The organism is Arthrobacter sp. cf158 (assembly GCF_900106835.1).
In the GTDB taxonomy this organism is placed as follows: Bacteria; Actinomycetota; Actinomycetes; order Actinomycetales; family Micrococcaceae; genus Arthrobacter.
Genome location: NZ_FNNR01000002.1, coordinates 1 through 56,471 on the forward strand (window position 1 = coordinate 1; position 56,471 = coordinate 56,471).

The 56,471-nt window shown below is 61.6% G+C and carries 58 protein-coding genes and 1 tRNA gene (1 of these 59 running past the window's edge); 48 read left to right on the forward strand and 11 right to left on the reverse strand.

The genetic code is table 11. The features are described from left to right. The 4 genes from BLW08_RS02910 to BLW08_RS02925 all read right to left on the reverse strand — a co-directional run. Window positions 1-320, reverse strand: a 320-nt coding sequence (locus BLW08_RS02910; RefSeq protein ID WP_175538555.1) for a 6-phosphofructokinase, incomplete at its 3' end; no start/stop codon positions are given. Between the two features lie 204 nt (window positions 321-524). Continuing rightward, window positions 525-773 carry a PspC domain-containing protein gene (locus tag BLW08_RS02915; protein WP_090817714.1) on the reverse strand — a complete coding sequence of 83 codons (249 nt, stop codon included), beginning with the start codon at window positions 771-773 and terminating at the stop codon, window positions 525-527. Window positions 774-804: 31 nt separating this feature from the next. Beyond that, entirely contained in the window at window positions 805-1,176 is a 372-nt protein-coding gene (locus BLW08_RS02920) for a hypothetical protein (RefSeq protein WP_090817717.1), read from the reverse strand. A 1-nt stretch (window position 1,177) separates the two neighbouring features. Further along, the gene (locus BLW08_RS02925) at window positions 1,178-2,767 is read right to left on the reverse strand and encodes a PspC domain-containing protein (RefSeq protein ID WP_175538556.1); all 1,590 of its coding nucleotides are present in this window, start codon (window positions 2,765-2,767) and stop codon (window positions 1,178-1,180) included. 125 nt (window positions 2,768-2,892) lie between these two features. On the opposite strand from BLW08_RS02925, the gene BLW08_RS02930 reads away from it, so the two are divergent. Together BLW08_RS02930 and BLW08_RS02935 are read left to right on the forward strand one after the other, a co-directional pair. Further along, a complete protein-coding gene (locus BLW08_RS02930) occupies window positions 2,893-4,374 on the forward strand; it encodes an ATP-binding protein (protein WP_091323327.1) in 1,482 nt (493 codons plus the stop codon). Next, the gene (locus BLW08_RS02935) at window positions 4,371-5,045 is read left to right on the forward strand and encodes a LuxR C-terminal-related transcriptional regulator (RefSeq protein ID WP_091323329.1); all 675 of its coding nucleotides are present in this window, start codon (window positions 4,371-4,373) and stop codon (window positions 5,043-5,045) included. Before BLW08_RS02930 ends, BLW08_RS02935 begins: the two co-directional genes overlap by 4 nt. Before the next feature lie 143 nt (window positions 5,046-5,188). On the opposite strand, the gene BLW08_RS02940 is transcribed toward BLW08_RS02935, so the two are convergent. Continuing rightward, window positions 5,189-6,418: a pyridoxal phosphate-dependent aminotransferase gene (locus BLW08_RS02940; RefSeq protein WP_090817724.1), complete on the reverse strand. Its 1,230-nt coding sequence runs from the start codon at window positions 6,416-6,418 to the stop codon at window positions 5,189-5,191. Between the two features lie 253 nt (window positions 6,419-6,671). Between BLW08_RS02940 and BLW08_RS02945 the strand changes: the two genes are divergently transcribed. The 9 genes from BLW08_RS02945 to rplL all read left to right on the forward strand — a co-directional run bounded on the left by BLW08_RS02945 (window position 6,672) and on the right by rplL (window position 13,190). After that, a tRNA-Trp gene (locus BLW08_RS02945) sits at window positions 6,672-6,744 on the forward strand. Window positions 6,745-6,824: 80 nt separating this feature from the next. Beyond that, complete coding sequence (secE, locus tag BLW08_RS02950) at window positions 6,825-7,106, forward strand: preprotein translocase subunit SecE (protein ID WP_090817727.1); 282 nt, start codon at window positions 6,825-6,827, stop codon at window positions 7,104-7,106. Between the two features lie 114 nt (window positions 7,107-7,220). Further along, window positions 7,221-8,060: a transcription termination/antitermination protein NusG gene (gene nusG, locus BLW08_RS02955; protein WP_090817730.1), complete on the forward strand. Its 840-nt coding sequence runs from the start codon at window positions 7,221-7,223 to the stop codon at window positions 8,058-8,060. A gap of 130 nt (window positions 8,061-8,190) precedes the next feature. Then, entirely contained in the window at window positions 8,191-8,622 is a 432-nt protein-coding gene (rplK, locus tag BLW08_RS02960; protein WP_011775609.1) for a 50S ribosomal protein L11, read from the forward strand. A gap of 146 nt (window positions 8,623-8,768) precedes the next feature. Continuing rightward, a complete protein-coding gene (gene rplA, locus BLW08_RS02965) occupies window positions 8,769-9,476 on the forward strand; it encodes a 50S ribosomal protein L1 (RefSeq protein WP_090817733.1) in 708 nt (235 codons plus the stop codon). 109 nt (window positions 9,477-9,585) lie between these two features. Further along, window positions 9,586-10,695: a GNAT family N-acetyltransferase gene (locus BLW08_RS02970; RefSeq protein ID WP_091323332.1), complete on the forward strand. Its 1,110-nt coding sequence runs from the start codon at window positions 9,586-9,588 to the stop codon at window positions 10,693-10,695. Further along, window positions 10,692-11,843 (forward strand): GNAT family N-acetyltransferase, encoded by a 1,152-nt coding sequence (locus tag BLW08_RS02975; protein ID WP_254779648.1) that lies wholly within the window; start codon window positions 10,692-10,694, stop codon window positions 11,841-11,843. Before BLW08_RS02970 ends, BLW08_RS02975 begins: the two co-directional genes overlap by 4 nt. Before the next feature lie 299 nt (window positions 11,844-12,142). Further along, window positions 12,143-12,736: a 50S ribosomal protein L10 gene (rplJ, locus tag BLW08_RS02980; protein WP_011775605.1), complete on the forward strand. Its 594-nt coding sequence runs from the start codon at window positions 12,143-12,145 to the stop codon at window positions 12,734-12,736. 76 nt (window positions 12,737-12,812) lie between these two features. Further along, on the forward strand, window positions 12,813-13,190 hold the full coding sequence (gene rplL, locus BLW08_RS02985; RefSeq protein WP_090817745.1) for a 50S ribosomal protein L7/L12: 378 nt from the start codon (window positions 12,813-12,815) through the stop codon (window positions 13,188-13,190). A 64-nt stretch (window positions 13,191-13,254) separates the two neighbouring features. Here the strand turns inward: rplL and BLW08_RS02990 are convergent, their stop codons facing one another. After that, entirely contained in the window at window positions 13,255-13,737 is a 483-nt protein-coding gene (locus tag BLW08_RS02990) for an aminoacyl-tRNA deacylase (protein WP_091323333.1), read from the reverse strand. Window positions 13,738-13,748: 11 nt separating this feature from the next. Next, the gene (locus tag BLW08_RS02995) at window positions 13,749-14,948 is read right to left on the reverse strand and encodes an acetyl-CoA C-acetyltransferase (RefSeq protein ID WP_091323334.1); all 1,200 of its coding nucleotides are present in this window, start codon (window positions 14,946-14,948) and stop codon (window positions 13,749-13,751) included. Window positions 14,949-15,377: 429 nt separating this feature from the next. On the opposite strand from BLW08_RS02995, the gene rpoB reads away from it, so the two are divergent. From rpoB to BLW08_RS24240, 8 genes are all read left to right on the forward strand, one after another. Beyond that, the gene (gene rpoB, locus BLW08_RS03000; protein ID WP_043471397.1) at window positions 15,378-18,884 is read left to right on the forward strand and encodes a DNA-directed RNA polymerase subunit beta; all 3,507 of its coding nucleotides are present in this window, start codon (window positions 15,378-15,380) and stop codon (window positions 18,882-18,884) included. Window positions 18,885-18,987: 103 nt separating this feature from the next. After that, window positions 18,988-22,887 (forward strand): DNA-directed RNA polymerase subunit beta', encoded by a 3,900-nt coding sequence (locus BLW08_RS03005; RefSeq protein WP_090817755.1) that lies wholly within the window; start codon window positions 18,988-18,990, stop codon window positions 22,885-22,887. Window positions 22,888-23,298: 411 nt separating this feature from the next. Beyond that, the gene (rpsL, locus tag BLW08_RS03010; protein ID WP_009358312.1) at window positions 23,299-23,673 is read left to right on the forward strand and encodes a 30S ribosomal protein S12; all 375 of its coding nucleotides are present in this window, start codon (window positions 23,299-23,301) and stop codon (window positions 23,671-23,673) included. Window position 23,674: 1 nt separating this feature from the next. Further along, complete coding sequence (gene rpsG, locus BLW08_RS03015) at window positions 23,675-24,145, forward strand: 30S ribosomal protein S7 (RefSeq protein ID WP_003803829.1); 471 nt, start codon at window positions 23,675-23,677, stop codon at window positions 24,143-24,145. Between the two features lie 69 nt (window positions 24,146-24,214). Continuing rightward, window positions 24,215-26,329: an elongation factor G gene (gene fusA, locus BLW08_RS03020; RefSeq protein WP_011775599.1), complete on the forward strand. Its 2,115-nt coding sequence runs from the start codon at window positions 24,215-24,217 to the stop codon at window positions 26,327-26,329. A gap of 231 nt (window positions 26,330-26,560) precedes the next feature. Beyond that, complete coding sequence (gene tuf / locus BLW08_RS03025; protein ID WP_011775598.1) at window positions 26,561-27,751, forward strand: elongation factor Tu; 1,191 nt, start codon at window positions 26,561-26,563, stop codon at window positions 27,749-27,751. A gap of 154 nt (window positions 27,752-27,905) precedes the next feature. Beyond that, on the forward strand, window positions 27,906-32,081 hold the full coding sequence (locus BLW08_RS03030) for a hypothetical protein (RefSeq protein ID WP_091323335.1): 4,176 nt from the start codon (window positions 27,906-27,908) through the stop codon (window positions 32,079-32,081). Between the two features lie 28 nt (window positions 32,082-32,109). Next, complete coding sequence (locus BLW08_RS24240; protein WP_256212527.1) at window positions 32,110-32,235, forward strand: hypothetical protein; 126 nt, start codon at window positions 32,110-32,112, stop codon at window positions 32,233-32,235. 48 nt (window positions 32,236-32,283) lie between these two features. Here BLW08_RS24240 and BLW08_RS03035 read toward each other — a convergent pair whose 3' ends face one another. Beyond that, entirely contained in the window at window positions 32,284-33,717 is a 1,434-nt protein-coding gene (locus tag BLW08_RS03035; protein ID WP_090817763.1) for a GH1 family beta-glucosidase, read from the reverse strand. Window positions 33,718-34,099: 382 nt separating this feature from the next. Between BLW08_RS03035 and rpsJ the strand changes: the two genes are divergently transcribed. The 28 genes from rpsJ to map all read left to right on the forward strand — a co-directional run bounded on the left by rpsJ (window position 34,100) and on the right by map (window position 52,597). Continuing rightward, complete coding sequence (rpsJ, locus tag BLW08_RS03040) at window positions 34,100-34,408, forward strand: 30S ribosomal protein S10 (RefSeq protein WP_003803825.1); 309 nt, start codon at window positions 34,100-34,102, stop codon at window positions 34,406-34,408. A 17-nt stretch (window positions 34,409-34,425) separates the two neighbouring features. Further along, a complete protein-coding gene (gene rplC / locus BLW08_RS03045; protein WP_018776685.1) occupies window positions 34,426-35,076 on the forward strand; it encodes a 50S ribosomal protein L3 in 651 nt (216 codons plus the stop codon). A gap of 4 nt (window positions 35,077-35,080) precedes the next feature. Beyond that, the gene (gene rplD, locus BLW08_RS03050; RefSeq protein WP_089595800.1) at window positions 35,081-35,698 is read left to right on the forward strand and encodes a 50S ribosomal protein L4; all 618 of its coding nucleotides are present in this window, start codon (window positions 35,081-35,083) and stop codon (window positions 35,696-35,698) included. Further along, the gene (gene rplW / locus BLW08_RS03055) at window positions 35,695-36,000 is read left to right on the forward strand and encodes a 50S ribosomal protein L23 (RefSeq protein WP_011775593.1); all 306 of its coding nucleotides are present in this window, start codon (window positions 35,695-35,697) and stop codon (window positions 35,998-36,000) included. The genes rplD and rplW overlap by 4 nt, the downstream gene beginning before the upstream one ends. A gap of 29 nt (window positions 36,001-36,029) precedes the next feature. Beyond that, window positions 36,030-36,869: a 50S ribosomal protein L2 gene (gene rplB, locus BLW08_RS03060; protein ID WP_011775592.1), complete on the forward strand. Its 840-nt coding sequence runs from the start codon at window positions 36,030-36,032 to the stop codon at window positions 36,867-36,869. 12 nt (window positions 36,870-36,881) lie between these two features. Then, the gene (gene rpsS, locus BLW08_RS03065; RefSeq protein ID WP_011775591.1) at window positions 36,882-37,163 is read left to right on the forward strand and encodes a 30S ribosomal protein S19; all 282 of its coding nucleotides are present in this window, start codon (window positions 36,882-36,884) and stop codon (window positions 37,161-37,163) included. Window positions 37,164-37,201: 38 nt separating this feature from the next. After that, window positions 37,202-37,567 carry a 50S ribosomal protein L22 gene (rplV, locus tag BLW08_RS03070; RefSeq protein WP_090817766.1) on the forward strand — a complete coding sequence of 122 codons (366 nt, stop codon included), beginning with the start codon at window positions 37,202-37,204 and terminating at the stop codon, window positions 37,565-37,567. Beyond that, on the forward strand, window positions 37,568-38,389 hold the full coding sequence (rpsC, locus tag BLW08_RS03075) for a 30S ribosomal protein S3 (RefSeq protein WP_011775589.1): 822 nt from the start codon (window positions 37,568-37,570) through the stop codon (window positions 38,387-38,389). Continuing rightward, complete coding sequence (rplP, locus tag BLW08_RS03080) at window positions 38,390-38,806, forward strand: 50S ribosomal protein L16 (RefSeq protein ID WP_003803795.1); 417 nt, start codon at window positions 38,390-38,392, stop codon at window positions 38,804-38,806. Window positions 38,807-38,808: 2 nt separating this feature from the next. Next, a complete protein-coding gene (gene rpmC / locus BLW08_RS24245; protein WP_014922387.1) occupies window positions 38,809-39,129 on the forward strand; it encodes a 50S ribosomal protein L29 in 321 nt (106 codons plus the stop codon). Further along, window positions 39,126-39,422 carry a 30S ribosomal protein S17 gene (gene rpsQ / locus BLW08_RS03090; RefSeq protein WP_011775587.1) on the forward strand — a complete coding sequence of 99 codons (297 nt, stop codon included), beginning with the start codon at window positions 39,126-39,128 and terminating at the stop codon, window positions 39,420-39,422. The genes rpmC and rpsQ overlap by 4 nt, the downstream gene beginning before the upstream one ends. Window positions 39,423-39,774: 352 nt before the next feature. Then, window positions 39,775-40,143, forward strand: coding sequence for a 50S ribosomal protein L14 (rplN, locus tag BLW08_RS03095; protein ID WP_003803789.1), 369 nt, complete (start codon window positions 39,775-39,777; stop codon window positions 40,141-40,143). Between the two features lie 3 nt (window positions 40,144-40,146). Further along, on the forward strand, window positions 40,147-40,506 hold the full coding sequence (gene rplX / locus BLW08_RS03100) for a 50S ribosomal protein L24 (RefSeq protein WP_062073171.1): 360 nt from the start codon (window positions 40,147-40,149) through the stop codon (window positions 40,504-40,506). Continuing rightward, complete coding sequence (rplE, locus tag BLW08_RS03105) at window positions 40,506-41,084, forward strand: 50S ribosomal protein L5 (RefSeq protein WP_011775585.1); 579 nt, start codon at window positions 40,506-40,508, stop codon at window positions 41,082-41,084. Before rplX ends, rplE begins: the two co-directional genes overlap by 1 nt. A 78-nt stretch (window positions 41,085-41,162) precedes the next feature. Continuing rightward, window positions 41,163-41,561: a 30S ribosomal protein S8 gene (gene rpsH, locus BLW08_RS03110; RefSeq protein ID WP_011775584.1), complete on the forward strand. Its 399-nt coding sequence runs from the start codon at window positions 41,163-41,165 to the stop codon at window positions 41,559-41,561. Between the two features lie 18 nt (window positions 41,562-41,579). Continuing rightward, on the forward strand, window positions 41,580-42,116 hold the full coding sequence (gene rplF, locus BLW08_RS03115) for a 50S ribosomal protein L6 (RefSeq protein WP_090817769.1): 537 nt from the start codon (window positions 41,580-41,582) through the stop codon (window positions 42,114-42,116). Window positions 42,117-42,119: 3 nt separating this feature from the next. Further along, the gene (gene rplR, locus BLW08_RS03120) at window positions 42,120-42,503 is read left to right on the forward strand and encodes a 50S ribosomal protein L18 (protein ID WP_089595796.1); all 384 of its coding nucleotides are present in this window, start codon (window positions 42,120-42,122) and stop codon (window positions 42,501-42,503) included. Between the two features lie 29 nt (window positions 42,504-42,532). Then, complete coding sequence (rpsE, locus tag BLW08_RS03125) at window positions 42,533-43,204, forward strand: 30S ribosomal protein S5 (protein WP_011775581.1); 672 nt, start codon at window positions 42,533-42,535, stop codon at window positions 43,202-43,204. A gap of 2 nt (window positions 43,205-43,206) precedes the next feature. Next, entirely contained in the window at window positions 43,207-43,413 is a 207-nt protein-coding gene (gene rpmD, locus BLW08_RS03130) for a 50S ribosomal protein L30 (protein ID WP_090817772.1), read from the forward strand. Next, window positions 43,413-43,895 (forward strand): 50S ribosomal protein L15, encoded by a 483-nt coding sequence (gene rplO, locus BLW08_RS03135; protein WP_090817775.1) that lies wholly within the window; start codon window positions 43,413-43,415, stop codon window positions 43,893-43,895. Before rpmD ends, rplO begins: the two co-directional genes overlap by 1 nt. A 184-nt stretch (window positions 43,896-44,079) precedes the next feature. After that, the gene (gene secY / locus BLW08_RS03140) at window positions 44,080-45,390 is read left to right on the forward strand and encodes a preprotein translocase subunit SecY (RefSeq protein ID WP_090817778.1); all 1,311 of its coding nucleotides are present in this window, start codon (window positions 44,080-44,082) and stop codon (window positions 45,388-45,390) included. Window positions 45,391-45,395: 5 nt separating this feature from the next. Then, window positions 45,396-45,965 carry an adenylate kinase gene (locus BLW08_RS03145; protein WP_175538591.1) on the forward strand — a complete coding sequence of 190 codons (570 nt, stop codon included), beginning with the start codon at window positions 45,396-45,398 and terminating at the stop codon, window positions 45,963-45,965. A gap of 109 nt (window positions 45,966-46,074) precedes the next feature. Next, window positions 46,075-47,118: a 3-oxoacyl-ACP synthase III family protein gene (locus tag BLW08_RS03150; protein ID WP_091323337.1), complete on the forward strand. Its 1,044-nt coding sequence runs from the start codon at window positions 46,075-46,077 to the stop codon at window positions 47,116-47,118. A 23-nt stretch (window positions 47,119-47,141) separates the two neighbouring features. Further along, window positions 47,142-47,927, forward strand: coding sequence for a glycosyltransferase family A protein (locus BLW08_RS03155; RefSeq protein ID WP_090817787.1), 786 nt, complete (start codon window positions 47,142-47,144; stop codon window positions 47,925-47,927). Continuing rightward, window positions 47,924-49,111: a cytochrome P450 gene (locus BLW08_RS03160; protein WP_090817790.1), complete on the forward strand. Its 1,188-nt coding sequence runs from the start codon at window positions 47,924-47,926 to the stop codon at window positions 49,109-49,111. The genes BLW08_RS03155 and BLW08_RS03160 overlap by 4 nt, the downstream gene beginning before the upstream one ends. Next, window positions 49,101-50,828, forward strand: coding sequence for a class I adenylate-forming enzyme family protein (locus BLW08_RS03165; RefSeq protein WP_091323338.1), 1,728 nt, complete (start codon window positions 49,101-49,103; stop codon window positions 50,826-50,828). The genes BLW08_RS03160 and BLW08_RS03165 overlap by 11 nt, the downstream gene beginning before the upstream one ends. Continuing rightward, window positions 50,825-51,736: an NAD-dependent epimerase/dehydratase family protein gene (locus BLW08_RS03170; protein ID WP_254779650.1), complete on the forward strand. Its 912-nt coding sequence runs from the start codon at window positions 50,825-50,827 to the stop codon at window positions 51,734-51,736. Before BLW08_RS03165 ends, BLW08_RS03170 begins: the two co-directional genes overlap by 4 nt. A 33-nt stretch (window positions 51,737-51,769) precedes the next feature. Then, a complete protein-coding gene (map, locus tag BLW08_RS03175; RefSeq protein ID WP_090817796.1) occupies window positions 51,770-52,597 on the forward strand; it encodes a type I methionyl aminopeptidase in 828 nt (275 codons plus the stop codon). 58 nt (window positions 52,598-52,655) lie between these two features. Here the strand turns inward: map and BLW08_RS03180 are convergent, their stop codons facing one another. From BLW08_RS03180 to BLW08_RS03190, 3 genes are read right to left on the reverse strand one after another with little or no spacing between them, the layout of a single operon-like run. Beyond that, window positions 52,656-54,002 (reverse strand): ABC transporter substrate-binding protein, encoded by a 1,347-nt coding sequence (locus BLW08_RS03180; protein WP_091323339.1) that lies wholly within the window; start codon window positions 54,000-54,002, stop codon window positions 52,656-52,658. A 60-nt stretch (window positions 54,003-54,062) separates the two neighbouring features. Then, a complete protein-coding gene (locus BLW08_RS03185; RefSeq protein ID WP_091323340.1) occupies window positions 54,063-54,971 on the reverse strand; it encodes a carbohydrate ABC transporter permease in 909 nt (302 codons plus the stop codon). Beyond that, window positions 54,968-55,957 (reverse strand): carbohydrate ABC transporter permease, encoded by a 990-nt coding sequence (locus tag BLW08_RS03190; RefSeq protein WP_175538557.1) that lies wholly within the window; start codon window positions 55,955-55,957, stop codon window positions 54,968-54,970. The genes BLW08_RS03185 and BLW08_RS03190 overlap by 4 nt, the downstream gene beginning before the upstream one ends. Window positions 55,958-56,347: 390 nt before the next feature. Between BLW08_RS03190 and BLW08_RS03195 the strand changes: the two genes are divergently transcribed. Next, window positions 56,348-56,471, forward strand: the 5' portion of a protein-coding gene (locus BLW08_RS03195; protein ID WP_175538558.1) for a P1 family peptidase. Its footprint extends 815 nt past the window's final position; only the first 124 of its 939 coding nucleotides appear in the window; it begins with the start codon at window positions 56,348-56,350; the stop codon falls past the right edge of the window.

Genomic DNA, 56,471 nt, shown 5'->3' on the forward strand with positions numbered 1-56,471 from the left:
GCCAGGGTTCCCTCGCCGCCGATGGCGATGATCGCTTCAATGCCCAGCCGTTCCATGTGGGCTTTGATGACGTCCGGGCCGCCGCCGTTTTCGAACGGGTTGGTGCGGGAGGTGCCCAGGATGGTGCCGCCTTGCTTGGCGATACCGCGGACCATGGTGCGGGGAATGTCGATGACATCACCTTCAACCACGCCACGCCAGCCGTCGCGGAAGCCAACGAACTCCTGGCCGTGGATGGCAATGCCTTTGAGGACTGCTCCGCGGATCACTGCGTTGAGGCCGGGGCAGTCGCCACCGCTGGTAAGAATGCCAATTTTCATGTTTGCTCACTCATGGCTTGGAGGAATACGTGCAGAGCGCCACGCTGAGCTCCCCATGATTGTAGACGGGCATGTGGGGTGGGACACAAACGGTTACTTTTCAACCCGGCCGTGCGGTATTGGAAACCTGACGGAAAACATCGCAAAAGCGCCCCGCCAACCGGCGGGGCGCTGCGCGTCGCTCTAGAACTGTTTCACCGTGAACTACCGGGAACGCTGGCTGATGAAGGATTCGAGGGGGATCTTGTTCTTCTGGTCCGGCAGGATGAGCCAGCCCAGGATGTAGACCACCAGGGCCGGCCCTGGCAGCAGGCAGAAGAGCAGGAAGGCGACCCGGACATAGGCTACGTCCACACGGAGTTTCGCTGCGATTCCTCCGCAGATGCCTCCCAGCCAGCGTTGCGGTCCACGCTTCAGGCCGAAGCCCCTGACGATGCTGAAGAACTTGTCCATGGCTACAGACTTCCCTGTTGTGCTTGCTTTGTCACTTTGTGGTGGTCACTTTTTTGGAACCCTTGCGGGCGGAGAGGAGTCCACCCACTACCAATGCGGCTCCCGCACCGATCATGAGGCCGATCAGCACGTACGTCCCGTTGAGTGTCACCCAGCCGAGTGTGGAGATGACAATCAGGGCGGCCAGCGCCATCACGATCAGCCCCCACACCACGGTTCCTATCCGCGCCTGCTGTGGATCGTCGTCGTCCGTGTGCTCTACCTTGAAGCTGGGTTCCAGCGGGGGTGTGAGCGGAATCTGCTGGAGGGTTGGCTTGGGAAGGGCCTCGGTGGGGCGGGTTTCCCTGGGCAGTGGCTGCGTTGGCTGGGCCTCGTGGGCCTTGCCTGGCTCGTTGATGCTCATGTCAGTTTCCTTCCTGGATGGTCACGTTGCTGAACGTGCCGTCGATTTCCACCACGAGGTTGGCTCCGGGCTTTTCGGTGTTGTACAGAGTCCGGTCGTCCTGAAGGCGGCCACCGCGGTCGGACCCGCGTTCGTTGAGATTGCCGAAGGTCATATCCGCCCTGACCTCCACGGGAACGTCATCGGGGATGATCACAGTGACGTTGCTGGCCGTGGCGTCCACCGGAATGGTGACCTCGGAGATCAACGGCGCCGTCAGGGACAGCTCGCTCAAGTCCAATTGCCCTTGGGCCCCCGTGACGTTGATGCCGAGCCGTGCCTGCTCCACGCTGGTGGGTGTCCAGTTCACGTCGTGGAAGGTGAAGCGGTCTCCATTCCTGGGAACCACATTGAAGATGCCACCGATGATCAGCGCTACGATCGCGAGGAATCCGAGGAATCCTGGCGTCCGGCCGCGGAGTCCGGCGATGAGTATGCCCAGGCCCAGAACTGCGGCACCGGTTGCCCACACCACGGCGTTGGCCGAGTTGCCCAACTCAATGATGTTGCCGGCGTCGAGCGCTTTCAGGGTGCCGCCGGCCAGAAGTGCAGCGCCCGCAGAGACTGCCACGATCGCGGGACCGGGGCCCTTTTTCTTTGGTGCTGCCGGCTTCGGCTGCCACCCTTGCGGGGGAGTGGGACCATACGGCGGCCGCGGACCGGAAGGTGCGGCAGGGCCGGAAGGAGTGAAGTGGCCTGATGGGGGAACCTGGCTTGATGGCGGAACCGGACCGGAACTGTAGCCGCCAGAGGGATTGGGGCGTCCTTGGTGCTTGGTGCCCGGAGCCGATGCACCGTAGACAGGCACCCCGGTGTTGCTGCCCGCGGTGGCAGTGGATGCATAGGATGCGGGCGTTCCGTACGTGGCATTGCTGCCGGGAGCGGTTGCGTAATTCTGCTGCCCCATGGTGGGTGTTCCCTTCGAAGCCTTGTTTCGCTGCACCAGGAAGTAGATGAGATAGAAGACGCCGCCCATCCAGAAGAGCGTCCAGAACACCCCAGGAAGTCCGTCCCAGCCCCAGCCCCAGAAGCCGCGGCCCAGACCCGGCAGGCCAATGATCGTAGTGATCAATGCCCCGGTCATGCCTCCCGACCATCGGCCGGCACCAGCCTCCTGGACGTGGATGCGGCCATCCGGCTCGGGGAGCAGCGCCCAGGCAACGCCGTAGAGCAGCACGCCAACGCCGGCGAAGAGTGCCAGGACAATGAAAATGCCCCTCACGATCAGCGGGTCGATGCCAAACCGGTGGGCTACACCGCTTGCGACGCCACCGATCCAACGGTCCGGTCCACGGCGGATGCCCTGGTTGCGGATCCAGTCGAAGAAGTTCTGCTGGGAACCTGCCGGTGCGTCGCCGGTGGGCGGGTAGTTGCCGCTGGCGGGACCAGTCCCCGCAGAAGTGCCGGCCGTGGGCTCTTCCGGTGCCCCGGAAGCGGAACCGGCGGCGCCGGTTGAAGCGCCGCTGGACGAGCCGGTGGAGGCGCTGGAGCCGGATGCGCCGGTGGTGCCAGGCGTTCCGGGTTCCTCTGGGTTCATGCTGTTCGCGTTCATACTTCGATCCTGCCGTCCGGCAGGGCACGCCCTCTACTGGGGGATACCCTGAATGATCCCTGAGAGACCCCCGAACAACGCTGGTTCCCGGTCCGGGGCACCCTGATCCGTGTTTGGATTGGTACATGACAACCGCTGTACAACGCCCCGCGCTGGTCCGCAGCAGCGACCGCATGATCGCAGGCGTCTGCAGCGGACTGGCCGATCACCTGGGCTGGCCCGTCAAATTCGTCCGGCTCGGCATGATCCTGGCCTGTTTCGCCGGCGGTGCCGGCGTGGCCTTCTATGCGTGGCTTTGGACCATGGTTCCCACCGCGGATGAGAGCGCCAAACGCAATGCCCGCCGGCCGGCGTCGCCCATTGCTCCTGCGGTGAGCTTGCCGTCTGCCGCTGCGGCGCCCGCCCGGGCCTCAAAAGCGTACGACGCCGGTCCGTCGCCGGCGGTGGGTGGAGGACCCCCTGCGGCTGGTGCATCAGCCGCTGGCGTCCAGGCATCCGGTTCCTCCAATGGGACTGGATCTTCCGCCGGCTTCGGCGCCACGTCCGCCGATGACTGGTGGGGCGGCAGTGCCTTGGCGTCCTGGTTCTCGTTCCGCAAGATCCAGTACGGCAAGGAGATCCTGCTCGGCGCCGCTTTGCTCCTGGTGGCCGCCATCCTGATTGCACGCCAGTTCGGCGTGGACGTTCCCTTGGGAACGCTCATCCCTGCTGCGGCCATCCTTGGCGGCGCGGCGATTGCCTGGATGCAGCTGGACGAAACCCGCAGGGCCGGATTGGTGGACAAGACCAAGGCCGATCAGGCAGGTGGATGGGTCCGGCTGGCGGCCGGTTTGGCCTTGGTAGTGGCAGGTGTCCTGGTAATGGTGTCCGGTTCAGGTTCGTGGGAACAGACCTGGCTGGCGCTGCTGGCATCCGTGGCCGTCCTTGGCGGTGTGGCCCTGGTACTGCTGCCATGGGGATTGAAGTTTTGGAAGGATCTCGAAACAGAACGGGCGGGCCGGGTCCGGGAAACAGAACGAGCAGAAATAGCCGCCCATTTGCACGACTCCGTCCTCCAGACTCTGGCCCTTATCCAACGGCGGGCCGGCTCCGAACAGGACGTGGTCCGGCTGGCGAGGGCGCAGGAACGCGAACTCCGGGCCTGGCTCTTCAGCGATGCTGCCAAGGAATCGGGGCTCTTGGCTGATCGGATCAAATCAGTAGCAGCTGAAGTGGAAGACTCCCACGGCCAAGCGGTGGAAGTGGTGACTGTGGGCGATACCGAAATGACGGACAGGCATGAAGCTTTGGTCCAGGCGGCCAGGGAAGCAATGCTTAACGCTGCACGGCACGGAGGCGGAACCGTCTCCGTGTACCTGGAGAGCACCGCCGGCAGTACCGAGATTTTCATCAAGGACCGGGGACCCGGATTCGATCCCGACGCTGTTCCGGAAGACAGGCTGGGCGTCAAGGAATCGATCATCGGCCGCATGAAGCGGCACGGTGGTAGCGCTGCCATCACCAGCAGCAGCAACGGAACGGAAGTCCGGTTGACCCTGCCATCGGCAAACGCGGACACGGGGGAGCAACGGAACAACGATGTGCGGAATGGAGAAGCGAAACAATGACGACCACCCCTGACAGTGGTGCCGGACGCAGGGTGCGCGTGGTGATCGTGGATGACCACACCATCTTCCGGTCCGGTCTGAAAGCCGACCTCGATCACCGCATGGACGTGGTGGGCGAAGCAGGAACCGTGGAGCAGGCCATCGCAATAATCGCGGAGACCCGCCCTGAGGTTGTGCTGCTGGATGTCCACCTCCCCGGCGGCCTGGGTGGTGGCGGCCGTGAAGTCATTGCCGGGTCTTCTGCACTGCTGGGCACCACCAGCTTCCTGGCGCTCAGCGTCTCCGACGCAGCGGAGGACGTGGTCTCCGTGATCCGTGCAGGCGCCCGGGGCTACGTCACCAAGACCATCTCCGGCAAGGAGATTTCGGATGCCGTGATCCGGGTAGCCGACGGCGATGCCGTGTTTTCGCCACGGCTTGCCGGCTTTGTACTGGATGCCTTTGGGACCGCTCCGGCGGACATCGCGGACGACGAACTGGACAAGCTTTCGGCCCGCGAACTCGAAGTCATGCGGCTGATCGCCCGCGGCTACAGCTACAAGGAAGTTGCCAAGGAGCTCTTCATTTCCATCAAGACCGTGGAAACGCATGTGTCGGCGGTTCTGCGGAAGTTGCAACTGTCCAGCCGGCACGAGCTCACCAAATGGGCGGCCGAGCGCCGCCTCCTCTGACGCTCTCTCACCTATCGTCGGTTTTTCCCGATCGCTCTCTCACCTATCGTCGGTTAACCGCGAACGCTCTCCCACCTACCGCCGGTTAAACGCGAACGCTCTCCCACCTACCGAGGTGGGAGAGCGTTTGCGTTGGCTGGCTGCTACTTTGCCTTGCCCAGGAACTCCTGGATTCGACGAACGCCTTCTGCCAGGTCCTCATCACCGAGTGCGTAGCTCAGGCGGACGTAGCCGGAGGGTCCGAACGCCTCGCCGGGAACCACGGCAACCTCAACCTCATCGAGGATGAGCGTGGCAAGTTCCGCTGAAGTGGTGGGGCGGACGGGACCGTTGGAGGTCTCAAATTCTTTGCCCAGCAGTCCTCGGACATCCGCGTAAACGTAGAAGGCGCCTGTCGGCGTCGGGCATTCGACGCCTTCGATCGCGTTCAGGCCGGCCACAATTGCTTTGCGACGGCGGTCGAAGGCCACCTTCATCTCGTCGACGGCGGTCAACGGGCCCGTGAGGGCGGCGGCAGCAGCGATCTGCATGATGTTGGAGACGTTGGACGTCGCGTGCGACTGAAGGTTGGTGGCCGCCTTGATGACGTCGGCAGGGCCGATCATCCATCCCACGCGCCAACCGGTCATGGCATAGGTCTTGGCCACACCGTTGAGGATGACAACTTTGTCGCCCAGTTCCGGTGCAGCGGTGGCAATGGAGGTGAACTCGACGCCGTCGTAGGTCAGGTGCTCGTAGATCTCGTCGGTAACAACCCAGAGTCCCTTGGACGCGGCCCACTTGCCGATTTCCGCTACCTGTTCCGGGCTGTACACGGCGCCGGTGGGGTTGGACGGGGAGACGAAGAGCAGGATCTTGGTCTTGTCCGTTACAGCGGCTTCAAGCTGCTCAACGGTCACAAGGTAGCCCTGCTCCGGCCCGGCGAAGACTTCCACGGGCACACCGCCGGCAAGACGGATGGCCTCCGGGTACGTGGTCCAGAACGGGGTGGGAATGATGACCTCGTCGCCCGGATCCACCAAGGTAGCGAACGTGTTGTACACGGCCTGCTTCCCACCGTTGGTCACCAGCACCTGGGAGGGATCCACCTTGTAGCCGGAGTCCCGCAGGGTCTTCTCCGCGATGGCCTTCTTCAGCTCGGGCAGACCGCCTGCGGGGGAGTAGCGGTGGTACTTCGGCTGGCTGGCAGCCTCAATGGCCGCCTGGACGATGTAGTCCGGGGTGGGGAAATCGGGTTCACCGGCACCAAAACCAATCACGGGACGCCCCGCGGCCTTCAGTGCCTTGGCCTTGGCATCAACGGCAAGGGTGGCGGACTCGGCGATGGCGGAGATTCGCTGTGAAATGCGGGCGGCAGTTGTTCCGGCAGACATCTATGTACCGTTCTTCGCAGGCAGCTCGTGGGCTGGATGATGGGATTCGACGTAAACTACCTTATGCTGTTCTGCGGAGCTCCCGGGCGCCTGTCGAAGTTTGTGACTGATAATGCTGGTCACAGGGTTTAGAGGCTTGGGAGGTCCGGAATTGGGCCGGTTCGACTATCGCGAAATTCTTGCGTAGACTGGTTCACCGGTGTTGAAAAGCACCACAGGCTGAAGTGCGGCCTGAAACATGGATTTGATCCATAGGGTAGTGGCGCAATTGGTAGCGCAGCGGTCTCCAAAACCGCAGGTTGCAGGTTCGAGTCCTGTCTGCCCTGCGCAAGCTGTTCCGGCGGAAACGCCGGGGCAAGCGCAGCAACCATGGCTCTGATCAGAGTCGGGTCAACGACTTTGCAAGGTGAGTGAGGACCAGGTGACCGAAACAGCTGCCAGCAGCTCGAAGGGCCGTCCCGCCAAGAAAGCCGATCGCGGCTTCTTCGCCCGTATTGCACTTTTCGTCCGCCAGGTCATCGGTGAACTGAAGAAGGTCGTTGCACCCACCCGTAAGGAACTGATCAACTACACGCTCGTGGTGCTGGTGTTCGTAGCCATCATGATGCTCATCGTCACCCTGCTGGATCTGGCCTTCGGTACGGGAGTCAGCTGGGTCTTTGGTGGGGCAGGCGCTACGGACCGCTAAGCGGATCTGTCCGCAAACTGTGTGAAATCTTCTGGGAAATCAGGAATTTTGCGGGGTTTGCGGAATTGAGCCATTTAAATAGGCATGTTAGGCAATGAGGAAGCAGGAGACCAAGTGTCTGAGCAGGAGCTCGAGGTAAACGAGACTGAGCTGGAAGAAACTGAGGGCGCCGCAGCTGAGGCTGTGGAAGAGTCCGAGGTTGATTCTGCTGCGCCCGAATCTGCCGACGTCGACGATTCCGAAGAGGATTTCGAAGCTGACGTAGACGACGAGTCTGATGACGAGTCGGACGACGAAGCTGCGGAAGAGTCCGACGGCGACGACCTTGCAGCCGCTGCTGCTGCAGCGCCGGCTGATCCGGCCGAAGAATTCAAAGGCAAGCTGCGCCGCCAGGAAGGTGACTGGTACGTCATCCACTCCTACGCCGGTTATGAGAACCGCGTGAAGGCAAACCTTGAGACCCGCATCCAGACCCTGGACATGGAAGATTACATCTTCGAGATCCAGGTGCCCATGGAAGAGGTCGTCGAGATCAAGAACGCGCAGCGCAAGGTCATCAACCGCGTTCGCATTCCCGGCTACGTCCTGGTCCGCATGGACTTGACCGACGCCTCCTGGGGCGCCGTTCGTCACACCCCGGGCGTCACCGGCTTCGTGGGCAACGCCCACAACCCCGTGCCGCTGCGCCTTGATGAGGTCTTCTCCATGCTCGCCCCGGTCTTCGAAGAAGAGCAGGCAGAGCAGGGCAAGCCCGTCAACAAGCAGAACCAGGCTCCCGTGGCCGTCGACTTCGAGGTCGGAGAGTCGGTCATCGTCAAGGAAGGCCCGTTCGAGACCCTTCCGGCAACGATCTCCGAGATCAAGCCCGAGTCCCAGACCCTTGTGGTGCTGGTCTCGATCTTCGAGCGCGAAACTCCGGTGACGCTCGCATTCAACCAGGTCACCAAGATCTAGCTGATTCCAAAATTTCGCTCCAGTCCTGCCTGCTTAGCAGTTCGGGAGCGGCCGGTCGCCTCGCCATGGCGGCCACCAACCTGGGACGCGCTCCTGTGTCCCAGGAAGCTATTGAGAGAAGGACCCTACATTGGCTCCCAAGAAGAAGGTCACCGGCCTCATCAAGCTGCAGATCCAGGCAGGTGCCGCTAACCCGGCTCCGCCGATCGGTCCTGCGCTTGGCCAGCACGGTGTCAACATCATGGAATTCTGCAAGGCGTACAACGCTGCAACGGAATCCCAGCGCGGAAACGTTATCCCGGTTGAAATCACGGTTTACGAAGACCGTTCCTTCACCTTCATCACCAAGACCCCGCCGGCTGCAGAGCTCATCAAGAAGGCTGCAGGCGTTGCCAAGGGTTCGGCTACCCCGCACACCGTCAAGGTTGCCAAGCTGACCCAGGCACAGGTTGAGGAAATTGCTTCCACCAAGATGGAAGACCTCAACGCCAACGACATCAAGGCAGCTGCCCTGATCATCGCAGGCACCGCCCGCTCCATGGGCATCACCGTAGAAGGTTAATAACCTTCGAAGGCCCTTGTGGCCTTCACCCGCCGGGCAACCGGCATCTGAAACATTGAAATGTCGCAGGATCCTTGCCGGATCCACGACTGTGGCAGGGCCCAGCGCGGTCCGCAGACCACAACTGCACAAGGAGAAACAGCAGCATGGCAAAGCGCAGCAAAGCATATGAGGCAGCCGTAGCCAAGATCGAGGCAGACAAGGTCTACGCCCCGATCGAAGCCATCACCCTCGCGAAGGACACCAACCCTTCCAAGTTCGACGCAACCGTTGAGGTCGCTTTCCGCCTGGGCGTTGACCCGCGTAAGGCTGACCAGATGGTTCGTGGCACCGTCAACCTGCCGCACGGCACCGGTAAGACCGCCCGCGTCCTCGTTTTCGCAACCGGCGACAAGGCTGAAGCAGCAATCGCTGCCGGCGCCGACTTCGTTGGTTCCGATGACCTGATCGAGAAGATCGCAGCCGGCTGGACCGACTTCGACGCCGCAGTGGCAACCCCTGACCTCATGGGCAAGGTTGGCCGCCTCGGTAAGGTCCTCGGACCGCGTAACCTCATGCCGAACCCGAAGACCGGTACGGTTACCCCGGATGTCACCAAGGCTGTCAACGACATCAAGGGCGGCAAGATCGACTTCCGCGTCGACAAGCACTCGAACCTGCACTTCATCATTGGCAAGGTTTCCTTCGACGCCAACAAACTGGCCGAGAACTACGCAGCTGCACTGGAAGAGGTGCTTCGCTTGAAGCCGTCTGCTTCCAAGGGCCGCTACATCCAGAAGGCTACCGTTGCCACCACGTTCGGTCCGGGAATCACCGTTGACCCGAACGTCACCAAGGTTCTCACCGACGCGTAAGCTTCGGGAGCACTTGCTCTGGTAAAAGGGACCGTCCGGCTTAGCCGGGCGGTCCTTTTCTTTGCCGTTTCCCTGTTCACCGCAGGAGGTCCGCCGTAGGCTGTGGTGCGTGTCGTCGTCGAGCGTTGCCGAAAGTTCCGGGTGGTCCGTAGAGCGGATCGGGGTGCCGGAAAGTCCTGATGCCCAGGGGGCGCCCGACTTCCGAGCCTTTCATGAGCTCGACGTTGCCCACCACGTCAAACTGTGGGGGGACCTGGACCGTTGCGCCACCTTGGCCGAGGCTGTCCTCTTCTGGCAGGGCAATGAATACGAAGAACGACACGTGTTCCTGGCACGCTTCGACGGGGTGGTGGTGGGCCGCGGCACACTGACGTTGCCGCTCAGCGAAAACACGACGACGGCGGGTGTGGACGTTCTGGTGGACGCCGCCTATCGCCGGCGGGGCTTTGGGTCGAAGATCCTGGCCGTGCTGGAAGATCTGGCCCGGGAGCGGGGTCGCGTCTCCTTTGATGCGTTTGTTTCCGAACCAATCGGGCTCCTGGTTCCAGGTGCTGGGTTGCTGGAGGCAAAGTCCGGGACGGGTGGCGTCCCTTTGGATACGGCCTCCACCGGCTTCGCTATCCACCATGGGTATTCCCTGGAGCAGGTTGAAACAAACAGCACACTGCCCCTTCCGGTGGGGGAAGCGCTCCTGCAGGAGCTCGAAGGAGAGGCCGCAACGCGGGCAACCGGCTACAGCGTGATTGGGTGGCAGGATCGTTGCCCTGATGAGCTTGTGGACGTGTTCGCCAGACTCAAAAGCCTCATGAGCACGGAGGTGCCCATCGCAGGTCTGGGCTGGGAAGGCGAGGAATGGGATGCCAACCGCGTCCGGGTTGAGGAATCTACGTGGCTGGCAGGCGGTGTTTCTTTCACGGCGGCTGTTGCCCGACACGACGCCACGGGAGAGCTGGCCGCCTACACCGTCCTCACCCACCGCGAAGCCACCCCGGGTATGGTGTACCAGGAGGACACGTTGGTTGCTCCCGGGCACCGCGGTCATCGACTTGGCATGTTGGTCAAGATTGCCAATCTCCGCCGTGTTCATCAGTTGTGGCCGGCCGCCACGTCGGTGATGACGTGGAACGCCAATGAAAACCGGCATATGCTGGCCATAAATATCGCCCTTGGATTCAAGCCTTCCGGCTTTGACGGCGAATGGCAGAAACGGCTGGGATGACTGTAGACGAGGCGAAGACCGTTCAAGTCGAGCAGCTGTGGGTGCCTGACACCCTGGACAGCCCCGACGCCACTGATTTCCTGGACGCCGTGGAAGTAGGGCGCCGGGTCCGTATGGAGACCTGGGGGAGTGACGACCTCGCCTACACTCCCTTGGAGAAACTGCTTGAATTTTCAGATCCCTATGAACGGCAGATCATCTTGGTGGCCAAGGTGGACGGGGCGATTGTGGGCACAGTAGATATCGCCCTGCCCTTGGCGGACAACATGGACCTGGCGGAGTTCACCTTGGATATCCTGCCTGAGTTCCAGAGCCAGGGTGTCGGGCGCCAATTGCTCGAAGCGGCGGAACAGCTTGCCCGGGCAGAGGGCCGCACCATGATCCTGGTGGACACGAATCATCCGGCAACGTCCTTGACTGAAGTTCCCGAGGATCAGCTGATTCCAGGAAGCGGTGCGGGATTTGTTCCTGTCAGCAGCAGGGAAGTGGACTTCGCCAAGCGCGCCGGCTACACCTTGCAGCATATTGAGCAGTTCAGTTCCTGCGCATTGCCGCTCGATTCAAAGCTGGTGGCGGACCTGCAGCTTGAGGCGGAGGAAGCCAACGGCGGTCGTTACGCCCTGCATCATTGGACTGATCGCTGCCCGGAGCCTTGGCTGGAGGCAGTGGCTGCGTTGGAAAATGCTGCAGGCGAAGTTGTTCGTGACGACACGGAGGATGAGGCCCCGGAAGTCGAAGCGAGCGGCATGGTCTTCGACCCCATCGTTTTGCGTGAGACTGAGGACGCCGCACTGGCGCAGGGGCGGCGTACGGTGGTCACCGCCGTCGAGCATGTGGAGAGCGGCAGGCTGGTGGGCCTGACCACCATCAGCGTCCTCGCGCACCGCCAGGACGTGGTTTTCCAGGACGACACCCTGGTCCTCCAGGAGCACCGGGGCAACAAGCTCGGACTGCTCATCAAAGTGGCCAACATGGAACGGCTCAGCGAGCAGTTCCCGGACGCCCGCGTGGTCTACACATGGAATGCGCCTGAAAACCGCTACCTGCTGACGGTCAACAAGCAGCTCGGATTTACGACGGCGGGCGTCACCGGGCTGTGGCAGAAGGAACTGCCTGGCAGGGGTACAGGAACCACATCCTCGGACTAGGGCGCCGTCGATTTGGTTTGCTGAACACTCTCCCGTAACCTTGAAGTACCAAAGACCGTCGGTTGATGGGAATCCACTCTTTCGAGCCAAGCTCAATTCTGCAGCCACGCCCGTGAGAACCAAGTGAATTCCTTGACGAAGGACCCTGAACATAGGGCGGCCGGCGCAGGTGAACGAAGCTAGTCTCCACGGATCAGTCTGTGTTGAGCCAAGCCCCGTGCATCTGCGCGGGGCGTTTTTTAGTTTTAGCTCTCGAGCGGGGACCCGGAAGACCGGCTTTATTCCCCGGAAGGAGGGTTATGACAACGCCTAGCAAGATCTCCGCAGTTGCAGAGATCACGAACGATTTCAAGGAATCGAACGCGGCTGTCCTGACCGAATACCGCGGGCTCACTGTTGCACAGCTCAAGGAACTGCGTGTTGCGCTCGGCCAGGACACCAAGTTCTCGGTCGTCAAGAACACCCTGAGTGCCATTGCAGCCAAGGAAGCTGGTGTTGAAGCATTCAACGATCAGCTTGCCGGCCCCACTGCAATCGCCTTCATCAAGGGTGACGCTGTTGCTGCTGCCAAGAGCCTGACGGACTTTGCCAAGGCCAACAAGCAGCTGGTTATCAAGACCGGCGTCTTCGAAGGCAAGGCATTGGACGCAGCAGGAGTTGCCGCACTGGCAGCCCTCGAGTCCCGCGAGCTGCAGCTTGCACGTGTTGCTGGTGTCCTCAAGGCTCCCGCATCCGCTGCTGCACGCATCATCGACGCTCTGCGCCTCAAGCTTGAAGAAGAGGGCGGCGCATCTGCACCGGCCGCTGAAGAAGCCCCGGCCGCTGAAGAGGCTGCTGCTGAAGAGGTTGCGGCTCCGGCCGAAGCCGCTGAAGCTGCAACCGAAGAGAACTAAGTTCTCCCCTCAATCAAACTCTGGTGCATGGACCGGCTTGAGCCGGATGTGCTCCAACTAATGGAAGGACGCCACCATGGCGAAGCTCAGCAACGAAGAGCTCATTGAAGCTTTCAAGGAACTGACCATCATCGAGCTCTCCGAGTTCGTCAAGCTCTTCGAAGAGACCTTCGAAGTTACGGCTGCTGCTGTTGCAGTTGCTGGCCCCGCTGCCGGCGGTGCTGCTGAAGCTGCTGAAGAGAAGACCGAATTCGACGTCGTTCTCGAAGCTGCTGGCGACAAGAAGATCGCAGTGATCAAGGAAGTTCGCGCTATCACCTCCCTCGGCCTCAAGGAAGCCAAGGACCTGGTTGACGGTGCACCGAAGGCTGTTCTCGAAGGCGCCACCAAGGAAGCCGCAGAGAAGGCAAAGGCTCAGCTCGAAGAAGCTGGCGCAACGGTTACCCTCAAGTAACTCGTCTTGCTTGTGGAAGCCCCGTCCGGTTCGCCGGGCGGGGCTTCCTGCGTTAAGCGTTGCCTTAAACGGGTTCGCTGATGTCCGCCACGATGGCTCCCAGGGCCGCCGTCAGCGCGTCGGCATCCACGAAGGCACTGCGGCCGTGCGCACCTGCCCCCATCGAGATACGCCGCCCGGTAATGGTGGCGTCCGCGTAGACCGGCCAAGGAGTCGTGCTTCCCAAAGGTGTGATGGTTCCACGTTCGTAGCCAGTTGCAGCCAGGGCAACATCGGCGTGCGGGAGCGACAACTTGTTGACGCCCACCAAGGCACGCAGTTTGGGCCATGAGATCTGGCGATCCCCTGGAATGAGCGCGAACAGGAAGCTCCCATCGCGGTGCTTGACCACCAATGACTTCACGATGTCCGCAGGGCTGATACCCAGGATCCCGGCTGCCTCTTCAAGGCTCCGCGCAGCGGGGCGCTCGACGACGTCTACGTCCAGCCCCCGCGCGGCGGCATCGGAGAGGAACCGCTCGGCTCCATCCATCATGGATTCAGTCATGCCTTTTCCCTTCAGTCGCGGTACAGGAGCAGGGCTTCACCCTGTCCGCCGCCACCGCAGAGGGAGACAGCGGCTTTGCCCGTTCCCCTGCGCTTCAGTTCGTGGGCTGCGTGAAGGGCCAGCCGCGCGCCCGATGCCCCGATAGGGTGGCCCAGGGCAATGGCTCCACCATGGATGTTGCACTTTTCCAAGGGATAGCGCAGGTCCTTGAGGGACTGGACGGCCACAGACCCAAACGCCTCGTTGATCTCGATGAAATCGAGGTCTTCGGCTGTCCATCCGGCCCGCTTCAGCGCTTGGGCAATGGCGTTTGACGGCTGGGAGTGCAGGGAGTTGTCAGGCCCAGCAACCTGACCGGGCTTGCCCACTACAGCCAGGTAGTCCAGTCCGTTGTCCTCGGCGAAGCGTCGACTCGTCAGCACCAGTGCGGAGGCGCCGTCGGACAGGGGAGAGGAGTTGCCGGCCGTGATAGTGCCATCAGTGGCGAAGGCTGCCTTGAGCGGAGCCAACGTCTCGATGGTCGTGGCGGGCCGGACACCCTCGTCCGTGGTCAGGACCAGGGGCTCGCCCTTGCGCTGCTTGACGCGGACCGGAGCAATTTCGACGTCGAACGTTCCGTCCGCGATTGCGGCAGCGGCACGCTGGTGGGAAGCAGCTGCTACCTCGTCCTGGGACCTGCGGTCAATGCCAAGCGTGACGTTCTTGCTCTCGGTGGACAATCCCATGGACTGTCCGTCGAAGGCATCGGTGAGTCCGTCGTGAGCGGCAACATCCAGGGCCTGGATGGCACCGTAAGTCCAGCCCTGACGGGAACCCGGGAGGAGGTGGGGCGCCCGGGTCATGGATTCCTGGCCACCGGCAATAACCACCGTGGCGTCACCGCTGCGGATCATACGGGCGGCATCAATGACGGCCGTCAGGCCGGACAAGCACACCTTGTTGATGGTCACGGCCGGGATGTTCCAGCCAACGCCTGCGGCAATTGCGCTCTGCCGGGCAGGATTCTGTCCGGCGCCGGCCTGGAGGACCTGGCCCATGATGACGGCGTCCACCTGCTCGGCTTTGACGCCGCTGGCCGCCAGGGCTGCCGCGATGGCATGCGCACCAAGGTCGACGGCGGTGAAGCCCGCCAATTGCCCGTTGAGCCGACCCTGTGGGGTACGGGAAGCGGCAAGGATGACAACGTCATTGTCGTCAGCGGAGTTGGTCATGGTCTCTCTTCCGATCCGGGAGTGGTCCTGCAAGGCTATCGCGGGGCGTGCGTCAGCCTAACGTTTCAACGGTTGTGCCCTCCCCAGCATTCCATGACGGGGATTCCGCGGCTACGCAGCGGCCCGGTGGACCGCTTAGGTGCCTGCAGCAACGGTGCTTGCAATCACGGACGATCTGGGGTAGACAGGAAGGCTGCTTTGCCGTATCGTAGATATTTGCGTCTTCCCTGTTAACCTTCAGCCTTCATATAGCGGTGGGCTTTACCTCTCAGCTGCGTCATTGACGTGCCGTTCCTACAACGTGCACAACCATGAGCAGGCTGGGTCCGGGTCATATAGCGGAACCGGAATAAGTATGCTGCAGAGCACTCTGCAGGATGCAAACGGGGGAGATCTGAAAACGCCTGAAGGTCTGTGGAAGGATCCCTCTTGGTCGCCTCGAGCACCTCTAATAACGAAACCGCTAACACGGCAAGCACCGATGGTGCCACCCGCCGCCTCTCATTCGCAAAGATTCACGAACCCTTGGATGTTCCGAATCTTCTCGCCCTGCAGACGGACAGCTTTGACTGGCTGGTCGGAAACGAACGCTGGCAGGCGCGGGTAGCGAAGGCTGTCGAGGAGGGCGACCTCAGCGTCGCCACCACCTCCGGACTTGCCGACATCTTCGAAGAGATCTCCCCTATCGAGGACTTCCAGGGCACCATGTCCCTGAGCTTCTCCGAGCCGGAGTTCGCTGACCCGAAGTACACCATGGCCGAATGTAAAGACCGTGACGCCACCTACTCGGCACCGCTGTATGTCAAGGCCGAGTTCATGAACAACAATACGGGCGAAATCAAGCAGCAGACCGTGTTCATGGGCGACTTCCCCCTGATGACTGAAAAGGGGACGTTCGTCGTCAACGGCACTGAGCGTGTCGTGGTCTCCCAGCTGGTCCGTTCGCCGGGCGCCTACTTTGAGCGCACCGCAGACAAGACCAGTGACAAGGACATCTTCACTGCGAAGATCATCCCGTCCCGTGGTGCATGGTTTGAACTCGAAATCGACAAGCGCGACCAGGTCGGCGTTCGCCTCGACCGCAAGCGCAAGCAGTCGGTCACGGTTCTCCTGAAGGCCCTCGGCTGGACCGAAGGCCAGATCCTGGAAGAGTTCGGCCAGTACGACTCCATGCGTGCAACGCTGGAGAAGGACGCCACCGAAACCCGCGAAGACGCGCTTCTGGACATCTACCGCAAGCTGCGTCCGGGCGAGCCGCCCACAGTCGAGGCTGCCCAGTCCCTGCTGGACAACCTGTACTTCAACGCCAAGCGCTACGATCTTGCCAAGGTTGGCCGTTACAAGATCAACCGCAAGCTCGGCATCGACCGCTCCCTTGGTGACAAGGAAGCATCGGTCCTGCACGTTGAAGACATCGTTGCCATGATCAAGTTCCTCGTCGCGCTTCACGCCGGCGAGAAGACCCTCATGGGCAAGCGCGATGGCGAAGACCACGAGCTCCGCGTTGACGTGGACGACATCGACCACTTCGGCAACCGTCGTATCCGCGCCGTGGGCGAACTGATCGAGAACCAGGTCCGCACCGGTCTTTCCCGCATGGAACGCGTCGTTCGCGAACGCATGACCACGCAGGACGTCGAGGCCATCACGCCGCAGACGCTGATCAACATCCGTCCCGTTGTTGCAGCCATCAAGGAGTTCTTCGGAACGTCCCAGCTGTCGCAGTTCATGGACCAGAACAACCCGCTCTCGGGTCTTACCCACAAGCGCCGTCTGTCGGCACTTGGCCCGGGTGGTCTGTCCCGTGACCGTGCAGGCATGGAAGTTCGAGACGTTCACCCGTCCCACTACGGACGTATGTGCCCCATCGAAACTCCTGAAGGCCCGAACATTGGTCTGATCGGTTCGCTGGCTTCTTACGGCCGCATCAACCCGTTCGGCTTCATCGAGACGCCGTACCGACTGGTTTCCGAAGGCGTTGTTTCCGACGAAGTCCAGTACCTGACGGCCGACGACGAAGCCGAGGTCCTGATCGCACAGGCCAACGCTCCGCTGGATGCTGACAAGAAGTTCTCTGAAGAGACCGTCCTTGTCCGTGCCCGTGGTGGTGGAGGCGAGCCCGTTCTGGTTCCCGCTGCAGACGTTCAGTTCATGGACGTTTCCCCGCGCCAGATGGTGTCCGTGGCAACAGCCCTGATTCCGTTCCTTGAGCATGACGATGCTAACCGTGCACTCATGGGTGCCAACATGCAGCGCCAGGCCGTGCCGCTGGTCCGTTCCGAGGCTCCTTTCGTGGGCACCGGCATGGAGCGCGCAGCAGCCGTCGACGCCGGTGACGTTGTCATCGCGAAGAAGGCAGGTGTGGTGACCGAGGTTTCCGCCGAGCTCGTTGTGATGATCAACGACGACGGTACCGAGACCAACTACCGCATCAACAAGTTTGCCCGTTCCAACCAGGGCAACTGCTACAACCACCGCGTCCTGGTCAACGAAGGCCAGCGCTTGGAAGTTGGCGGCATCATTGCCGACGGTCCCGCAACGGACCAGGGTGAACTCGCCCTCGGTAAGAACCTGCTCGTGGCATTCATGTCATGGGAAGGCCACAACTTCGAGGACGCCATCATCCTGTCCCAGCGCATCGTTGCTGAGGATGTTCTTTCCTCCATCCACATCGAGGAGCACGAAATTGATGCCCGCGACACCAAGCTTGGTGCCGAGGAAATCACGCGTGACATCCCCAACGTGTCCGAGGAAGTCCTGGCAGGCCTGGACGAGCGCGGCATCATCCACATCGGTGCCGAGGTTGAAGCAGGCGACATCCTGGTCGGTAAGGTCACCCCGAAGGGCGAGACCGAACTGACTCCGGAAGAGCGCCTTCTCCGCGCGATCTTCGGTGAGAAGTCCCGTGAAGTCCGCGACACCTCCTTGAAGGTGCCCCACGGCGAGTCCGGTACGGTCATCGGCGTTCGCGTCTTCGATCGCGACAACGACGACGAACTGCCCCCGGGCGTGAACCAGCTGGTCCGCGTCTACGTTGCAGCCAAGCGCAAGATCACCGACGGCGACAAGCTCGCCGGCCGTCACGGCAACAAGGGTGTTATCTCCAAGATCCTTCCGATCGAGGACATGCCCTTCCTTGCAGACGGTACCCCGGTGGACATCGTCCTGAACCCGCTGGGTGTTCCGGGTCGAATGAACGTTGGCCAGGTTCTGGAAACCCACCTCGGTTGGGTTGCCAAGACCGGTTGGAAGATCGAAGGCGAGCCTGAGTGGGTCAAGAACCTGCCCAACCTGCCCCGTGAAACCGGCCAGACCACCGTTGCCACCCCGGTGTTCGATGGCGCCCGCGAAGAAGAAATCACGGGCCTGCTTGACTCCACCAACGTGACCCGCGATGGCGATCGCCTGATCGACTCCTCCGGCAAGACCCGTCTGTTCGACGGCCGCTCCGGCGAGCCGTTCCCGGACCCGATCTCTGTCGGTTACATGTACATCCTGAAGCTCCACCACTTGGTGGACGACAAGATCCACGCACGCTCCACCGGCCCGTACTCCATGATCACGCAGCAGCCGCTGGGTGGTAAGGCTCAGTTCGGTGGCCAGCGCTTCGGTGAAATGGAAGTGTGGGCGCTCGAAGCTTACGGTGCCGCTTACACCCTTCAGGAACTCCTCACGATCAAGTCGGATGACATCCATGGTCGTGTGAAGGTCTACGAAGCCATCGTCAAGGGCGAGAACATCCCTGAGCCTGGCGTTCCCGAGTCCTTCAAGGTCTTGATCAAGGAAATGCAGTCGTTGTGCCTGAACGTGGAAGTCCTTTCCACCGACGGAACCACGATCGAAATGCGCGACTCTGATGACGCAGTCTTCACGGCTGCGGAAGAACTGGGCATCGATCTGTCTCGTGCAGAGCCCAGTTCCGTAGAAGAGGTCTAGCAGCCGTTCCGGCGGACAGTCTTAACGTCTGCCCGCCGGAACAGCTCCCTCTTCCCGTAACCAAGACTTCAGAATTTAGAGAACAAGAGAGAACAGGGACCATATGTCCAGCGAATCCTCCTTCGGCCTCATGCAGATCGGCCTCGCCACCGCGGAAGACATCCGCGGATGGTCTTACGGTGAGGTCAAGAAGCCGGAAACCATCAACTACCGCACGCTCAAGCCCGAGAAGGACGGCCTCTTCTGCGAGAAGATCTTCGGCCCGTCCCGCGACTGGGAATGCTACTGCGGCAAGTACAAGCGCGTCCGCTTCAAGGGCATCATCTGCGAGCGTTGTGGCGTTGAAGTCACCCGCGCCAAGGTGCGCCGTGAGCGCATGGGCCACATTGAGCTGGCTGCGCCTGTAACCCACATCTGGTACTTCAAGGGCGTTCCCTCGCGCTTGGGCTACCTTCTGGACCTGGCACCGAAGGACCTTGAGAAGGTCATTTACTTCGCTGCCTACATGATCACCAGCGTCGACACCGAAAGCCGTCACGCAGAACTGCCGAACCTCCAGGTTGAGCATGACCTCGAGAAGAAGCAGATGGTGGACAACCGCGACAGCGACATCGCCACGATCGCCCGCGACCTTGAAGACGAGCTTGCACGTCTTGAAGGCGAAGGCGCCAAGGCTGCCGACAAGAAGAAGGCCCGCGACTCTGCTGACCGCCAGATGGCGAATGTCCGCAAGCGTGCCGACGCCGACATCGAGCGCCTTGAGCAGGTTTGGGACCGCTTCAAGAACCTCAAGGTCGCTGACCTTGAAGGCGACGAAGGCCTTTACCGCGAACTGCGGGACCGCTACGGCCTGTACTTCGAAGGCTCCATGGGTGCCGAAGCCATCAAGAAGCGTCTTGAGACCTTCGACATGCAGGCAGAGGCCGAGTCACTGCGCGACACCATCCAGAACGGCAAGGGCCAGCGTAAGACGCGTGCCCTGAAGCGACTGAAGGTTGTCAACGCGTTCCTGACCACCAACAACAGCCCCCTCGGCATGGTTCTGGACGCCGTCCCGGTGATCCCGCCGGAACTGCGCCCGATGGTCCAGTTGGATGGTGGCCGCTTCGCGACCTCCGACCTCAACGACCTCTACCGTCGTGTGATCAACCGCAACAACCGACTCAAGCGACTGCTTGACCTCGGTGCTCCGGAGATCATCGTCAACAACGAGAAGCGCATGCTTCAGGAAGCTGTTGACAGCCTCTTCGACAACGGCCGTCGTGGCCGTCCCGTCACGGGTCCGGGCAACCGTCCGCTGAAGTCCCTGAGCGACATGCTCAAGGGCAAGCAGGGTCGTTTCCGCCAGAACCTCCTCGGCAAGCGTGTTGACTACTCCGGCCGTTCGGTCATCGTCGTCGGCCCGCAGCTGAAGCTGCACCAGTGTGGTCTGCCCAAGCAGATGGCCCTGGAGCTCTTCAAGCCGTTCGTGATGAAGCGCCTGGTTGACCTCAACCACGCCCAGAACATCAAGTCGGCAAAGCGCATGGTTGAGCGTTACCGTCCGCAGGTTTGGGACGTGCTGGAAGAGATCATCACCGAACACCCGGTGCTGCTCAACCGTGCACCTACCCTGCACCGCCTTGGCATCCAGGCCTTCGAACCGCAGCTTGTGGAAGGCAAGGCAATCCAGCTTCACCCGTTGGTTTGTGGCGCCTTCAACGCTGACTTCGACGGCGACCAGATGGCAGTCCACCTGCCGCTGAGCCCGGAAGCCCAGGCCGAAGCCCGCATTCTGATGCTGTCCTCGAACAACATCCTGAAGCCGTCCGATGGCCGTCCGGTGACCCTGCCTTCGCAGGACATGATCATCGGCCTGTACCACCTGACCACCAAGCGCGTCGGCTCTGCCGGCGAAGGCCGTATCTTCTCCTCGGTTTCGGAAGCGATCATGGCGTACGACGCCCGTGACCTGCACCTGAACTCCCAGGTCAAGATCCGCCTGGACGACTTCGTGCCGTACGCCGGTTGGGAAGCTCCGGAAGGTTGGGAGCCCGGTCAGCCGGCTCTCGTCCAGACCTCCCTGGGCCAGGTCATCTTCAACCAGACGCTGCCCGAGGATTACCCGTGGGTTGAGGCTGTTGCCGACAAGGGCGAACTGTCCCGGATCGTCAACGACCTCGCTGAGCGCTACCCGAAGGTTGTGACGGCCGCAACGCTGGATAACCTGAAGGATGCCGGTTTCTACTGGGCCACCCGTTCGGGTGTCACGGTTGCTATCTCGGACATCGAGGTTCCGGCTTCCAAGCCGGGTATCCTCGCCGGTTACGAGGCCATGGCTGCCAAGATCCAGGGCCAGTACGACAAGGGCCTGATCGACGACGACGAGCGTCGCCAGGAACTGATCGAGATCTGGAACAAGGCAACCAACGAAATCGCCCAGGCGATGCGCGACAGCCTGTCCCCGATGAACACCATCAACCGCATGGTGTCCTCCGGTGCACGTGGTAACTGGATGCAGGTCCGCCAGATCGCGGGTATCCGTGGTCTTGTGGCCAACCCGAAGGGTGAGATCATTCCTCGCCCGATCAAGTCCTCCTACCGTGAGGGCCTGTCGGTTCTGGAATACTTCATCGCCACGCACGGTGCCCGTAAGGGTCTGGCCGATACCGCTCTGCGTACCGCCAACTCGGGTTACCTGACCCGTCGTCTGGTGGACGTTTCGCAGGACGTCATCGTTCGCGAAGAAGACTGTGGCACTGAGCGTGGTCTGCTGACCCCGATCGCTGTACCGGATTCCAACGGTGAACTGGTTCTGGACGAAAACGTCGAGAACAGCGCCTACGCACGTACGCTGGCTGTCGACGTCGTCGATGCCCAGGGCAACGTCCTGGCTGCCGGCGGCACCGACTGCGGCGACGTCGTCATCGACCAGCTGCTGGCTGCAGGCATCACTGAGGTCAAGGTCCGCTCCGTACTCACCTGTGAGTCCAAGGTGGGCACCTGTGCGCTGTGCTACGGCCGTTCGTTGGCTACGGGCAAGACCGTGGACATCGGCGAGGCCGTGGGCATCATCGCCGCACAGTCCATCGGTGAGCCCGGTACCCAGCTGACCATGCGTACGTTCCACACCGGTGGTGCTGTTTCCGCTGGTGGTGGCGACGACATCACCCAGGGTCTGCCCCGTATCCAGGAGCTCTTCGAAGCCCGTACTCCGAAGGGTGTCGCACCGATTGCTGAAGCAGCCGGCCGCATCACCATCGAAGAGTCCGAGCGTCAGATGCGCCTGGTCATCACTCCGGACGATGGTTCCGAAGAGATTGCCTACCCCGTGCTGCGCCGTTCACGTCTCCTCATTGAAGATGGCGATCACGTCAGCGTCGGCCAGAAGCTGATCAACGGTCCGGTGGACCCGAAGCAGGTTCTGCGCATCATGGGCCCCCGTGCCGCACAGAAGTTCCTTGTGGACGAGGTTCAGGGCGTTTACCGCAGCCAGGGTATTGGTATCCACGACAAGCACGTCGAGGTTATCGTCCGCCAGATGCTCCGCCGCGTGACCGTCATCGAATCCGGCGACTCCGATCTGCTCCCCGGTGAGCTTGCAGAGCGCGCCCGCTTCGAGGACGAGAACCGCCGCGTCGTATCCGAGGGCAAGTCCCCGGCTTCGGGTCGTCCGGAACTCATGGGTATCACCAAGGCTTCCTTGGCTACCGAGTCCTGGTTGTCGGCAGCTTCCTTCCAGGAAACCACCCGCGTCCTGACGCAGGCGGCCATGGAAGGCAAGAGCGATCCTCTGCTCGGCCTCAAGGAAAACGTCATCATCGGTAAGCTCATCCCGGCTGGTACGGGTCTGCCCCGCTACACAGAGGTCACTGTGGAGCCGACGGAAGAAGCAAAGGCAAGCCTGTTCACGGGCCCCAGCGCTTTCACCGACTTCTCCTATGACGCACTGGGTGGCGACGGCGCTCCTGAGTTCCACGCCATCCCGTTGGATGACTACGATCTCGGCAACGACTTCCGCTAAAAGCGGCAGTCAGAGCTTTGACGGTCAGGCCCCGCACTTTCGAGTGCGGGGCCTGACCCGTTAACGCCGTCTGGTGAGGCGACCCGGGGGAGCGGCGGCCGACGGCGGGAGCCAACGGGCGCCGTCGGCCTCCATACACCCGATTAAGGCGCCAGATCAAGCCGTGCTAGACTTTTGGTAATTGTTCTGTGTGGCAGTGGATGAAGGCCGCCGCAGCATCATTTTGGTTTTGTTCTCATGGTGCTGGGTGGAGCCTGTTTCCGGGTTGCGGGCAACATGCGCAACGAATGCCGCACTTTTGCACGCCTACCGGAGTTTCGGCCGGCTGCACGAGCAACGCCAAAGTTCCCACGTTTACACCGGCTGGCGCCTGTGTGTGGGAGCAGAGATCAAACAACGGAGAACACGAAAGTGCCTACGATTAACCAGCTGGTCCGCAAGGGCCGCACGCCGAAGGTCTCCAAGACCAAGGCTCCCGCGCTGAAGGGCAGCCCGATGCGCCGCGGTGTTTGCACCCGCGTTTACACCACCACCCCCAAGAAGCCGAACTCGGCTCTTCGTAAGGTGGCACGTGTGCGCCTCAACGGTGGCGTGGAAGTTACCGCTTACATCCCCGGTGTTGGCCACAACCTCCAGGAGCACTCCATCGTGCTCGTTCGTGGTGGTCGTGTGAAGGACCTTCCGGGTGTCCGCTACAAGATCGTCCGCGGCGCACTTGACACCCAGGGTGTAAAGAACCGCAAGCAGGCCCGCAGCCGTTACGGCGCAAAGATGGAGAAGAAGTAATATGCCTCGCAAGGGTCCGGCCCCGAAGCGGCCGCTAGTTTCCGATCCCGTTTACGGCTCCCCGTTGGTCACTCAGCTGATCAACAAGGTTCTTGTTGACGGCAAGAAGTCCACCGCAGAGCGCATCGTTTACGGTGCACTCGAAGGTGCACGTGCCAAGTCCGGCGGCGACCCCGTTGCCGCTCTCAAGAAGGCCATGGACAACGTCAAGCCTTCCCTCGAGGTGCGTTCACGCCGTGTTGGTGGCGCCACCTACCAGGTTCCGGTTGAGGTCAAGCCGGGCCGCTCCACCGCCCTCGCTCTGCGTTGGCTCGTGGGCTACTCCAAGGCCCGCCGGGAGAAGACCATGACCGAGCGCCTCCAGAACGAAATCCTGGATGCCTCCAATGGTCTTGGTGCCGCTGTGAAGCGTCGCGAAGACACCCACAAGATGGCCGAGTCCAACAAGGCCTTCGCACACTACCGCTGGTAAAAACTTTCCGGACGCCGCCGGCTCACTGAGCCGGCGGCGAACGTGTAGTCCATCCGAAAGGGAGACCCCGTGGCACAGGACGTGCTTACCGACCTTAATAAGGTCCGCAACATCGGCATCATGGCCCACATCGATGCCGGCAAGACCACCACTACCGAGCGCATCCTGTTCTACACGGGTGTGAACCACAAGATCGGCGAGACGCACGACGGTGCTTCGACGACTGACTGGATGGAACAGGAAAAGGAACGCGGCATTACCATCACGTCTGCCGCCGTGACTTGCTTCTGGGACAAGAACCAGATCAACATCATTGACACCCCGGGCCACGTTGACTTCACGGTTGAGGTTGAGCGCTCCCTGCGCGTCCTCGACGGTGCAGTTGCAGTGTTCGACGGCAAGGAAGGCGTGGAGCCGCAGTCCGAGACTGTTTGGCGCCAGGCTGACAAGTACAACGTTCCGCGTATCTGCTTCGTCAACAAGATGGACAAGCTGGGTGCTGACTTCTACTTCACCGTAGACACCATCATCTCCCGCCTTGGTGCCAAGCCGTTGGTTATGCAGCTCCCCATCGGCGCCGAGAACGACTTCATCGGTGTTGTAGACCTCCTCGAAATGCGCGCCCTGGTTTGGCCTGGCGACGCAAAGGGTGACGTCACCATGGGCGCTTCCTACGAAGTGCAGGAAATCCCGGCGGACCTCCAGGCCAAGGCCGAAGAGTACCGTGCACAGCTCGTTGAGACTGTGGCCGAGGCTTCCGAAGAGCTCATGGAGAAGTACCTCGAAGGTGAAGAACTCACCCTCGAAGAGATCAAAGCCGGCATCCGCAAGATGACCATCAACTCTGAGCTCTACCCGGTCTTCTGTGGTTCTGCCTTCAAGAACCGCGGTGTCCAGCCGATGCTTGACGCTGTTGTTGACTTCCTGCCGAACCCGCTCGACGTCCCGCCGATGATCGGTCACGATCCCCGCGACGAAGAGAAGGAACTCACCCGCAAGCCGTCTGCCGACGAGCCGTTCTCGGCCCTCGCCTTCAAGATTGCTGCGCACCCGTTCTTCGGACAGCTGACCTTCGTCCGCGTGTACTCCGGTCACGTTGAGGCAGGCGCCCAGGTGGTCAACTCCACCAAGGGCAAGAAGGAACGTATCGGCAAGCTGTTCCAGATGCACGCCAACAAGGAAATGCCTGTTGAGGGCGCTACCGCCGGCCACATCTACGCAGCCATCGGTCTGAAGGACACCACCACGGGCGACACCCTGTGTGATGCCAACAACCAGATCGTCCTCGAGTCCATGAGCTTCCCGGAGCCCGTGATCTCTGTTGCGATCGAGCCCAACACCAAGGGTGACCAGGAGAAGCTCTCCACGGCCATCCAGAAGCTCTCCGCTGAGGACCCGACCTTCCAGGTCTCCCTCAACGAAGACACGGGCCAGACCATCATCGCCGGCATGGGCGAGCTCCACCTGGACATCCTGGTGGACCGCATGCGCCGCGAATTCAAGGTCGAGGCAAACGTTGGCAAGCCGCAGGTTGCTTACCGCGAAACCATCAAGCGCGCCGTCGAGCGCCTTGACTACACGCACAAGAAGCAGACCGGTGGTTCGGGTCAGTTCGCAAAGATCCAGATCGCGATCGAGCCCATGGACACCGCTTCCGGCGAGCTGTACGCGTTCGAGAACAAGGTCACTGGTGGCCGCGTTCCGCGCGAATACATCCCGTCCGTTGACGCTGGTATCCAGGATGCACTGAACGACGGCGTCCTGGCCGGTTACCCGGTTGTCGGCATCAAGGCCACGCTGATTGACGGCGCGTCCCACGATGTTGACTCTTCGGAAATGGCGTTCAAGATCGCCGGCCGTATGGCTTTCAAGGAAGCTGCACGCAAGGCGAACCCTGTTCTGCTTGAACCGCTGATGGATGTTGAGGTCCGCACACCCGAGGAATACATGGGTGATGTTATTGGTGACCTGAACGCCCGTCGTGGCCAGATGCAGTCCATGGAAGACGCAGCAGGTGTGAAGGTTATCCGTGCACACGTTCCGCTGTCCGGCATGTTCGGTTACATCGGCGACCTGCGGTCCAAGACCCAGGGCCGTGCTGTGTACTCCATGACGTTCAACAGCTACGCCGAGGTCCCGAAGGCAGTTGCCGACGAGATCATCCAGAAAACCCGCGGCGAGTAATCTCCCGGTAACGGATGCAATTCCGGTATCGGGAAGGCATCTGAGCGTATGAGGTGGGGCTGCGGCGAGAGCCGCGGCCCGGCCCCTGCGCAAACAGGCTCGAGGAACTATCATTGGTTCCTGAATCTGCAATTTCACCAAAACCAAGCCCCCAAGTAGACTTGCTAAAGTTTCTGCCGCGAAAAGCGCGGCCGAGGAGCACTTCACTTGAAATCGTTCTAGGAGGAACCTGTGGCAAAGGCAAAGTTCGAGCGGACTAAGCCGCACGTCAACATCGGCACCATTGGTCACGTTGACCACGGTAAGACGACGCTGACTGCCGCCATTTCCAAGGTGCTGTACGACCAGTACCCGGATCTCAACGAGCAGCGCGACTTCGCGTCGATCGACTCTGCTCCGGAAGAGCGCCAGCGCGGTATTACCATCAACATCTCCCACGTGGAGTACCAGACCGAGAAGCGCCACTACGCACACGTAGACGCCCCGGGTCACGCTGACTACATCAAGAACATGATCACCGGTGCTGCCCAGATGGACGGCGCAATCCTCGTGGTTGCTGCAACCGATGGTCCGATGGCTCAGACCCGTGAGCACGTTCTGCTCGCCCGCCAGGTTGGTGTTCCCTACCTGCTGGTCGCACTGAACAAGTCCGACATGGTTGATGACGAAGAACTCCTCGACCTCGTCGAAATGGAAGTTCGTGAGCTCCTGAGCTCGCAGGGCTTCGATGGCGATGAGGCTCCGGTTGTTCGCGTTTCCGGTCTGAAGGCTCTGGAAGGCGACCCGGTTTGGGTCAAGTCCGTCCAGGACCTGATGGCAGCTGTCGACGAGTCCGTTCCGGACCCCGTACGTGACCGCGACAAGCCGTTCCTGATGCCGATCGAAGACGTCTTCACGATCACCGGCCGTGGCACCGTTGTTACGGGCCGCGCCGAGCGTGGAACCCTCGCCATCAACTCCGAGGTTGAGATCGTTGGCATCCGCCCGATCCAGAAGACCACGGTTACCGGTATCGAGATGTTCCACAAGCAGCTCGACGAAGCATGGGCCGGCGAGAACTGTGGCCTCCTGCTCCGCGGTCTCAAGCGCGACGATGTCGAGCGTGGCCAGGTTGTCGTCAAGCCGGGTTCCATCACCCCGCACACCGACTTCGAGGCTAACGTCTACATCCTTTCCAAGGACGAAGGCGGACGTCACAACCCGTTCTACTCCAACTACCGTCCGCAGTTCTACTTCCGTACCACGGACGTAACCGGCGTTATCACCCTGCCGGAAGGCACGGAAATGGTTATGCCTGGCGACAACACTGAGATGACCGTTGCGCTCATCCAGCCGATCGCTATGGAAGAGGGCCTCGGCTTCGCTATCCGCGAAGGCGGCCGCACCGTTGGTTCGGGACGTGTCACCAGCATCATCAAGTAGTTTCTACTTGTAGGTCAGTGACCTTCCGGCCCAGCCGGTAGTTACGCAAAGAGAGCCCCACCGCTTCGGCGGTGGGGCTCTTCTTTGCTATTATTTATCTATCGAATGGATAAAGCCCGCATTGGGCTGTGTCCGACGAAGCCAAGGAGCTCCCGTGAATGCATTCGTAGTGATGATGTTGCTGATCATTGCCATTGTGGTCAGCTATGCCGTCGGTGTGACGCGGGGGCGCAAGGCGGCTGCCCGGGTGTCACGTGCTGTGGGGCCAGAGGCGGGTGGATATCGCGAGGGTTATCTCGCCGGACATGTGGCAGGGTGGCGGGATGCTGAGGCGAAGCATTTCCGGGCAGGCCCACAAACGGCGCCCGCTACGTCCGCACCGCCGGCAAGTACGCTGTCGCGTCCGGCCTACATCCAGTCGCCGATGCGGCTTCCGGCGCCGCACAGTACGCCACCACCTGCCGTAGCACCACTACCAGTCTTCGCACCACCATTAGCCGTCGCACCACCAGCGGCCGGCCCTGTCCGGCAGCCGCCCCTGCGCGTTCAGCAGCCTCCCGTTCAGAGGGAGAACCCTGCAGAAGCCGCAGCCCGCAAAGCCAAACGCGATCAGCAGAACATCAACATCACCCTCTACGTCGCCAGTCTCTTGCTGGTGGCCGCAGGGGCTCTGTTTGTGGGAACAAGCCTGCCGGAGCTCTTCCGGTTCGCGGGCATTTGGTTCATCACGGCGTTGTTCTATACCTCAGGATTGATCATCCACGCCAAGGTGCCGCGCTTGCGCCCAGCGGCGATTGCCTTTGTCGGAACGGGGCTTGCCCTCGTCCCCGTCACCGGTCTGGCGATGTACAACTTCGTGCTGCACAACGGTCCCGCTGCATGGCTGGTGACGTCGCTGCTCGGTACTATCGCCTACGCTTACACCGCCGTTCGGCTGGATAACAAGGTCCTGGCGTTCCTGTCCCTGAGCTTCGTGGTGTCCACGGCGTGGTCCGGGGTGTCCATCCTCGGTGGCGCATTGGTCTGGTACTTCACCTCCCTGATCGGCGTCGCCATCCTGATGACGGTGGCATCACTTCTCCGTCCCCGTTGGTTGCCGCCCCTCTACGTCCGGCCGCTGATGCTGCTGCACCCCTTCGTTGTTCCATTCGTAGCACTGGCTGTCTCCTTAACGCCGCACCTCTTGTCCAAGGGGGAATACGCCTTGGTCATGCTGATGTGCGGTACCTATTTCGCCGTCATGGTCTTGGTACCGAGGTCCAGATACAGGCTCCGGCACTACTACTCAGCGCGTGCAGCGCTTACCCTGGCGTTGCTTGGCCTGATCTGGGACATTTCAGCCGATGTCAGCACCGTGATGCTCGCAGCCATCATCTGCTTGGGCGTTCAATCCCTGGGAGTAGCCTTCGCGGCCGAGAAGCTGGCCCCGCGCACTTGGTGGAATGACGCTGTGTCCTGCTTGGGCTTGCAGTTGGTCATAGCTGCCATCCTCACAGTGCTCCTCGGCGTGGGCCGGTTCGACATCCAGGACTACCTGCCATTGTCCGTAGCGATGCTGACCGCCATGGTCCTTGGCTGGAAGCTCGGCCACGGCACAGAGTTCGCGCCGGGCGCTGTGGCCGTGGTGGGCATCCCCTTCATCGGTTTCCTTGGAGCATGGCCTGTTTCCCTGCTGCTCGCCTCTGCCGGGCTGTATTGGTTCCTCCGCGCGGCCGTTAGGCCGGCGGACTACCGCCTACAGTTGATCTTCGCAGGGCGGCTTGCCGTAACACTCGCTGTACCGGCCATGGTTGCAGGTGCATTGGAGGGCCACCCGGACAGGGCCGCCCTAACCCTGGCGGCATTCGTGGCAGCGGCGGGCGCACAGCAGGCAGTGAACGCAATTTTGGTCCGCGGGGGAGTCCTGCTGCTCGCCCCGCAAGCGTCGCTGGCCGGGTTTGGTGGCGCTGCGCTGGCAGGGCTGATGGTCCTGCCGGCATTGGACGACGCCGCAGGACGACCAGTGGTTGCTGCGTCACTGCTTCTGGTTCTGTCGGCCGGGGTAGCCTCCGGCTTGTTGATATTTCCGGCCACCCTGCTGCGGGCACCGGTTGCCGATGTATGGCGGCCGACCATGAGTGAGGTCCTTGCCCCGGTCACGATGCTGATAACAGGCCTGGTAGCCGCAGCCAGCGTGTCCCGGGCTTTGGGCAATGTGGTGCTTCTGGTGGCCGTTGCCTACTGTGCCGCGTCCGCGTTGCGTCTCGCGGCTCCACTCCATCGTCAGGGCTATTGGTGGCTCTCCCGGGCAGCCGGAACGCTGTTGGCAGGATCAGCCTACGCCGACGCGATGACGTCCGGCTGGACCTTTCGCGTTGCCGGCGAGATGCCATCGATTCCGCTTTTGGTGATAACAGTGGCAGCCGCACAACTCTGCATTCCGTTGCTGGCAGTCAGCAGGCGCCGGTTCCCCCGTGCTTCAACGGTCGACGCCGGAACAGTGCTCGCTGTGATGCTGGTGGGGGCTGTGGTCCTGACTTTCGGCGCGTATTTGGGGGAGGGCATGGAGCGGGTTGGATGGCAGCCGGGTGCGAGTGCTGTGGCAGCGGCGATTGCGGCGGTTCTCTGTGGTGTGATAATGCGGGCTCAGCGTGGTGCCTGGCTGTTTGCGCCGGCCGCGTTGGTGCTTCTGCTGCCCTTACGCCTTGCACACGTAACGGACATTGAAATTCTGCTGGGTGTCTTCGCGGCGTACTGCGCTTTCATGATGGGCGCCGCCCGTACCCGCCTGGTCCGGGGCGGATACTTGATGGGCCTGCGGGTTCTGGCCGCCGGTTTCATCGTGGTGACCGTCGCAGACCTGACAGACTCATCGGCGGCCGTGCACATAGCGCTGGCCGTGGTCCTCATGGGGCAGCATGCCATAACGCTGTTCCTGCGCAAGCGTGCCGTCGATGTCGCCTTTCAGCGGCCAACGGCATGGGCTGCACTGGGTGCACAGCTCCTGTTGCCGCTGGTCTACCTGCTCGAAGGAAATTACGACGGCGGTGGCCGTTGGCTGGTGATCTTGCAGTTGGCCCTCGTCCCGGCCGCAGCTGCGTTGACGTGGCGCTTCATGAGTGCGCGGGGATCCCAATATCTTGGCGTTGCAGCGGCAGCAGCGATTGCGTTTGCGTGTGGCCCGGCCTTCGCCTTCCCTGCTGAGACATGGCTCCACCAACCGTTGCTGGCCAAGGCGCAGGTGCCGGTTGTCTTGCTCGCATTGGGCGCCGCGATGGTGGCTTTCCGGATCGTGTTCCGGAAAACCGCGCGGGCCGGTCTCGCTGGCGTTGTGCACAGTACGGATCGCTGGTTCTGGCTGGTGTCCGCGCTATTCTTCGTTTTCGCCGGCGGCCTGCTGGCGGTGGGAGTGTCCGTCTCCCTCGCAGGGTTGTCCTTGCTCGTGTTGGCCGTGGTGCTCTTCGTTGCCTCGCACCTGGAGCAGATGCCCGCCCTTTACGCTGCTGCGGCACCGTCCGTGCTGCTGGGTGCCATACCCGTTGGCGACGGCTTGCTGGAGGGTATGGCGCCGAGTGTCTGGGGCAACTACGCGCCCTGGCTGGTGGGAGGCGTTGGTACTTTTGTGTTCCTCTATTCCGCAAAGCTACTGGGGAGGGAGGCAATCGCCGGCGAGGTGTGGCGGCGGAACGCGTTGCTTGCGGCGTCGGCGGCCGGACTTGCGGTGTCAGCCGCAGCCGGGGTTCTACGTGATGAAACGTCCATGCTGGGATTCGTCCTGGTGGTGGCTACAGGCGTGCTGGTGGTTGTTGAGGCTCCCCACAGCAAGTGGTTGGCCGCAGAGCTGGCGGGCTTGGTCGCCGTCGCTGCCTTGCAACGCGCGCTGCTGTTTGTGGACGGGGCCAGGCCGGATTGGTTCTGGGCCGCACAGTGGTATGTCGTTACCGGTGTTGTTCTAGCAGGACTGCGCTACATAAGGAAACAGCGGACCGATGGTCTCCTCAGGCTCTGCATTGCTGCTGGCGCCCTGTCACTATCGTCCTTGGGAATCATTGTGGGCGGTACATCCCCGCAACATCTTTATGTCCTGGTGGCGCACGTGGTGCTCCTTATCCTGGGCGTGCTGGTGGCCGAACGGGTGATCGTCTGGTGGGGCGCTGCCGGTGTCGCATTAAGCGTCATGTGGGCGCTGCGCTCCTACGCCTTCGCCATGCTGGCCCTCGTGGCTGTGGCACTGATAGTGCTGGCTGTGTGGCGTTTGAACCGCAGGCCGGCAACAAGCGGCCACGCCCCGGCTCCCGGTGGGGATCCCGACGATATGCAAGCGGAGCGGACTCAGGACAGAATCCGATAATGTTGCAGTCTACGGAGAGGAGCGCACCATGGAATTCCTGATCTTCCTGGCAATCATCGCCGCCATCGGCGGCGGTGTTATCTGGGGCCGCAAGAACTTTCGGAATGAGATCGAGCGTGCCAAGCGCATTAGGCGCGCCAACAAGAACCAATAGGGCAGCCTTGAAGGCTGCTTGATTTAACCTGCCCGTGCCATGCTCGGGTCAGTGTTCGTGGCTGCGTGCGCGCGCCAGTGCACGCAACCAGTAAAACGATTCCTTCGGGGTACGTTCCAAGGATTCGAAGTCCACATGGACCAATCCGAAACGCTGGGAGTAGCCGGCCGCCCACTCGAAGTTGTCCAACAAGGTCCAGACGTAATAGCCGCGCAGGTCCACATCGCCAGCGATGCCTCCGGGCCCTGTGGCTGTCAGGGCGTGGCCCAAGTGCTCTGCCAGGTAGGAGATCCTGTTGGTGTCCTGGACGGGCCCATCAACGTGGGCAGGTTCCGGGAAGCTGGCTCCGCCTTCGGTAATGAAAACAGGGGGGAGCGCGTCCCCATAGCGGTCCTTCAATTCCCGGAGTACCAACGCCAGGTGTTCCGGCGCCACAGGCCAACCGAATCCAGTGGTTTCGTATTCCTGGTAGGCAGCCAGATGGAAGGGCACTTTGGTCATCTCAGTGGACGTTCCGGTGGGGATCTCGGCTGGCCCCGGGCCCGCGGCCACCTTGACGGGGTAGTAATAGTTCAGGCCGTAGAAGTCCAAGGGTTGGCAGATCGTGGCCATGTCACCGTCCTCCACGGTGCCTAAAGACCGAAACCACGGCTTCATGGCAAAGGGAGGCTTGGGATATTCGCCCAGAAGCACCGCGTCCGCATAGATGCGATTAAGAATGTGGTCAAAGGCTTGGGCCATCAGGCGGTCGGGAAGACTGTTGGTGGCGGCCCGGACGGGGGAGTGCATATTGGATATCCCGATTTGCCCTTTCACGCCAGCGGTTCGGAGCGCTTGCACAGCCAATCCATGCCCGAGGAGTTGATGGTGGGCTGCAGGAAGAGCATCGAACAGCAGTTGTCGTCCTGGAGCATGGACCCCCAGAGCATACCCCTGCAGAGTGACGGAGACCGGCTCATTCAGGGTGACCCACTGGGCTACGCGATCTCCAAAGCGCTCAGCAGCTGCGGTGCAATAAACGGCGAAGCGCTGGGCCGTGTCCCGGTTCATCCAGCCGCCTGCGTGCTCCAGTTCAAGCGGGGTATCCCAATGGAACAGTGTGGTCATAGGGGAGATGCCCGCGGCCAGGAGTTTATCGATGAGCCGGTCGTAAAAATCCAGTCCCCTCTGGTTCACCGCACCCTTGCCACCGGGCTGGATGCGGGGCCAGGAGAGCGAGAACCGGTACGAGTCGACGCCCAGCTCCTGCATCAGGGCAATGTCTTCATCCGAGCGGTTGTAGTGATCGCACGCCAAGGTGGGAGAGCCGCCGTCGAAAATTGCTCCTGGCTTTTCCGCGAACGCATCCCAAGCGGATGGCCCGCGGCCATCAGCGGTCAGTGATCCCTCGATCTGGAATGCCGCCGCCGCGACACCCAGTGTGAAACCAGGACGCAGACGTGCGGCAAGATCTTCCACGGAGCCCGAATCCTGGACGGTCATGCCCCAATCTTCCTCAGCCGCAGGCCGCCGGGCAATGGCGTGGGAGGCCCGATTGGCCTTTACCCTATATTTCCGCCATACTGGATGAGTTGTTCAAGCGCTTCTTCGTGTCCCGATCCGGATAATGCCGGGTGTCAGGGTCCAGGTTGAAGCCCAAACATAACCCTGAACCCCATGGAATGCGGTCGAGTCTGCGTGGAAATCGCGACACGCCCGACCGCGGGGGTCGGTGCGCCGGCAGGTTGAGGAACCCGGAATATCCGGATTCAGCTTGTGCGGCGTGTGGTGGTAATACCTCAAACGCCTCGGCGGCCACATCAACAGGTAAGTAAACAGAGCAGCCCTAACTAGAGCAGCACTAGCTGAAAGAGAGTCAGGCGACATGGCGGGACAAAAAATCCGCATCCGGCTGAAGTCATATGACCACGAGGTCATTGATGTTTCAGCGCGGAAGATCGTTGAGACGGTCACGCGCGCAGGCGCAACGGTAGTCGGCCCGGTGCCGCTGCCCACGGAGAAGAACGTTTACTGCGTTATTCGCTCTCCTCACAAGTACAAGGACAGCCGTGAGCACTTCGAAATGCGTACTCACAAGCGTCTGATCGACATCATCGACCCCACGCCGAAGGCTGTTGACTCGCTTATGCGTCTCGACCTGCCCGCAGACGTGAACATCGAAATCAAGCTCTAGGGAGGTGCTGAGAGACTATGACCGCAACCCGTAACGTAAAGGGCCTGCTGGGCACGAAGCTCGGCATGACCCAGGTCTGGGACGAGAACAACAAGCTCATCCCGGTAACTGTCGTCCAGGCTGACTCCAACGTCATCACGCAGCTGCGCAACGCAGATGTCGATGGCTACGTCGCCGTCCAGATCGGCTACGGCCAGATCGACCCCCGCAAGGTCACCAAGCCGCTGGCTGGTCACTTTGAAAAGGCTGGCGTTACCCCTCGCCGCCACGTCGTCGAACTGCGTACCGCAGACGCCGCATCCTACGAGCTGGGCCAGGAGCTCTCTGTTGAGATCTTCGAAGCCGGCCAGAAGATCGACGTCGTCGGCACCTCAAAGGGTAAGGGCTTCGCCGGTGTTATGAAGCGTCACGGCTTCCACGGCGTTGGCGCTTCCCACGGTGCCCACAAGAACCACCGTAAGCCTGGCTCCATCGGTGGCGCATCCACCCCGAGCCGCGTCTTCAAGGGCCTGAAAATGGCCGGCCGCATGGGCGCCGAGCGTCACACCACGCTGAACCTCACGGTTCACGCTGTTGACGTTGAGAAGTCGCTGCTCCTTATCAAGGGTGCCGTTCCCGGTGCCCGCGGCCAGGTCGTACTCGTACGCACCGCCGTGAAGGGAGCCTAGTTCAATGACTAGCACTGTCAAGGTAGACCTGCCTGCAGAGATCTTCGACGTCCAGACCAACGTGCCGCTGCTGCACCAGGTCGTCGTCGCACAGCTCGCTGCTGCACGCCAGGGTACCCACAAGACGAAGACCCGCGCCGAGGTTTCCGGTGCAGGTCGCAAGCCGTTCAAGCAGAAGGGTACCGGCCGCGCCCGTCAGGGTTCCATCCGTGCTCCTCACATGACCGGCGGTGGCGTTGTCCACGGTCCGACCCCTCGTGACTACAGCCAGCGCACCCCCAAGAAGATGAAGGCTGCTGCACTCCGCGGCGCCCTGTCTGACCGCGCCCGCAACGGCCGCATCCACGTCATCGCTGAACTGGTAGCCGGCACCAAGCCGTCCGCCAAGGACGCACTGGCTTCGCTGCGCTCCGTCACTGAGCGCAAGAACCTGCTCGTCGTAATCGAGCGCGCCAACGATGTTGCTGCACTGTCCGTGCGCAACCTCCAGGATGTTCATGTTCTGTACGCAGATCAGCTGAACACCTACGACGTGCTTGTCTCCGACGACGTGGTCTTCACCAAGGCTGCTTTCGAGGCGTTCGTCGCTGACAAGGCAAAGAACGAGGAGGCCTCCAAGTGAGCGTAACCACCATCAAGGACCCGCGCGACGTCGTGCTTGCACCCGTCGTATCGGAAAAGAGCTACGGTCTGATCGACGAAGGCAAGTACACCTTCCTGGTGGACCCTCGCTCGAACAAGACCGAGATCAAGCTGGCCGTTGAGAAGATCTTCTCGGTCAAAGTTGACTCGATCAACACCATCAACCGTGCCGGTAAGCGCAAGCGCACCAAATTCGGCTGGGGACAGCGCAAGAGCACCAAGCGTGCAATTGTCACCCTCAAAGAAGGCACAATCGACATCTTCGGCGGTCCGCTCGCGTAGCGGAGACCACTTTAACGAGGAAATAAATTATGGGAATCCGTAAATACAAGCCGACTACCCCGGGCCGTCGTGGCTCGAGCGTAGCCGACTTTGCTGAAATCACGCGATCGACTCCGGAAAAGTCGTTGCTGCGTCCGCTGCACAAGACTGGCGGCCGTAACAACTCCGGTAAGATCACCACCCGTCACAAGGGTGGTGGGCACAAGCGCCAGTACCGTCTGATCGACTTCCGTCGTCACGACAAGGACGGCATCAACGCCCGCGTTGCCGAAATCGAGTACGACCCGAACCGTACGGCTCGCATCGCACTCCTGCACTACGTTGATGGCACCAAGCGTTACATCATCGCTCCTAACAAGCTGTCCCAGGGTGACTTCGTCGAGGCTGGTCCTGACGCTGACATCAAGCCGGGCAACAACCTGCCGCTGCGCAACATCCCGGTTGGTACCGTAATCCACGCAGTTGAACTGCGTCCGGGTGGCGGCGCCAAGATGGCACGTTCCGCAGGTGCTTCGGTACAGCTCGTTGCCAAGGAAGGCCGCTTCGCACAGCTGCGTCTGCCCTCCGGCGAAATCCGCAACGTTGACGTGCGCTGCCGTGCAACTGTCGGCGAGGTCGGCAACGCCGAGCAGTCGAACATCAACTGGGGCAAGGCCGGCCGTATGCGCTGGAAGGGTGTTCGCCCGACTGTCCGTGGTGTAGCCATGAACCCGGTTGACCACCCGCACGGTGGTGGTGAAGGTAAGACTTCCGGTGGACGTCACCCGGTTAACCCGAACGGCAAGCCCGAGGGCCGTACCCGCCGTCCGAACAAAGAGAGCGACAAGCTTATTGTTCGTCGCCGCCGTACTGGCAAGAACAAGCGATAGGAGCCTGGACACATGCCACGCAGCCTGAAAAAAGGTCCTTTCGTTGACCAGCACCTCTTTGTGAAGGTCGCACGGGAAAACGATAAGGGCACCAAGAACGTCATCAAGACCTGGTCCCGCCGTTCGATGATCATCCCCGACATGCTCGGGCACACGATCGCCGTACACGACGGACGCAAGCACATCCCGGTGTTTGTCACTGAGTCGATGGTCGGGCACAAGCTCGGCGAATTCGCTCCCACGCGGACATTCCGCGGCCATGTTAAGGACGACCGTAAGGGCAAGCGCCGCTAGGCGCCTGACCTTACGTCTTAGACGAGAGAAGGAAAGCAATGGAAGCCAAGGCTATTGCGCGTCACATCCGCGTAACGCCTATGAAGGCCCGGCGCGTCGTCAACCTTGTTCGTGGTAAGCAAGCGAATGAGGCTCTGGCAATTCTGAAGTTTGCCCCCCAGGCAGCTTCGGAGCCGGTATTCAAGGTACTTCAGTCGGCAATGGCCAACGCACGCGTCCTCGCGGACCGTGACGGCGTTGCATTCGACGACAGCGACCTGTTCATCAGCGAAGCATTCGTTGATGAAGGCCCGACCATGAAGCGGTTCCAGCCGCGTGCCCAAGGCCGCGCCTACCGCATTAGGAAGCGGACCAGCCACATCACCGTGGTCGTCGCAACCCCGGAGAAAGAGGAGGCTCGCTAAGTGGGACAGAAAGTAAACCCGCACGGGTTCCGACTCGGCATCACCACCGACCACGTTTCGCACTGGTTCGCTGACAGCACCAAGCCCGGACAGCGCTACAAGGACTTCGTCCGCGAGGACATCAAGATCCGTCAGCTCATGTCCACCGGCATGGAGCGCGCCGGCATCGCCAAGGTCGAGATCGAGCGTACCCGTGACCGTGTCCGCGTGGATATCCACACGGCACGCCCGGGTATCGTTATCGGCCGCCGCGGCGCCGAAGCAGACCGCATCCGTGGCGAGCTCGAAAAGCTCACCGGCAAGCAGGTTCAGCTGAACATCCTCGAGGTCAAGAACCCCGAGATGGAAGCCCAGCTTGTTGCCCAGGGCATCGCAGAGCAGCTCACTTCCCGCGTGGCGTTCCGCCGCGCGATGAAGAAGGCAATGCAGTCCGCACAGCGTGCGGGTGCCAAGGGCATCCGTGTTGCTTGCTCGGGTCGTCTGGGTGGCGCAGAAATGTCCCGCTCGGAGTTCTACCGCGAAGGCCGTGTGCCCCTGCACACCCTCCGTGCGAACATCGACTACGGCTTCTACGAAGCCAAGACCACCTTCGGCCGTATCGGTGTGAAGGTTTGGATCTACAAGGGTGACGTAACTGCCAAGGAACTGGCTCAGCAGGCAGCTGCTGCTCCGTCCCGTGGCCGTGCAGGAGACCGTCCGGGCCGCCCGGGTGGCGACCGCCGTCGTCGTAACGACCGTCCGGCAGCTGAGGCAGCACCCGCTGCCGTTGAAGCACCGGCCGCTGAAGCTGCTGCTCCGGCAGCAGAAGGAGGACAGGCTTAAATGCTTATCCCACGTCGAGTCAAGCACCGTAAGCAGCACCACCCGGGTCGTTCCGGCGCTGCTACGGGCGGCACCAAGGTCAGCTTCGGTGAGTACGGTATCCAGGCCCTGAGCCCGGCATACGTGACGAACCGTCAGATCGAGTCCGCTCGTATCGCGATGACCCGCCACATCAAGCGTGGCGGTAAGGTCTGGATCAACATCTACCCGGACCGTCCGCTGACGAAGAAGCCTGCTGAAACCCGCATGGGTTCCGGTAAGGGTTCTCCGGAATGGTGGGTCGCAAACGTCAAGCCGGGCCGGGTTCTCTTCGAACTCTCCGGTGTCAATGAAGAGGTAGCTCGCGAGGCCCTGCGCCTGGCAATCCACAAGCTCCCGTTGAAGGCACGCATTGTGCGTCGCGAAGGTGGTGAATAGAAATGGCAGTAGGGTCGAAGGATCTCGCACCCGCACAGCTGGACGGTTTCGACAACGAGCGTCTCGTTGAAGAACTCCGCAAGTCCAAGGAAGAGCTGTTCAACCTGCGTTTCCAGTCCGCCACCGGACAGCTGGAGAACCACGGTCGCCTGCGCGCGGTAAAGAAGGACATCGCACGCATCTACACCGTTCTCCGTGAGCGCGAGCTGGGCATTCGTGCCGAGGTTGCCGCACCGGTTGTGGAAGCCAAGGAAGAAAAGAAGTCCAAGAAGGCTGCCAAGGCTGAAAAGGCCGAGGTTGAAGCTGGAGAGGACGCCAAGTGAGCGAGAAGGAAACTGTGACGGAAGCAGCAGCCAGCGCTGAACAGCGCGGTTACCGTAAGACGCGTCGCGGCTACGTTGTCTCTGACAAGATGGAAAAGACCATCGTTGTTCAGGTTGAAGACCGCGTGAAGCACGCTCTGTACGGCAAGGTTATTCGCCGCACCTCGAAGATCAAGGCTCACGACGAAGAGAACACCGCCGGCATCGGCGACCTCGTTCTCATCTCTGAGACCCGCCCGCTCTCCGCTACCAAGCGGTGGCGTCTGGTGGAGATCCTCGAAAAGGCCAAGTAAATCCAACGTCAGGCTTGCCTGGCAGGGTTCACTGGAAAGGCCCGCATTCCTTCGGGAATGCGGGCCTTTCCGCATCTCCGGCCGTTTCGGAATCAGGCCGTAAACGTGCTAGGATATTGAGTTTGTATGGCGCCACTTGTGCGTCATCAACTACCTCGTAAACAATCGTGCCGCTGCATACTGCCCCGCGCAGAGTTTTCTGCAAGGGAAGCTGATGCTTGTGGCACGGGCGTTTAGGCCTGTACTGGCAAAATCCAGGCAGGTCAAGAGACACCCCGATCAACCGTTCCGCAAGGCTCATTCCGTATGCATGATTTCGGTCTGAGAACCGGCGCGACGCAAGGAGTAAAAATTGATTCAGCAGGAGTCGCGACTCAAGGTCGCCGACAACACGGGTGCTAAGGAAATCCTTACCATTCGCGTTCTCGGTGGATCCGGTCGTCGCTACGCAGGCATTGGCGACGTCATCGTCGCTACCGTCAAGGACGCTATCCCTGGCGGCAACGTAAAGAAGGGTGACGTCGTCAAGGCCGTCATCGTTCGTACCAAGAAGGAACGCCGCCGTGCGGATGGTTCCTACATCAAGTTTGACGAAAACGCAGCTGTGATCCTGAAGAACGACGGTGACCCCCGCGGTACCCGTATCTTCGGCCCGGTTGGTCGTGAACTTCGCGACAAGAAGTTCATGAAGATCGTTTCGCTGGCCCCGGAGGTGCTTTAGTCCATGGCTAAGATCAAGAAGGGTGACCTCGTTCAGGTCATCACCGGCGCCAAGCAGGAACGCGGCGGCGACCGCGGCAAGCAGGGCAAGGTCCTGCGCGTATTCCCGGACACCAACCGCGTGCTGGTAGAGGGAATCAACCGCGTCACCAAGCACACCAAGGTCGGTCAGTCGCAGCGCGGCACCAAGACCGGTGGCATCGAGGTTGTTGAAGCCCCGATCCACGTTTCCAACGTTGCTTTGGTTGACCCGTCGACCAAGAAGCCGACCCGTGTTGGTTTCCGTCTCGACACCGTTGAGAAGGATGGCGCTACCAAGACCGTCCGTATCCGCGTGTCCAAGGCCACCGGGAAGGACATCTAATGACTGAGACTCTCGAGACTCCAGTAAAGATCGTTCCGCGTCTGAAGACGAAGTACGCAGAGACCATCAAGAAGTCCCTGCAGGACGAATTCAGCTACGCGAACGTCAACCAGGTTCCCCGCCTGGTGAAGGTTGTAGTGAACATGGGTGTTGGAGATGCCGCCAAGGACTCCAAGCTGATCGACGGCGCTGTCCGCGACCTCACCCTGATCACCGGCCAGAAGCCGCAGGTAACCAAGGCCCGCAAGTCGATCGCACAGTTCAAGCTGCGCGAAGGCATGCCGATCGGTGCACACGCAACTCTGCGTGGAGACCGCATGTGGGAATTCGTGGACCGTCTGGTTTCGCTGGCTCTGCCGCGTATCCGTGACTTCCGCGGCCTCAACGGCAAGCAGTTCGATGGCAACGGCAACTACACCTTCGGTCTGACCGAGCAGGTTATGTTCCACGAAATCGACCAGGACTCCATCGACCGCGTTCGCGGTATGGACATCACGGTCGTCACCACCGCCAAGACCGATGACGAAGGCCGTGCGCTGCTCAAGGCGCTTGGTTTCCCGTTCAAGACCGAAAACTAACTACGTGACAGGTCCGTCTGCGCAGGCTCCTAAGAGCCAGCGCAACGGAAACCGGTACGAGGAAGGGCTATAGCCCAAATGACTATGACAGATCCTGTCGCAGACATGCTCACGCGTCTGCGCAATGCAAACTCGGCATACCACGACACCGTGTCCATGCCGTACAGCAAACTGAAGGCACGCGTTGCTGACATCCTGAAGGCAGAAGGCTACATTGCTGGCTGGAAGGAAGAAGACGCCGAGGTTGGCAAGAAGCTGACCATCGACCTGAAGTTCGGTCCGAACCGCGAGCGTTCCATCGCTGGCGTCCGCCGCATCTCCAAGCCGGGCCTCCGCGTTTACGCGAAGTCCACCAACCTGCCGCACGTGCTGGGTGGCCTGGGTATCGCAATCCTGTCCACCTCTTCCGGCCTCCTGACTGACAAGCAGGCCGGCAAGAAGGGCGTGGGCGGCGAAGTCCTCGCGTACGTCTGGTAACGGGAAAGGAAGAGAATAATGTCACGTATTGGACGTCTCCCCATCACCGTTCCTGCCGGAGTTGAGGTCAAGCTCGATGGCTCCGTCATCAGCGTCAAGGGTTCCAAGGGCGAGCTGAGCCACACTGTTGCCAGCCCGATCGAGGTTTCCCTGGAAGAGAACACTCTCACGGTCACCCGCCCGAACGACGAGCGCAACTCGCGTTCGCTGCACGGCCTGACCCGCACCCTGATCGCCAACATGATCCAGGGCGTTACCGAGGGCTACGAGAAGAAGCTTGAAATCGTTGGTACTGGTTACCGCGTTCAGGCAAAGGGTTCTGACCTGGAGTTCGCTCTGGGCTACAGCCACCCGGTTAGCGTCTCTGCACCCGAAGGCATCACCTTCGTAGTAGAGGGTCCGACCAAGCTCTCTGTTGCGGGTATCAACAAGCAGCAGGTCGGCGAGGTTGCTGCCAACATTCGCAAGCTGCGCAAGCCTGACCCCTACAAGGGCAAGGGTGTCCGTTACGCCGGCGAAGTCATCCGCCGCAAGGTCGGAAAGGCTGGTAAGTAAACCATGGCCATCGCAATTAACAAGAAGCGTACGAACAAGAGCAAGTCTGCTGCACGCAGCCGTCGCCAGCTTCGTATCCGCAAGCGCATCACCGGTACGGCTGTACGTCCTCGTCTGGTCGTCAACCGTTCGGCACGTCACGTATTCGTTCAGGTTGTCGATGACAGCAAGGGTGTAACCGTGGCTTACGCTTCCACCCTGGAAGCTGACCTTCGCGCATTCGACGGAGACAAGACTGCCAAGGCCAAGCGCGTCGGCGAGCTCGTTGCCGAGCGTGCCAAGGCTGCAGGCGTCGAGGCTGTTGTCTTCGACCGTGGCGGTAACAAGTACCACGGCCGCATCGCCGCCGTCGCTGACGGTGCTCGCGAAGGTGGGCTGGCACTGTGACCGTTGAAAATAACGAAAAGGACATTCAGGTGACTGAAGCTGTAGCTGCTGAAGCAACTGAGACCGCACCCGCTACCGATGACCGCCGCGGCGGACGTCGTGGCGAGCGTGGCGACCGTGGCCAGGGCCGCGGCGACCGTGGTGGCCGTGGTGGCCGCGACGGCGGTCGTGAAGCCGAGAAGAGCCAGTTCGTAGAGCGCGTTGTCACCATCAACCGCGTTGCCAAGGTGGTCAAGGGTGGTCGTCGCTTCAGCTTCACCGCCCTGGTCGTCGTCGGTGACGGCAACGGTATGGTCGGCGTAGGCTACGGCAAGGCCAAGGAAGTTCCCGCAGCAATCGCGAAGGGCGTTGAAGAGGCCAAGAAGTCCTTCTTCCGTGTTCCCCGCGTTGGCAGCACCATCCCGCACCGTGTGCAGGGTGAAGCTGCTGCAGGCGTAGTCCTGCTGCGTCCGGCTTCTGCCGGTACCGGTGTTATTGCCGGTGGTCCGGTCCGCGCTGTACTGGAGTGCGTGGGCATCCACGACATCCTCTCCAAGTCGCTCGGTTCTTCCAACGCGATCAACATCGTTCACGCGACCGTTGCCGCTCTGAAGCAGCTCGAAGAGCCCGCTTCCGTGGCTGCCCGCCGTGGCTTGCCGCTGGACGAGGTTGCTCCTGCTGCTCTGGTGCGCGCGCTCCAGAACCAGAAGGCAGGTGTTTAGTCATGGCTAAGAACCTGACTCCCTCCGACGCCAAGTTGGAAATCACCCAGATCAAGGGCGTCATTGGCGCCAAGCAGAACCAGATTGCGACCCTTCGGTCCCTCGGTCTCAAGCGCATCGGACACACCGTTGTCCGTAACGCTGACGCCGTGACCGTTGGCATGCTGAACACGGTTCCGCACCTCGTGAATGTAGAGGAGGCGAAGTAATGGCAGAGAACAAGACCGCCGCAGAGACTGCTGAGAAGCAGAACGCTCTGAAGGTCCACCACCTGCGTCCCGCCCCGGGTGCCAAGACCGCCAAGACCCGTGTTGGTCGTGGTGAAGGCTCCAAGGGTAAGACCGCTGGTCGCGGTACCAAGGGTACGAAGGCCCGCTACCAGGTAAAGGCTGGCTTTGCCGGCGGCCAGCTGCCGCTGCACATGCGCCTGCCGAAGCTGCGCGGCTTCAAGAACCCGTTCCGGGTTGAGTTCCAGGTTGTGAACCTGGAGAAGCTCAACGAGCTGTTCCCGGAAGGTGGCACCGTCACCGTTGAGTCCCTGGTTGAGAAGGGCGCCGTTCGCAAGAACCAGCCCGTCAAGGTGCTTGGCACCGGCGACATCACCGTCAAGGTTGATGTTACGGCCCACGCATTCTCCGCCAGCGCTACGGAGAAGATTGCTGCAGCAGGCGGAAGCACCACTGCTCTCTAAGAGCCAGTGGGGCTGAGGCCCGTTGAAAAAGATCCCGGTATGCGGGGCTTCGGCCCTGTGTACCGGGATTTTTTGCGTGATTGTGCACTCTCGATTATTAAGACGGCGTCACAAGACGTTAGACTCGGTTGTTGGGTTTCATTGAGCCCCATCACATCCTTGTACTTTCTACTCAGGAGGACGCTTGCTAAGCGCATTCGGCCGGGCGTTTCGGACGCCTGATTTGCGACGCAAGTTGTTGTTCACGCTGGGAATCATCACAATCTTCCGCTTGGGAGCTTTCATCCCCTCGCCTGGTGTGAACTACCAGAATGTCCAGCAATGCTTGAACACAGGTGACACCTCGCAGGGCATCTACCAGCTGGTGAACTTGTTCAGCGGCGGCGCGTTGCTGCAGGTTTCAGTCTTCGCCTTGGGCATCATGCCCTACATCACGGCGAGCATCATCGTGCAGTTGCTCCGGGTGGTTATTCCCCGCTTCCAGCAGCTCTACGAAGAGGGCGCCTCGGGTCAGTCAAAGTTGACGCAGTACACCCGGTACCTCACCATTGCCCTGGGCCTGTTGAACGCCACCACGCTGGTGTCCCTGGCCCGATCCGGCCAGTTGCTGCCGGGCTGTAACCTGCCCATCATTCCTGATGAAAGCATCATCACCACCATCCTCATCATCATCACCTTGACGGCCGGTACCGGCCTCATCATGTGGATGGGCGAGCTGGTAACGGAAAAGGGTGTCGGCAACGGAATGTCGCTGCTGATCTTCACCTCCATCGCTGCAAGCTTCCCCGGTTCGCTGGGTTCGATCTGGAACACCAAGGGACCGGGAACGTTCTTCATCGTTCTGGCTGTCGGGTTGCTGACGGTGGCCCTGGTGGTCTTCGTGGAGCAGTCCCAGCGCCGGGTTCCTGTGCAGTACGCCAAGCGCATGATTGGTCGCCGCACGGTGGGTGGCACCAGCACCTACATCCCCATCAAGGTGAACATGGCCGGCGTCGTGCCCGTCATCTTCGCTTCCTCCATGCTGTACCTGCCCGGCCTGATCTCGCAGTTCAATCAGCCGGCACCAGGGGAGCAGATCGCGCCGTGGGTTGAGTGGATCAACAACAACCTCACCCGTGGCGACCACCCCATCTACATGGCGCTCTACTTCGCCATGATTGTGTTCTTTACCTACTTCTACGTGGCCATCACCTTCAACCCTGAAGAAGTGTCGGACAACATGAAGAAGTACGGCGGGTTCATTCCGGGCATCCGGGCGGGTAAACCGACCGCGGACTACCTGCAATACGTGCTTTCCAGGATCACTTTGCCTGGAGCCCTTTACCTGGGCTTCGTGGCGTTGATTCCGCTGGTTGCACTCGTCCTGATCAACGCCAACCAGAACTTCCCGTTCGGTGGCACGTCAATTCTGATCATGGTGGGTGTGGGCCTGGAAACCGTCAAGCAGATTGATGCGCAGCTACAACAACGTCACTACGAAGGGCTTTTGCGATGACGAGAATGCTGATCATTGGACCTCCCGGTTCGGGCAAGGGTACACAGGCTGAGCGGATTTCCGAGCGCCTCGGCGTAGTCGCCATCTCCACCGGCGACATCTTCCGTGCCAACGTCAAGGGCGAGACCCCCTTGGGCATCGAAGCCAAGAAGTACATGGACGCCGGCGACTTCGTTCCGGACAGCGTTACGAACAACATGGTTCGTGACCGCCTGGGTCAGAGCGATGTGGAGAACGGCTTCCTCCTGGATGGATACCCGCGCACTACTGCGCAGGTTGACTACCTGGACCAGATCCTCGCTGAGGGTGAGCAGGAGCTCGACGTCGTGCTCCAGCTGACCGCCGACGACGAAGAACTGGTGGCCCGTCTTCTGGGTCGCGCCAAGGAGACCGGCCGCTCGGACGACAACGAGACCGTGATCCGTCACCGTCTGGACCTCTACCACGAGCAGACCGAGGCAGTTGTTGCCAAGTACGCCGAGCGTGGCATCCTGACACAGGTTGATGGCATCGGCGGTATCGACGAAGTTACCGATCGTGTCCTCACGGCCATTGAGTCGGCCAAGGCTGTCTAGCGTGTTATCCACATAGCCGGTTCACCGGCGGTGGAGCGAAGGGTGTGTCCCGTACCATTGGTGCGGGACACACCCTTTTTCGTTTCGCGGCAGACTGTGGGGGAACCGCATGAAGACAGCTCTATCAGGACGCAGCCGGATTTCAGGGCTTGAGGTATACCTGCCACCCGCCCGGCTGGACACGTCCGCCGTCGAGCGCCGTATAGCCGATTCCAGTCCCGGGTTCCGGGTCCCCAGGGGTCTTATTGGCCGCGTGACAGGAATCCGCTCACGGAGCGTCATGGCGGATACTGAACAAGCGTCGGATCTGGCCGCCAATGCTGCTGCGAAGGTCCTGGCCGGGTGTGGTCTGCAGGCCCCGGACGTGGACTTGCTGATCTTTGCCTCGGCCAGCCAGGACATGGTGGAGCCTGCCACAGGACATATGGTTGCGGCGAAACTGGGGCTCGGCTGCCCGGTGATGGACGTCAAGAACGCCTGCAACAGCTTCCTGAACGGAATGGAAGTTGCGGATTCCCTGATTGCTGCGGGCCGCTATGCACGAGTGGTGGTGGCCACCGGCGAGTCCCCGTCCAGGGCAGTGCGATGGTCTGTGGCGGACTTTGAGACCTTTGCCTCGAGCTTTCCCGGGTACACCATGAGCGACGCCGGCGCTGCCGTGCTACTGGAGGCGACGGACCCGCCAGCGTCGGGGGTCAACGATGCTCCGGGAATTCTGGGCATGGCCTTCACGGCGAGAAGCCGCCACTGGTCTGTGGGGACGCTCGCGGCGGGAGGGTCCGCATTTCCCAGGGAACCTGAAGCCAGTTATTTCAGCATGGATGGGGAGAAACTGAAGGACGCGTTCCTGGATCTGGGCTGCGATGTCCTGGACCAGACTCTGGCGGGCCTTGATTTGACGTGGACCGATTTCTCCGTGGTGTGCGTGCACCAGGTCAGCGCCCCTTATAGGTCGATCTTTGCTGAGCGGGCCGGCGTCCCCACCGAATTGCTGGTTCCGTCCGTGGAAGACTTTGGCAATCTGGCCTCGGCCAGCCTGCCCCTGCAATTGAAGCTTGCTCTGGACAGCGGCCGTTGCGGACCGGGGGATCTCGTGGCCTTGGTGGGGCTGGCCGGTGGCGTGAGCCTGGGCATGGCCGTGGTGCGTCTATGACAATGCAGCAGCCCAGGAGCGGGATGAGCGGCGAAGGACTGAGCAGCACTGCGCCCACCCGTCCGCTATGCATCGCCGTACCCATGCTCAACGAGGAAAAGCTGGTCCAACAGACCCTTGATTCCCTGGCGGCACAGGAGCTGCAGGACTTCACCGTAGTGGTGGTGGACAACGGCTCCGTGGATCGCAGTTGCGGCATCGTTGCCGACTTCGCGAAAGGACATCCGGACATGGACATCCGGTTGATCCGGGAACCTCAGAAAGGCACGGGTGCCGCGGCGGACACGGGAATGCGTTTCGGGGTGGAGCATGGAGCCGAATGGTTGGCACGCACGGATTCCGACTGCCTGGCGGCGCCTGACTGGACGGCGCGGGTCATGGCGGGTTTTCACGATGGCCTGGAACTCATCGCCGGGCAGTTGATTCCACGCTTGGATGAAGGCATCACACCTTGGGAGCGCCGCATGATGTTGCTCGCTGTGGAAGTGGCGTCATTCTTTGGCCGTATCCGTCCGGGCAACAAGGGCGACGGCTATCTGGGCCCCTACCAAATGCTCCCTGGCTGCAACATGGCCATTACGGCGGCCATGTATGACCGCTCCGGTGGCTTTCCCCGGAGCAGGATCGAAGACCTCCATGAGGACCGCGCACTCTCCAACCAGGTCCGCAAGCTGACCCGGAAGTATGCGCTGCGACGCGACGTGGTGGTGTTTGGCTCCTCCCGCAGGGTCAAAGCGTGGGGCCTGAAAAACACTCTGGCGTGGTACGCGGACCATCGATACCGCCCCGAGCATGTGGATATCCGGTGACGTCGCCAACGGTTACTGCTGAGCGTTGGGAGCAACGCATCCACCTGGGCGCGCATCCCTTGTTGTATCCCCTGATCAGAGGTTTGGGACACGCAAGGCCGGTGCTGCGGTTGCCCGGGCTCGGGGTGTTGGTCAGTGAGGCGGGGTTGGTGCGGGAAGTCCTCATGGACCAGCAGCGGTTCGTCAAGAATGGCCCAACAGGCTCGGGTGCGTTGTGGACCCCTGTAGTGGGACCCAAGGCACTGGTAAACATGGATGGCGCGGAACACCGGGAGCTGCGCCAGCGCCTGGGGGACTTGTTCACTCCACGATCGGTGGCTGGCATCGTGGAACCGGCGGCGGGCGCCCTCCACGCGCGGATCCATGGCGAGCTGGATTCAGGGCGTGCACTGGACCTGGTGGACTGTGTCAAAGAGCTGGCCGGGGGAGTGATCGCCCGCCTCCTCGGGGTGCCGGACAACGCCCCCGGCAGGCTCCCGGACAGGGAGCTTTTCAATCTTGGCTCCTCCATCTCATCCCTCGTCCGGCTGGGGCGCCCCACCCTGACGGTGAGGCAAATTGCGAAGGGGAGATCCGCCGTCGGGATTTTGGCTGGACCCGCCACAGCCGCCTACCGCGACAGCGATCCCGGGACTTTTCCTGGAAGGCTCCGCGAGCTGGGAATGTCAGAGGATGAGGCGATGGGCATCATCAGCGCCTTTGTGATGGTGGGCACAGAAACCCTGGTGTCGTTCGTCCCGCGGTTGGTTGCATTATTGGCAGACACTGGGCGTGTTGGCATGTTGGCTAAGGACCGCTCAGCCCTTCCTGGCGCCATCAATGAGGCGCTCCGGTTTACGGTGCCGTCACCCATGATGTTGAGGGACACCGTGGAGGCAGGGGTCATCGGCGGGACAGCTGTCCGGGCCGGCGACCGGATCCTGTTGTCCACCATTCATGCGGCCAAAAGCCTGGGAGGCTTTGATCCGTCCCGGGCCATGCCACCGCAGGCCCGCCAACTCTGGTTCGGTGCAGGCCCGCACTTTTGTATTGGCATGCCGCTTGCCATGGCGGAGATCCACGCGTCGCTGGATGTGCTGTTGAACAGGTACATCGAGCAACCTTGGACAATTTCAGGACGCCGGATCAGCAGGGGTGTGCTTATTCCGGGTTACAAAAGTTTGGAGTTGTCCAATGCTCAATGATTCGGTGGACCAGACTGACCTGATTACAGCCGTCTTCGCTGCGGCGGATCGGGTTCCCGACGCTCCGGCCATCACGGCGCCCGGCAGGGTACGGCGGGTTCTGGGGCGTGGGGGCAACGCAGTTCGGCCGGGACGAACCATCACCTACCGCGGCTTGGTTGACGGGATCGAAGCCACTGCACTCCGGCTCCGACACGATGGATTCGGACCCGGGGAGCGCATGCTGTTCTCGGTGCGGCCCAGTCCAGCAGCATTCATCCTGGCCCTCGGGGCTGTCCGCGCGGGTGGTTCGGTGGTGTTCATTGACCCGGGAATCGGTCCCTCGCTTTTTCGGGACCGGGCAGAACTCGCCGCACCGCGTTGGGCCGCCGCTGAGTCGCTTCTGTATTCGCTGAGCACCAAGAGCCCGCTCCGGCCCCTGGCTCGCAAGCGGGGATTGTTGCTCCCGGACTATGGGGCCATGGACGTCCGCCACTACTATTCGGGGCCGTGGCTCCCGGGCGTCCCGAGGGGAGCGACGCCGGTGAAGGCTCTGGCTTCGCCGTTGGAAGGGCCGGCGTTGGAGGGGGCGCTGCCGGAGGGGAACTCTCCAAGCGCGGATCATGCCTCCGATCAGGAAGCAGTCATCATTTTTACGTCCGGGACTACGGGTGCTCCCAAAGGTGTCATTCACACCAGGGGCACACTCGCCGCTGGCTTCGGGCAGTTGACCAGCCGCTGTGCCTTTGGCGAGGGCGATCGGGTCCATTCCGAACAACTCATGATGGGACTCCCGGCCCTGATCGCCGGCGCCCACTGGACCATGCCCTCGTACGGGTTCTCCGCACACATTGATCCGCTTCGCCTGGCCAGCGAACTGGGACCGGTGACAAGCAAGGAGACAGAGTACGACGGCGCCACCCACCTTTTTCTGGTGCCCTCACAATTGGCGCCCATCCTGCACGCGATCGAGGACGGCACGGTCACCTTGCCCGGTACGCTCAGGACCGTCATGCTGGGTGCAGCACCCATTCTTGCGCCGTTTCTGAAACGCGCCATGAAGTTGTTGCCGGAGGTCGACTTCAAGCTCATCTATGGGATGACTGAAGTTCTGCCCATCGCCATAGCTGATGGTCGGGAGAAGCTGGCGTTCGCCTCCGGAACAGAAGTGGAATTCACTGCGCCGGATGGCAGCGGCGAAGGCGACTTCCTCGGAGCGCCGCTTCCCGCCGTCGGAATCCGGGTGGCAGATGACCACGAACTGTTTGCCCACGGGCCCAACATGTGCCGCGGCTATCTGGGCGAAGATCCCATGCTGGAACATGCCACCGGTGACTTGGTGCGGCTGGACCACGGTGATTCCGGCGAGCCGAGGTTGGTGATGATCGGGCGCAAAAAGGACATGATCATCCGCGGCAAAACGAACATCTACCCCGCACTGTACGAGCCCGTCATCAGCGGTGTGCCCGGAATCATGCAAGCGGTGATGGTGGGCGTCCCGGATGTCATCGGAGACGAAGCAGTCTGGTTGGCTGTGGTGGCCGATGCCGGCGAGTCTGCGGGGGCCGTGAAGTCCCGGCTTCTGAAGGAACTCCCCAGGCTCATTGATGAATCCGCGCTTCCGGACCACATCGAAGTCCTGGATGCCATCCCGTCGATCGGGCGGCACAGGAAGCCTGACCGGGTAGCACTGCGGCAGGAGTTCGCTTCCAGGCCCCTGAGCGAGGCTGTGACATGAAAATTGCGGTGACGGGAGCCACCGGCTTTGTGGGGGGAGCGGTGGCCAAGGCCGCGGAAGCCCGTGGGTGGGAGGTGGTCCGATTCGCGCGTCGCGCCGGAGCCGGATTGAACTACTGGGACCTGACAGGGCTCCCGCCGGCGCAGCTTCCCGGCGTCGATGCCGTGGTCCACGCCGGTGCGCATGTGTCCGATTGGGGCGACCCTGGCCTCTTCCACCGGGCAAATGTCCTGGGGACGCGCGCCGTTGCCGAGGCCTACGCAGGAACCCGGCTGGTCCATATCTCCAGTTCCAGCGTTTATCCGTGGTGGGAGCCATGTGTCAATCGGGCCGAGGATGAGGTGGCGGCGCGCCACCTCAACGCCTATGGACGCAGCAAGGCGCTCGCAGATGTGGAGGCCCGCAGACATGGCAACGCGGTGGCGCTGCGCCCACACGGCATTTATGGTCCGGGGGATCGGACGCTCCTGCCGCGTTTGGTCAGCAATGTTCGGCGTGGCCGGCTCTTGAGCGTCGGACATGCACGCGTAAAGCATCAGCTGACGCACGTGGACAACCTGACGCGGACTGTCCTGTCCGCCTGCGAGTCGGAGGTGCGGGGCGCTGTCAATGTAGGCGATGCGGAGCCCGTGGAGTTGGGCAGCGTCCTCCGCCAAGTCCTCGACTTTTCCGGTCACGCCGGGGTTCCCATCACGTACCTTCCGGAGCCGGCAGCCATGGCGCTGGCTCGCGCGTTGGAGGTAGTGTCCAGCGTCCGGGGCCGGCCGCCAATGCTGACGCGCTACGCAGTGAGCCAGCTGGGGCGGGAGCGAACCTACCGGCTGGACCGGCTCCGGGATGAGCTGGGAATCGAGCCAATTTCAACCACAGTCCTTGATGCGGGAAAATGGTTGAAGCATGGGGCCTGATCGGCTCCTACAGCAAACTTTCCAGAGGAGAACATGGCGTTCGGTCAGCCCCGCATTGAATACAAGTCCAACGAGCAGATGCGCACCATGCACCAGGCCGGACTTGTCCTGAGCCGTGCACTCGATGCGGCTGTCGCGGCTGCCAAGCCCGGCGTCACCACCAAAGACCTGGATGATGTCTTCGCCGCAGTCCTCAACGACGCCGGAGCCAAGTCGAACTTCCTGGGCTATCACGGATTCCCGGCCACCATCTGCACGTCGGTCAACGAAGAAGTAGTCCACGGTATCCCCGGAGGCCGTGTCCTCAACGATGGCGACATCATCTCCATCGACGGCGGCTGCATCGTGGATGGCTGGCATTCAGACTCGGCGCGGACGGTCATTGTGGGCTCCGTGGATCCGGAAGACCAGCGGCTCTCCGATGTCACCGAGGCCGCAATGTGGCGCGGCATCGCGGCTCTTGCCCAGGGGAAGTTCGTGGGGGACATCGGGAACGCCATCGATGACTACGTCTCCTCTGTCCCGGGCAAGCCCTTGGGCATCCTGGAAGACTACGTCGGCCACGGAATCGGTTCCGAAATGCACATGGCACCGGATGTCCTGAATTACCGGACCAGCCACCGCGGTCCCAAGATCCGCCCGGGCCTCTGCCTCGCGATCGAACCCATGTTGGTACGTGGCGGCATCGAAACAGCAACACTCGACGACGACTGGACTGTGGTGACCACCGACGGCAAGCGCTCCTGCCAGTGGGAACACTCGGTAGCTGTGCACGAGAAGGGCATCTGGGTTCTGTCCGCCCCGGACGGAGGCGCCGAACACTTGGTGCCCCTCGGCGTCGTGCCTGTCCCGATCCCGTAACGGTTGGGAAAAGAGCCGGGCTGCTGAAGCAGCCCGGCTCTTCCATTATCGGCAGGAACTATGCTTTCAGCTTTGGCTTGACGTCCTTGGTGTAGATGCCCTCGAGCGTCTTCTTCAACTCAGTCATGGTTGCCTGCACATCGCCCTGTTGCGTGAGGATCTTGGCCGCTGACTTGGCCATCTCCTGGTCCGCACCCGGCAGGAACACGCGGGCGTTGTCCTGGACCTTGGTGGCCGCGAGCTGGTCCATGGCGGTCTTAATCTGCGGTGTGGCGGCGAGAACGGCCGACATGTCCGCCGACAGCCGGGTTGGCATGTAGCCAGTGGCGGCGGAGAAAGCAGCGGTGTTTTCCGGCTCGGTCATGAACTTCAGGAAGGTTGCAGCGGCCAGTTGCTCTTCCTTGGTGATGCCGCTCGGGATGCCCAGGCCGGCGCCGCCGGTGGGGCACACACCGCTGGGTACCTCGGGACCGCCGGGCAGGAAGCCGACGCCCACGTTGAATTTGGCCGCCTTCAGGACACCAAGGAGTGAACCGGTGGACGAAATGGTGGACGAGGTAATACCGGCGGCAAAGTCATCAGCGGCTTCCTTGGAGGAAACACCCGCCCAGGCGTCCTTGTAGATGGAATCCTGTGCCCACTGGAGTGCCGCTACAGATTCCTTTGAGTCACACGTGATGTCCCAGTCCTTGGACCAGCTGCCGCCCCAGCCCCACAGGTTGTTCTGCAGAGTCCAGCCCGCGTAGCCAGCCAAGGCCGGGTAGATGTAGGCGTACTGTGCGCCGGAGGTGGCCTTGAGTTTGGGGGCCCACTCGGCGAATTCCTGCCAGGTTGCCGGCGCGCGATCCGGCAGGCCGGCTGCTTTGAAATGGTCCTTGTTGTAGTAGAACAACGGCGTGGAGCGGCCGTAGGGGAGCGCCCATTGCTTGTCGTCGTACTTGTAGTCGTCCACCAAGGACTTCTGGAAGTCGTCGATCTTGATGTCCAACTGCTTCACCAGGCCATCAATGGGGATGATGCTGCCGTTGGAGAAATAGCGGAACCACCAAACGTCGGAAAGAACCACCAGGCCCGGCAGGCCGGTCTTGGCTGCCTGTGACGTCTGGAACTTCTGGGCAATTTCCTCGTAGTTGGCGCCTGCCGTTACCAGGTTGACCTTGATGTCCGGGAATTTGGGGTGGAATTTCTCAATGATCGCCTTCTCCACGTCCTGCGACTTGCCCGGGTGGTTGGTCCAGAAATCGATGGATGCCGCGGGCTTCACGCCGGTGAAGTCGATGGCTGCAGTGTCGACGGCGTCGGCCGTGCCCGCCGTGGAGGGCCCGCCGCAAGCGGCCAAAGCGGCTGCTCCGGCTCCGAGGCCTGCCAGCCCCAGGAAATGTCGGCGGTCAAGGTTGGTGCGCATGGTGCTTCCTCTCAATAACTTTCACTAGGGGTACTTCGATGCGATTGGTGCGGTTGGAAATCAGCCGGTGACACTGCCCTGGGTCAGGCCGGCAACGATGTAGCGCTGGAGCGCGGCGAACACCAGCAGGATGGGGACGATCACCAGAACGGCTCCGGCCATGAGGATTCCCCAGCCGGCCCCGTTGCCTTCAGAGTTCTGCAGCAACGTCAGGCCTACGGGAAGTGTCATGGTTTCGGGGCGGTCCGTGATGATCAGCGGCCAAATGTAGTCGTTCCATTCGCTGACGACGGTCACCAGCGCCACGGTCGCAATGGATGGGACGGACACCGGAACGATGATCTGCCACAGGCGTCGCCAGTGGCCCCCACCGTCGATTTCGGCGGCTTCAAGGATGGACGGCGGCAGTGTCAGGAAGTGTTGCCGCAGCAGGAAGGTGCCGAACGCCGTCCCGAGGCCTGGAAGGATGATGCCCCACAGGGTGTTCTTGCCTCCCATTCCTGCGATGAGGATGTAGTTGGGCAGGATGGACACTTGTGCCGGCACCATCAGGGCTACCAGTATCACTACGAAGATCACGTTCTTGAACGGGAAACGGACAAAAACCAGCGCGTAGGCGGTCAGGATGGCCAGGATGACCTTGATGGATGATCCCACCACCGTGACGATGAGGCTGTTGGCAAAGAACTGTGCGAAGGGCACGGTGGTCATCGCGGTGACGTAGTTCTGCAGGTTCAGTGACTCGGGCAGGATCCTCAGGTCCATGGTGACAATCTCGCCCGGTTGCTTGAAGGAGCTCAACAGCATCCACAGCAGTGGCAGGAACACCACAAGGGTGGCAATGACCAGGGGAAGGTAACCGGTGGCAACAGTCTGGAGCAGGTTCGCTCTGGAGAGCGGGCGCGGCAGTTCCTGCCGTGACTCCGGTTCGTGGGAAATAACGACGGCGGCTGGTGACGGCGCGCTCATGAGTAGTGGACCTTTCGCTCGACGAACCGCAGTTGCAGGACCGTAATAACCAGCAGGATGGCGAAAAGGACCACCGAGATTGCGGCGGAGTATCCTGCCCTGTTATAGGCCCCGAAGGCCTGCAGGTATGCCTCGTAGATCAGTGTGCTGGTGCCGTTTCCCAGGGGTGTCATGATGCGGATCAGGTCGAATGCCTGCAGCGAGCTGAGCATGGTGGTGATCAGCAGGAAGAACGTGGTGGGTGAGAGGAGCGGGAGGGAGATGTTGAGGAAACGGCGCAGGCCATTTGCCCCATCCAGTGCCGCGGCTTCCATGACGTCCCGTGGAAGGGATTGCAAGCCAGCAAGGTAGACCACCGCGCAATAGCCCAGGTTTTTCCAGATGTACACAATGATCACCATCACCAAGGAAAGCTGGGGATCGTTGATCCACTGCGGGCTCTGCTGCCCCATGCCACGGAGTATCCAGGCGAGCACGCCGTACCCGGGATCGAAGATGAACAGCCACACCAGCCCCACGCCCACCCCGGACAGCACGTAGGGTGCGAACACAGCAGACCTGGCAAACGTTGTGCCACGGACCTTTGAATTCAGGGCGAGGGCAACCAGCAATCCGAGCACCATGGAACCGCCCACGGTTATCAGCGTGAAAACGGCAGTGGTCCCCAGGACTTTGGAGGCATCCTCGCTGGTGAAGAACGTGACGTAGTTCTGCAGTCCAACCACTGTGGCCGAGGCCGAACCGAGCGTCCAGTCCAACGTGGAGTAGTAGATGTTGTTGATGAGTGGCCAATACGTGAAGGTTCCGATCAGGACCAGGTTGGGCAGGGCCATGGCCAGGAAGACCAGGAAATCCTTACGGCTGCGGCCGGACCAGCGATGTCTTTCCGGGCCGGGCTTGCTGGCAGGTGCGGGCGGGGCAGACGGCGATGCCGGCAGCCTGTCTGCGGGCGCGGTGCTGCTGTTGTGAATCAAGGGGGCAGTCATGGGTCACTATCGTTTTCGGGCGAACGTGGGACGCCAGCTCCCGGATCGGGGCGGCGAAGACAGGCCTAGCTCACCACACGCGATGTCCCGGATCGGTCCAAAAGGGGATCCCTTGGCGATAGTTGTCTTACACTTCCCAACCCGTTTACTCAGCGTTTCTCGCGTGTTCGTATTTGAGGCACGGCTCCCACTTGTCGCAGCACATTCCCGCGCTGGCGATGCCAGCCGGGGCGCAACCCTCGGCGCGCTCGGTCGTGCCGCCTCCACGGCCCCCTTACCTCGCAAGCCCGGCCAGGGAATCCGGCCGTCGTGGGCCCACCTTTGACGCGTGGAGGCGGGTCCCGGCGCACCGCCAGTTCGCTCTGCTCCCGGCAGGTGGAGAATGGAGCCATGAATTCGATCACCGATGTTGCCGGCATACGGGTTGGGCATGTGCAGAGGGTGGGGGATGGGTGGCTCAGCGGCGTCACTGTGGTGCTCCCTCCTGTGGGGACCGTAGGTTCCGTGGACGTGC

Excerpts from the sequence above, each read along its gene's own strand:
- BLW08_RS02915 (WP_090817714.1), bottom strand. The coding sequence starts at position 773 with ATGGACAAGTTCTTCAGCATCGTCAGGGGCTTCGGCCTGAAGCGTGGA.
- BLW08_RS02920 (WP_090817717.1), bottom strand. The coding sequence starts at position 1,176 with ATGAGCATCAACGAGCCAGGCAAGGCCCACGAGGCCCAGCCAACGCAG.
- BLW08_RS02925 (WP_175538556.1), bottom strand. The coding sequence starts at position 2,767 with ATGAACGCGAACAGCATGAACCCAGAGGAACCCGGAACGCCTGGCACC.
- BLW08_RS02930 (WP_091323327.1), top strand. The coding sequence starts at position 2,893 with ATGACAACCGCTGTACAACGCCCCGCGCTGGTCCGCAGCAGCGACCGC.
- BLW08_RS02935 (WP_091323329.1), top strand. The coding sequence starts at position 4,371 with ATGACGACCACCCCTGACAGTGGTGCCGGACGCAGGGTGCGCGTGGTG.
- BLW08_RS02940 (WP_090817724.1), bottom strand. The coding sequence starts at position 6,418 with ATGTCTGCCGGAACAACTGCCGCCCGCATTTCACAGCGAATCTCCGCC.
- rplA (WP_090817733.1), top strand. The coding sequence starts at position 8,769 with ATGGCAAAGCGCAGCAAAGCATATGAGGCAGCCGTAGCCAAGATCGAG.
- BLW08_RS02975 (WP_254779648.1), top strand. The coding sequence starts at position 10,692 with ATGACTGTAGACGAGGCGAAGACCGTTCAAGTCGAGCAGCTGTGGGTG.
- rplJ (WP_011775605.1), top strand. The coding sequence starts at position 12,143 with ATGACAACGCCTAGCAAGATCTCCGCAGTTGCAGAGATCACGAACGAT.
- rplL (WP_090817745.1), top strand. The coding sequence starts at position 12,813 with ATGGCGAAGCTCAGCAACGAAGAGCTCATTGAAGCTTTCAAGGAACTG.
- BLW08_RS02990 (WP_091323333.1), bottom strand. The coding sequence starts at position 13,737 with ATGACTGAATCCATGATGGATGGAGCCGAGCGGTTCCTCTCCGATGCC.
- BLW08_RS02995 (WP_091323334.1), bottom strand. The coding sequence starts at position 14,948 with ATGACCAACTCCGCTGACGACAATGACGTTGTCATCCTTGCCGCTTCC.
- BLW08_RS03005 (WP_090817755.1), top strand. The coding sequence starts at position 18,988 with ATGTCCAGCGAATCCTCCTTCGGCCTCATGCAGATCGGCCTCGCCACC.
- rpsG (WP_003803829.1), top strand. The coding sequence starts at position 23,675 with ATGCCTCGCAAGGGTCCGGCCCCGAAGCGGCCGCTAGTTTCCGATCCC.
- BLW08_RS24240 (WP_256212527.1), top strand. The coding sequence starts at position 32,110 with ATGGAATTCCTGATCTTCCTGGCAATCATCGCCGCCATCGGCGGCGGT.
- BLW08_RS03035 (WP_090817763.1), bottom strand. The coding sequence starts at position 33,717 with ATGACCGTCCAGGATTCGGGCTCCGTGGAAGATCTTGCCGCACGTCTG.
- rpsJ (WP_003803825.1), top strand. The coding sequence starts at position 34,100 with ATGGCGGGACAAAAAATCCGCATCCGGCTGAAGTCATATGACCACGAG.
- rplC (WP_018776685.1), top strand. The coding sequence starts at position 34,426 with ATGACCGCAACCCGTAACGTAAAGGGCCTGCTGGGCACGAAGCTCGGC.
- rplD (WP_089595800.1), top strand. The coding sequence starts at position 35,081 with ATGACTAGCACTGTCAAGGTAGACCTGCCTGCAGAGATCTTCGACGTC.
- rplB (WP_011775592.1), top strand. The coding sequence starts at position 36,030 with ATGGGAATCCGTAAATACAAGCCGACTACCCCGGGCCGTCGTGGCTCG.
- rpsS (WP_011775591.1), top strand. The coding sequence starts at position 36,882 with ATGCCACGCAGCCTGAAAAAAGGTCCTTTCGTTGACCAGCACCTCTTT.
- rplV (WP_090817766.1), top strand. The coding sequence starts at position 37,202 with ATGGAAGCCAAGGCTATTGCGCGTCACATCCGCGTAACGCCTATGAAG.
- rplP (WP_003803795.1), top strand. The coding sequence starts at position 38,390 with ATGCTTATCCCACGTCGAGTCAAGCACCGTAAGCAGCACCACCCGGGT.
- rpmC (WP_014922387.1), top strand. The coding sequence starts at position 38,809 with ATGGCAGTAGGGTCGAAGGATCTCGCACCCGCACAGCTGGACGGTTTC.
- rplX (WP_062073171.1), top strand. The coding sequence starts at position 40,147 with ATGGCTAAGATCAAGAAGGGTGACCTCGTTCAGGTCATCACCGGCGCC.
- rplE (WP_011775585.1), top strand. The coding sequence starts at position 40,506 with ATGACTGAGACTCTCGAGACTCCAGTAAAGATCGTTCCGCGTCTGAAG.
- rpsH (WP_011775584.1), top strand. The coding sequence starts at position 41,163 with ATGACTATGACAGATCCTGTCGCAGACATGCTCACGCGTCTGCGCAAT.
- rplF (WP_090817769.1), top strand. The coding sequence starts at position 41,580 with ATGTCACGTATTGGACGTCTCCCCATCACCGTTCCTGCCGGAGTTGAG.
- rplR (WP_089595796.1), top strand. The coding sequence starts at position 42,120 with ATGGCCATCGCAATTAACAAGAAGCGTACGAACAAGAGCAAGTCTGCT.
- rpmD (WP_090817772.1), top strand. The coding sequence starts at position 43,207 with ATGGCTAAGAACCTGACTCCCTCCGACGCCAAGTTGGAAATCACCCAG.
- rplO (WP_090817775.1), top strand. The coding sequence starts at position 43,413 with ATGGCAGAGAACAAGACCGCCGCAGAGACTGCTGAGAAGCAGAACGCT.
- BLW08_RS03145 (WP_175538591.1), top strand. The coding sequence starts at position 45,396 with ATGCTGATCATTGGACCTCCCGGTTCGGGCAAGGGTACACAGGCTGAG.
- BLW08_RS03150 (WP_091323337.1), top strand. The coding sequence starts at position 46,075 with ATGAAGACAGCTCTATCAGGACGCAGCCGGATTTCAGGGCTTGAGGTA.
- BLW08_RS03155 (WP_090817787.1), top strand. The coding sequence starts at position 47,142 with ATGAGCGGCGAAGGACTGAGCAGCACTGCGCCCACCCGTCCGCTATGC.
- BLW08_RS03165 (WP_091323338.1), top strand. The coding sequence starts at position 49,101 with ATGCTCAATGATTCGGTGGACCAGACTGACCTGATTACAGCCGTCTTC.
- BLW08_RS03170 (WP_254779650.1), top strand. The coding sequence starts at position 50,825 with ATGAAAATTGCGGTGACGGGAGCCACCGGCTTTGTGGGGGGAGCGGTG.
- map (WP_090817796.1), top strand. The coding sequence starts at position 51,770 with ATGGCGTTCGGTCAGCCCCGCATTGAATACAAGTCCAACGAGCAGATG.
- BLW08_RS03180 (WP_091323339.1), bottom strand. The coding sequence starts at position 54,002 with ATGCGCACCAACCTTGACCGCCGACATTTCCTGGGGCTGGCAGGCCTC.
- BLW08_RS03185 (WP_091323340.1), bottom strand. The coding sequence starts at position 54,971 with ATGAGCGCGCCGTCACCAGCCGCCGTCGTTATTTCCCACGAACCGGAG.
- BLW08_RS03190 (WP_175538557.1), bottom strand. The coding sequence starts at position 55,957 with ATGACTGCCCCCTTGATTCACAACAGCAGCACCGCGCCCGCAGACAGG.